Origin of the sequence: Vibrio nigripulchritudo ATCC 27043, from assembly GCF_000222685.1 — a bacterium.
Taxonomy (GTDB): Bacteria; Pseudomonadota; Gammaproteobacteria; order Enterobacterales; family Vibrionaceae; genus Vibrio; species Vibrio nigripulchritudo.
Genome location: NZ_AFWJ01000001.1, coordinates 115,343 through 173,013, shown reverse-complemented (window position 1 = coordinate 173,013; position 57,671 = coordinate 115,343). Strand labels below are relative to the sequence as shown.

Sequence of the window (57,671 nt, the reverse complement as noted above, 5' to 3'; positions counted from 1 at the left end):
GGTTGTGACGAGGAGACAAACCTTCGTTACGGAAGTTGCGGTTGATTTCGAATACACGGTCAAAGCCACCCACAACCAAACGCTTAAGGTAAAGCTCCGGCGCAACACGCAGGTACATATCAATGTCCAGCGCATTGTGGTGAGTGATGAACGGGCGAGCCGTTGCACCGCCAGGAATCACGTGCATCATTGGAGTTTCAACTTCCAGATAGCCTTTGCCACTCATGAAGTTACGGATAGAAGACACGAGCTTAGAACGGATGATGAACGCCTGACGAGAATCTTCGTTCACAATCAGGTCAACATAGCGTTGACGGTAACGCATTTCCTGATCCGTCAAGCCGTGGAACTTCTCTGGAAGTGGACGCAGTGCTTTGGTCAGCAACTCGTACTCTTCCATGTTCACGTAAAGGTCACCTTTACCAGACTTGTGAAGCGCACCTTTCACACCGATGATGTCACCGATGTCTAACCCTTGGTATTTCGCTTTCAGTTCTTTCTGAACATCTTTCGCCGCATAAGCCTGGATACGACCAGAAGTTTCCTGAATCACAAGGAAAGGACCACGCTTCGCCATGATACGACCCGCGATCGCCACTACGTGGTTCAGCTCTTCCAGTTCTTCTTTACTCTTTTCACCGAACTCTTTCTGAAGGTCGCCAGCCAAGCTGTCACGACGGAAGTCGTTAGGGTGACCGTTAGCGTTGCAAGTCTTGCGAATTTCATCCAATTTCGCGCGACGCTCGGCAATCAGCTTATTCTCTTCTTGTGAATGGGCTTCTAGTTGCGTTTCATTTTGAACAGCATCAGTCATTTTCGATGTATCCTGTCGATTGTCGGTGAAAGCTTACAGACCTGATTTCAGGCTGGCTTCGATAAATTTGTCCAGATCGCCGTCAAGAACCGCTTGCGTGTTGCGGTTTTCAACGCCGGTACGTAAATCTTTGATTCGGGAGTCATCCAGTACATAAGAACGGATTTGGCTACCCCAGCCGATGTCAGACTTGGCGTCTTCATTGGCTTGCTTCTCTGCGTTCTGCTTTTGAAGCTCAAGTTCGAATAGCTTCGCTCGAAGCTGCTTCATTGCCTGATCTTTGTTTTTGTGCTGAGAACGGTCGTTCTGACACTGCACCACAGTATTGGTTGGAAGGTGGGTAATACGTACCGCAGATTCCGTGGTGTTAACGTGCTGACCACCAGCTCCCGACGCACGGTATACGTCGATGCGAAGATCGGCAGGGTTAATGTCGATAGCAATGTTTTCGTCAATCTCTGGGTAAACAAACGCAGACGCAAATGAAGTATGGCGACGGCCGCCTGAATCGAATGGCGATTTACGAACCAAACGGTGAACGCCCGTCTCAGTGCGAAGCCAGCCGTAAGCGTACTCACCTGAAATACGAACCGTTGCCGATTTCAGACCCGCTACTTCACCTTCAGATACTTCAATCACTTCCGCTTTGAAGCCTTTGGCCTCAGCCCAACGCAAGTACATGCGAAGCATCATGTTGGTCCAGTCTTGAGCTTCTGTACCACCTGAACCCGCTTGCAAGTCGATGTAGCTATCAGAGGAGTCGTGATCGCCAGCAAACATACGACGGAATTCAAGCTTCTCTAGCTTTTGTTCAAGTTCAGCCAATTCTGGCTCAATCTCGTCGAAGGTTTCCTGATCTTCTTCTTCAACCGCCAGTTCCAGAAGACCATCAACGTCTTCCACACCCTGGTCTAGCAAGTCGATGGTTTCTACCACCGCTTCCAGTGATGCACGTTCTTTACCTAAGGCTTGTGCTCGCTCAGGTTCGTTCCATACATCTGGTTGTTCAAGTTCTGCGTTTACTTCTTCTAGACGCTCTTTCTTGGCGTCATAGTCAAAGATACCCCCTCAGGACATTCGTGCGCTCAGTCACGTCCTGCAGGCGGTTTTTAATTGGATTGATTTCAAACATGTTTGCTCAACATTTTAGCGTAGAATTTAACCGAGGAATTCTACTTAAAAATGTGACAGAGATACAGGAAAAATTTGCGCAATTTGAGCTGAGAAATTGCAGATGCCCGCTGCTCTCAATCAACAGCGGGACAGGGTTGAAAGGCAATACTGGATACGAGGTTACTTGGCCTCGATATGATCGATCATCAACTGAAGTGACTGATTGCCACGAAACTCGTTTACATCCAGTTTGTAGGCTAAGTGTACGGTTTTCACCGACGCGTCTGGCCAGCGACGTAAATCGATATTGAACGCAATGCCATCAATCATGATATTGGTCGGGTGACCCTTATGCAGCGGTTCTAGCATCAATTTCAAGTGCTTCTCACCCACCAATTTTTGGTGCAGGACTTTGAACTCGCCATCAAAAATGGGCTCTGGGAATGCTTGTCCCCATGGTCCGGCTCCACGTAAAGTTTCAGCTACGTGCATGGAAAACTCTTCGGGTAGCAACTCGCCGTCAGACATCACCACTCCTTTGAGTGAGGCTTCATCAAGATCTTGCCTGACCGCTTCATCGAACAGCTTGCTGAATTTTTCAAAATCGACTTCATCGATGGTCAATCCTGCCGCCATAGCATGACCACCGAATTTAGCGATCAACCCAGGATTTTGCGTGTCGATTCTGTCCAATGTGTCTCGCATATGCAGACCGGGAATAGAGCGGCAGGACCCTTTGATTGTGCCTTCTCCGCCGTCGGCAAAGGCGATTACCGGGCGATGAAACTTCTCTTTAATGCGCGAGGCTAAGATACCGATAACACCCTGATGCCAGTCTCGCTGGAACAAGGCTAAGCCATAAGGCAGCTCCGCATTTTCACCAAATTGCAGACGTTCACAAAACGCCATGGCCTCTTGCTTCATGCCTTCTTCGATTTCTTTACGAGTTTGGTTGAGCCCATCCAACTCACTCGCCATGCGGCGCGCAGCGTGGATATTGTTGCTCATCAGAAGCTCAACCCCAAAAGACATGTCATCCAAACGCCCCGCTGCATTAATGCGTGGACCTAAAGCAAATCCGAAATCGGATGCCACCAGTCTGCGGGCATCTCGTTTGGACACTTCGATAAGCGCCTGAATTCCTGGGCGAGCTTTACCAGCACGAATACGTTGTAACCCTTGATGCACCAGAATTCGATTATTCTCATCCAGAGGCACGACATCGGCGACGGTTCCAAGTGCGACTAAGTCGATAAGCTCCATCAGTTTGGGTTCTTGCATCCCTTGTGAGGCAAACCAATTGAGCTTTCGCATGTGAACGCAAAGCGCCATCATCATGTAGAACGCAACGCCAACGCCAGCCAAAGATTTTGATGGAAACTGACAAGACTCGAGGTTGGGGTTCACAATCGCATCGGCAATGGGAAGCTCATTTCCCGGTAAGTGATGATCGGTGACGATAACCGTTAATCCCTTCTGCTTTGCGTAACGCACGCCATCAATCGACGATACACCATTGTCGACCGTCATGATGACTTCAACACCCAGTTCCAGAGCCTGATCGACCACCTCCGGGCTTAAGCCGTAGCCATCTTCAAAACGATTTGGCACCAGATAGTCCACGTTGGGACAACCTAGCATCCGAAGCGCAAGCACTGACAACGCAGAACTGGTTGCGCCATCGGCATCAAAATCCCCTACGACGATGATGCGTTTTTGCTTCTGAATCGATTCAAACAAAATCTCTACGGCTTGCTGTATTCCACCCAGTAGTTGGTATGAGTGAAGCGCTTTCGCGGCTTTCTCTAACTGGTTAATACTTTGAACACCGCGTGCGGCGTAGATGCGTTGCAATAAAGGGGGAATGGAATCAGGTAAGGAGTGAGGCGCGTCTTGCGGACGTCTTTGAATTTCAATCATAAGAATGGCGTTTGCCTGAGGTTTCCCTCAGGCATCCGTTGGTCAATTAGTTAAGTCTTTCTAGCTGAGCAGTCAAATCATCCGGAGACAGATAACCGCCAATCACATTACCGTTACCAGTTACGATAGCTGGTGTACCACGTACACCCAACTTAGAACCAAGATCACGATGTGCAGCGATGGTGTTCTGACATTGTAACAGCTCACTGGTTTCTTGCGAGAAAGTACGCTCAAGCTTTACTTCGTCCATTGCGGCTTTCTGATCATTCGCACACCAGATTTGTGACATTTGATGCCCTACCTGACTTTGTGCACCGGCACGTGGGTAGGCAAGGTAGCGAACGGTAATACCATTTTTGTTGTAGTCTTCCATCTGACGGTGCAGTTTCAGACAGTAACCGCAATCTACGTCGGTAAATACAGTCACGACGTGCTTCTCTTCTTTGGCTTTGTATTCAATCCAGCTTGAAGAGAAGTCTTTGATTTTTTCTGCGTAACGCTTGGCGATCACGTCTGTGAAATTACCTTTGTCGTCCAGGGCATAGATTTTACCCTGAATGAAGTAGTCCCCTTTTTCTGTAGAAAGGAACAACCCTTGATTGGTTTCTACTTCGTAAAGACCCGCAATGTCACTGTCATCTACGGATGTCACCATCAGACCAAGCTTGCTGAAACGCTCTGTGATGGATTTTGTGTCTGCGTCTGCTGCGAATAGAGAAAATGAAGCCAGCGCGCCCGCTGCTACAACACCAAGTTTGCGCATGAAATGCATGTTTTCACCTTAAAAGTTAATGTACGAACTACGCCCTTGGATGGTGCTGTTCGTGAATCTGTTTGAGTCGCTCTGTTGCGACGTGAGTATAAATTTGCGTAGTCGATAAGTCACTATGACCCAATAACATTTGCACCACTCTCAAATCTGCACCGTAATTCAACAGGTGCGTTGCAAATGCATGTCGGAGCACGTGAGGCGACAACGCATCCGTGTCGATTTCTGCCAGCGTGGCGTAAAATTTAATTCGATGCCAGAACGTCTGGCGCGTCATTTGTCTTGCCCGCTTGCTTGGGAACACCACATCCGATGACGTTTCCCCCAAAATGCTTGGACGACCATGTTCTAGGAAGGTTTCGATCCAATCAACGGCATTTTCTCCCATTGGGACCAACCGCTCTTTTCCGCCTTTACCTGTTACACGAACAACGCCCTGCCGCAGGCTAATATTTTCCATCGTCAGGCTAACCAGTTCAGTGACCCGAAGCCCTGTTGCGTATAGGAGTTCAAGCATGGCTTTGTCGCGAAGCTCTATCGGGTCATTAGGATCTGGCGTGTTGAGTAAATCTTCAACCTGCTGTTCACTCAAATCCTTGGGCAGCCGCTTGGGCAGTTTTGGGCTCACAAGCAGAGCACTTGGATCGTCTGCTCTTACCTTTTCACGGTGAAGATACTGAAACAGACGGCGAATCGCAGAAAGCATTCTCGCTCGTGACGTCTGTTTATAGCCTTGATCCATCAGCCAGCCTTGATAGTCCTGCAACCCAGAGACGCTGATGAAATCGAGCCGGAAGTTCTCTTTCAACATCCAGCTCAGCAACTTGGATAAATCGTTACGGTATGAAGCGAGCGTATTCTCAGACAATCCACGCTCCATCCACATGGCATCAAGAAACTGCTCCATTAAGTAGGTATCTGGATGACTTGTTTCCGTCATTCTTATCTCTCTTTTTATCGGTAACACTCATGAGAGTATGTGAGGCATGAAAATAATACTATTAAAATTCACCTACAATCGTATAAACCCTGCAAATTTGAGCATGTTATGAGCATCCCCTCCAAATAGTTACGACCGAAAATCCATCTTGTCGCTGAGCCTAGCATCTGAAGGTTATTTGGGTATAGAATCTGCCATCTCTTCGACAAACAATGACAGATCATGAAAATCGGACTTTTTTACGGCTCAACAACCTGCTACACAGAAATGGCAGCGGAAAAAATTCGCGCCTTCATCGGCGAAGATTTAGTGGATATATTTAATGTAAAAGAAACACCACTATCATTGATGAACAACTATGATCTGTTATTGCTAGGGATTTCTACGTGGGATTTCGGTGAAATTCAAGAAGACTGGAGTGCAATATGGGAGCACATCGGTGGCGTGTCGCTAAACGGCAAACACGTCGCATTGTTCGGCTTAGGCGATCAAGAAGGCTATGGCGAGTGGTTTCTCGATGCGATGGGGCTTCTTCATGATGAACTGATCCCAACAGGCGTAAAATTCATTGGCTACTGGCCAAATGAAGGCTATGAATTCGAGGCATCTAAAGCCCTTACGGAAGACAAATCACAGTTTGTTGGTCTAGCTCTTGATGAGGATTCCCAGTACGAGTTCAGTAATGAGCGCATCGAAAAGTGGTGTGAGCAAATCCTGGTGGAATACCACGACTCGCTGTAACTCTATACATTTATAAAAAAGAAAGGGGCTGATGATTATCAGCCCCTTTCTTGTTTTGATTACTAAGTTGCGATTATGCCGCTTCTTCCGACAACTCTTTACGAGGTGCGCCAATGAAGAACATGCAGATGATCGCCGCCATAGTTGGCATCAGCCAAGCCATGCCCACTTCAAACAGTGGAAGCATATTGAATGCGTTGACATTGATACCCGAAACCTTCGCAGCATCCAGAAGAGCAAACACAAATGCCACCAATACTACTACGCGGTATGCTACGCGCGGATTTGGCAAGCGATCTCGTACAAACACCAGTGCAACCAAAGCAATGGCTACTGGGTAAAGGGCAAACAGAACAGGAACAGACAGTGAAATTAACTGGCTCAGACCAACATTTGCCACCACTGCACACGCGACTCCAATAACCACAACCCAGGTTTTGTAGTTGATTTTGGTGATAGAGCTGAAGTAATCAGAACAAGCTGAGATCAGACCAATAGCTGTTGTCAGACACGCCAACAGAACAATCACAGACAGAACCGTCTGACCCGACGCACCGAACAGAGCCTGTACGTATAGGCTTAGGATCACACCACCGTTATCTGCACCAGCAGCCACAGTGCCACTTGTAGAACCCAAGTAGAAAAGAGACACATAAACAAATGCCAGACCCGCTGCTGCGATCACCGCTGCGCTGATCAGGTATTTAGTTGTCGGTTTGGACTCGGTAATGCCTTTGCTACGCAGTGCATCCACGATCAGAATACCGAACATCAGCGCGCCGAAGGTATCCATGGTGTTATAACCTTCAAGGAAACCTTTGATCAGTGGTTGAGTCACATACTCGCCCTGCGCTTCTGTTGGAACGCCTTGTGGGTTTAGAAATACAGACACAGCTAACGTAATCAAACCGATGAACAGCACTGGCGTCAGCACTTTACCAATGGTGTCGATCAACTTGCCCTGAGACCAGGCAAAAAACATCGCAATGGTAAAGAATGCAATGGAGAATATAGTCAGGTGCATTTGCTCTGCGTTAGCAATGAACGGCTTCACTGCCATCTCGTACGCAACCAAACCTGTACGTGGGGCAGCAAATGCAGGACCAATAATAATGAAGATCAGTACGACAATAAGTGTCGCTACCTGTTTAGGAAGGTGCTTAGAAAGATGTTCCCAAGATCCACCCGCTACTGCAATAGCAATAATGGTGATCAAAGGCAGACCTACCGCAGTAAACAGAAAACCGGACATGGCAGGAAACAAATTTTCACCTGCTAATTGACCCGCAAGAGGAGGGAAAATAATATTGCCCGCTCCTAAAAAGAATGCAAAGAGCATAAAGCCCAGAGCAACGACATCAGTTGTTTTTAGTTTTTGATTCACTTAAAACCCTTATAAAAATCTTGTGTTTGCAAATATTCTGAAATTTTATTCTAGAATTAAGGGGCGAATAATGAACAAAAGCGATAACAGAAACAAGAGAATGACAAAAAACACAATAAAAATTCAATCAGAACACCATTTAGCAGATAGAATCACTGGCTATATGTGATATTTCAGCTCATATAACTAATCAAAATCTTTATCTTTAAAATAACAAGAATTTAATATATTTAACCACCCGACCAAACCAGCATATGAAGAACAGAACCAAAGACTTTCAATTCAAACAGTTTAAGATTCGCGGTGGTCGTAGTGGAATGCCAGTCAGTACTGATGGCGTATTACTGGGTGCCTGGGCTTCAATCCCACCTGCTGGTCAACTGCTGGATATTGGTACGGGGACTGGTTTACTGTCTTTAATGTGCGCTCAGAGATCCGATGACAACCTCGTGATTACTTCAGTTGAGCTAGAGCAAGATGCCTTTGAAGCTGCAAGCTTAAATTTTGCAGACAGCCCCTGGAGCCAAAAGATACGTCCTGTTTGTGGCGATATATTAAACCTGTCATTCGATACCCAATTCGACGCCATTATCTGCAATCCGCCTTACTTCAACAGCGGAGAACAAGCTTTAGACACTCGTCGTGCCGACGCCCGCCACACCAATACGCTAACTCACAGCGCTTTAATGAAAACCTGCTGGGCACACCTTACTGATACAGGATCAGCAAGCTTTGTGCTGCCTGTGGTTGAAGGGGAACAATGCATCGAGATCGCACAGGCGCAAGGCTGGTACTTATCTCAGTGTTGTCGTGTTCAGACAACCGCTCGAAAACTGGCAACCCGACTGCTTTTTGCCCTGACCAAACAGCCGTGTGAAACGCAAGAGTCCTCTTTAGTGATCAACCAGGGTAATGGCTACAGTTCAGAATTCATTGCTCTTACCCAAGGCTTTTACTTAAAGATGTAAAGATCCTGCTGGAAAATGCGTTTTATCTGATGGGTTATGGGTATATAATTCGCGCCCAATTAATCATTCACACGCTTGTGGAGACCCACTGTGATCAGAACTTTTGCTGAACTCGAACTCGATCCAAATCTGTTGGAAGCCATTGAAGAGATGGGATACGAACGCCCAACTCAAATTCAGGCTGAAGCAATTCCGCAAGCACTGGATGGTCGCGATGTCCTCGCCTCAGCCCCTACCGGAACTGGTAAAACCGCCGCTTTCGTCATTCCTGCACTACAATATCTGCAAGATTTTCCACGCCGTAAAGCGGGACCTGCACGTATTCTGATCCTGACACCAACTCGTGAACTGGCGATGCAGGTTACGGATCAAGCCAGAGCTCTGGCGAAGTACACAAACCTGAAGATCTTCACCATTACCGGAGGAGTTCAGTATCAGGAGCACGCGGATATTCTATCCACCACGCAAGATATCGTGGTCGCGACACCGGGTCGTTTGATGGAATACATTGAAGCGGAGCGTTTTGACTGCCGCGCTATTGAATGGCTGGTACTGGATGAAGCGGATCGCATGCTGGATATGGGATTTGGCCCGACCGTTGACCGCTTATCAGCAGAGTGTCGCTGGCGTAAACAGTCTATGTTGTTCTCAGCAACGCTTGAAGGTCGTGGTGTGGAAGGCTTCACAGCGGATCTTTTGAAAAACCCAGCCGAGCTGGATGCAGAACCTTCTCGCCGCGAACGCAAAAAAATCACTCAGTGGTATCACCGCGCCGACTCCATGGAGCATAAATATCAGCTTCTTAAGCATGTGGTAACCGAACAGGCGGAACGTTCCATTGTATTCTTAAAGACACGCGATCGCCTGGCGGACCTGCGTTCTAAATTAGAGAGTGACCAGATTACCTGTGCGTGGATTCAGGGTGAGATGCCGCAAGATCGCCGTAACAACGCCATTCGCCGTTTCCGAGAAGGTGAAGTGAACGTTCTGCTGGCAACCGATGTGGCCGCACGTGGTATCGATTTGCCAGACGTATCTCATGTCATCAACTTCGACATGCCTCGAACCGCCGATGTTTACCTGCACCGAATTGGTCGAACCGCTCGTGCTGGTAAAAAAGGAAATGCGTTGTCTATCGTTGAGGCGCACGACCAGCCGATGCTGGATCGCGTCGCTCGTTACACCAAAGAAGACATCAAAGAGCGCTTCATTGAAGGCATGAGACCGCAACACAAAAAGCCAGTGTTCAAGAAAAAGAACAAGAAGAAAGAAGCGAAGAAAGCCGACAAGAAAAAAAGCGCTAAGAAAAAGAAGAAGTAATCTTTTCTTTAATATTAAATATAAAAGGCAGCGATTTCGCTGCCTTTGCTTTATCTGTAGACCTAGTCACCAAGAGGCTGCCTGTCTCCACCACCACGGTGTGAATCAAGCGCCACTTTCAGTCGGCGTAACCGATCACGAGATCGTCGTTTATGGCTAACAGCCAGTTCCATTGAAATCACATCCACCAGCGCCAGCATTGCGTATCGTGACGCTGAAGGTTTATAGATAAAATCCGTTTCCTGAATGACAATGGGCAACGTCAAATCGCACACTTCTGAAAGCGGGCTGCCCTGACTGGTAATGGCGATCACTTTCAGACCATACTGCTTTGCTGTTTCTGCGACTTCAAGAATCGTTGGTGTATATCCGGTGACCGACATCACCACCAGTACATCATTGCTGTCTGCGGTTGCCGCAACCATGCGTGAAAGCAAGCCGTCATTATAAGCGGCAACCGGATAGCCTAAACGGAATAAGCGATGCTGAAATTCCTGCGATATCATAGTGGACCCCCCCCCCATTCCAACCGCCAGAGTCTGGCGAGCATTGTGGATCCATTCCGCAGCCTGTTTCACGTCAGCTTCATCAATGACTTTTCGGTTGAGATCCATAGAATGCTTGATGGATTCGTAAATCCCCTGCATCCCGGTTTGATCTATTGGTTCATCAATGAAACGCTGCCCCACCGCCAGCGACTGTGCCAGTTTGATCTTGAGATCACGAACATTGATACACCCGACGGCTTTTGCAAAACGGGTGATGGTCGCCTCACTGACACTCGCCTGTTGCGCCATCTCGGTAATACTGGCGTTAGCAGCAGATGCCAGATCATCAGCAATGAAATTCGCCACTTTTTTTCTGCTTCGCGGAGGCTGGTATATCGCTCACTGATTTTGGAAAGAATATCGATATCGACAGACACGGATTGCTCTCAGTATGAAGTTTTTATTTGGTTAGATACTTTCTAACATAATTACCACACTATCTATACCCCTAACCTCTCAAGTCGGTAGATTGCGATACAAAATACGCTTATCCCCAAGGCTTAGTATCCGTTCAAGGCAACGACTAACCTCATTACAAAATATCAATTTTATCTTTATTAATTAAATAATTAGATAAAATAATTCAAAGAACGACACCTACTTCATCTGGTCTCTAATCGTGATCCATTTCAAATAACAACACAAAATGTGTGTGTTGTTACTTTTTTGCAACAAGAGGAAAAAACGAACAAATTACGACCACAAAACAATCAATTAGATCGTGATAGTTTTTGTTTTATCAAAACAATACAGACTGACAACATTTTATTTTTCAATCAGTTACAAAGAAACTACATTCAATGTTAGAAACTAACATATTTGTGATCGTTTTATCAGTTATAAACAATCATAGTGACTAAATTATCTTCCAAGCAAAGCACAACTCTATCAATAAAATCATTGCTGACTGGAAGGAGCCACCGTCGCCATGTCGTTTTCTGTCGTACCTCATATAAAACAATCTCTCAATCGAGTTAACCAGTTTATTGTCGGGATCTTGATGATTATGCTGATTCTGGACGTGTGGATCGGTGTTCTAGATCGCTATGTATTTCAGTGGCAACTGGTGTGGGTTGAAGAACTCGCCCGCTATATCATGATCTGGGCGATCTTAATGGCCGTTCCCTGCTGCACCGCTGGACGAGAGCATATGGGGCTGGAGTTTGTTGTTCGACGATTTCCCCAGCCTATACAGACTCTGATAAAGCGAACACTCGGCTTACTCACCTGCCTGTTCTTTTTCTATATTGCCTACCTTGGGTACTTCTTCGCCATGAAAGGTGCAAATCAGCTTTCAACGGTTTTCGCTCTGCCTATGTCCTATGCCTATGCAGCCGTTCCGGTGACTTTTGCGCTTTCGGGTTTTCAGGCTTTATTGGTCTGGATTGAGGATTGCGCCGGGCTCACTCCCCCAGCCAATAAAATAGCTTCACAGGAGGAGACGCCATGCTAGTCGGTGGTCTATTCCTGATATTGATGCTGCTAGGTGCTCCTATTGCCATAGCGCTCGGTGTTGCTGGGCTAACAGGTATGTTCGAAATGGGGGGAGCACACTTTGCGTCTCTGGCTCCGAGTAAAGTTTTCAACGGCTTAAACATTTTCCCATTCCTTGCGATGCCATTTTTCATTCTCGCGGGTGAAATCATGAACCATACGGGCATCACTAATCGCTTGGTTTATCTCGCGGAAGCGTTGGTGGGGCATTTTCGAGGAGGCTTGGCGCACTCCAATATGGTGGCATCCGTTTTCTTTTCAGGGATTACAGGCAGCGCGACAGCTGACGCCGCAGCATTTGGAAGAACACTGGTTCCTGCCATGGAAAAACAAGGCTACAGCCGTTCGTACGCCTGTGCCGTGACCGCCGCTGGCTCCATCATTGGTCCCACTATTCCACCTTCAGGGTTGATGGTGGTCTACGGTTCCTTAATGGGTGTATCCATTGGTGGTCTGTTTGCGACAGGCATACTACCCGGACTACTGGTGTGTCTTGTCTGTATGGCGATTATCGCCGCCATGGGCAAGCGTAAAAACCTGCCAAAGATGAGCGAGAAGTCTTCACTGACCGAAGTGTTAAAGCATTTCCGACATTCTGCACTGGCTCTGTTGATGCCTCTTATTATTTTGGGTGGCATTGTGTTTGGTATTGTAACCCCAACGGAAGCCGCATCCATTGCCGTAGCATACGCACTGATCATCGGATTTCTTATCTATCGCAACCTCACCTTTCCGGCCCTGTTTCAGATGGTGGTGCGCACGGCTCAGATTTCCGCGGTAATTTATCTGATAATCGGGTCTGCATCGATTCTGGGTTGGTGGCTCAGCTTCAACCAGATTCCACAAATGATCGCCGATATCTTTATCTCGCTATCCGATAACCCAAATGTGATTCTGTTTTTGATCATCAGTTTGCTTCTGGTGGTCGGCATGCTCATGGACATCAACGTCATGTTGATCATTCTTGCCCCCATCCTTGTGCCACTGACGGCAGAAATCGGTATGCATCCTCTGCATGCAGGCATTGTGTTTGTGCTGGCACTCAATATTTCTCTGATGACGCCACCAATAGGCGCTTGCCTGTTCGTCTTGTCTTCGGTCACGGGCGCTCGGATAGAAGGTATATCCAAGGAGCTGATGCCCTTTTTATTCGGACAGCTGCTTTTGCTGTTCACTATCGCGTACTTCCCCGACTTAGTCCTGTTCATACCAAGACTGCTTGGGTACTAACCAAAACATTAAAGGAGTAATGATGAAGCATTTAACCAAATCGCTGCTGGCGGTAACCCTTGCCACCTCCCTACTGGCTGCCCCCTATTCTATGGCAGCGAAAGTACTGCGCATTGGTCATGACAACAAAGCCGATATTATGGAAAATCCGGCGCACGCCTTTACTGGTGTGTTTAAAAACATTGTTGAGACCACTTCTAATGGCGAAATCAAAGTGCAGGTCTTTCCGAGTAACCAACTTGGTAGTGCCAAAGAGCATATTCAGATGGTTAAGGATGGTCAGCTACAGGGCACTTTGTCTTCCGTTGGGGCGTTGGCCGGTTATTACCCTCGTATTGGTATCTTAGACGTACCATTTGCGTTCAATAACAATGCCGCGACTTACGATGTACTGGACGGGGCATTTGGTAAGGCATTAGCCAGTGATATTGAATCTGAAATGAAAGACGTCCGCGTGCTGGGTTTCCCTGATACAGGAGGCTTCTTCTCGGTGACTAACTCAAAACGTGCGCTGGAATCTCTGGACGACTTCAAAGGGCTGCGCATCCGTACCATGACGTTGCCAACACACCAGAAGATCATTCAGTCTCTGGGGGCTCAAGCTTACCCGCTGGCTTGGGGCGAAGTGTATTCTTCCTTGCAAACAGGCGTAATTGACGGGCAAATGAACCCAATTCCAACCGTTTCATTTGCCAAGTTCAACGAAGTGCAGAAGTACCTGACTCTGACCAATCACCTGTTTGCCCCGTATACCTTTATGATCAACCGTGATTTCTTTGATGGTTTGTCAGCCAACGAGCAAAAAATTGTCCGTGATGCGGTGCAAATTGCTCTGAGTGCCAACCGTGGTTTATCTCGCCTGATTGAAGCGTCTGAAGACCGTGGATTGGAAGGGTTGAAGAAGAAAATGAAAGTGAACTCATTGACCGATGCACAACGCCAACAAATGCGCGACGTAACTCAGCCAACGATCAAAGCTTACATCAAAGAAACACACGGTAAAAAAGGGGAAGAACTGCTGAACCTGTTCTTAAGCGAAGTCGATAAAGCAAATCAGTCTTCCTACCTACAGTAAAACCACACCTCCTTTCACTATAGGGCTGCGATAATGCAGCTCTATATGCATTCAATTTAATATTGATCGCATTTCTGATCCCCGCTTCCAATAAAAGGCTGTCAAGTTGACCTTACCTCCTCAGAATACTTTCATTTGTTCAAAAGCAGTTGGAGGTAATTTTGAAAACAATGAAAGCCCTGTTGGTTGCAGCTCTGGTTAGCGTCAGCTTTTCCAGCCTCGCCACTCCTGAATTAACGTTTCTCAACGCCAAACAGTCCGCCAAAGAACTTGGAAAAAATGACGCCTTTATGCGTCGTCTGAGTCAGTTCGATATGGAAGCGCGAATGAAAACGGAAGATCACGTTATCAAGCCGGAATTTCGCCGTTTTGTTCGTTCCAACACGTTGGACTGGACCGCGGAGGACAAAACCAAAGTCACTCAAGTGTATGAGAACTTGCAAAAAGAGTTAGCAAAGTATCCGCTCGACCTGCCTAAGGAAATCAAAATGATTCTGACGACGGGTAAGGAAGAAGGTACTGCCGCTTACACGCGAGGCAAAGCCATCATACTTCAAAGAGACAAGCTGGAACTGGGTATCGAGCTAAAGCGAATTATGGCGCATGAAATTTTCCATATTTACTCTCGCCTGAACCCAGTTAAGAAAGATGAACTGTATAACAGCATTGGCTTCCAACATGTGGGGGAAATTGAATTCCCAGATGATCTGGAAGACAGAAAAATCACCAACCCTGATGCGCCAGTCAACGACTACGCCATTAAAGTTGGCTTGAACAACGAGCAGGTCTGGGCAATGCCTATCCTGTACTCAGTATCTGAGAAGTACGATCTGAAAAAAGGTGGTGAATTCTTTAACTACCTGCAATTCAAATTCTTAGTTGTCGCAGACCAACATGGCGAGTGGACCTACGATGATGACGAGCCTGTTATCGTCGGTCGTGCCGAACTAACCGGTTTCTTTGAGCAAGTGGGTACTAACACCAACTACATTATTCACCCGGAAGAAATTCTGGCAGACAACTTCGCACTATTGATGCTGCGTTCGCCAGTGGTGAATTCGCCAGAAGTCATTGAGCGTATGAAAGCGATTCTTAGCCAGTAAATACTGTTACCGAAAAGTGATATAAGAAAAGCCGCCTGATATGGCGGCTTTATTATGACTTCAATCTGAAATGATGTTCTTACTTCGCCAATGGTAGCGCCTGCTGGTCGATGTCGAACAAATGGCAATACTGCTCTCTGAGTTCCACATGCAGAATCTGACCATTATCCAGCTTCAAGGACACCGCCTCTTCTCCATCCAGCATTAGGCTGAGCTTTTCAATGTCACCCGAATAGCAATGCACGTAAGACACTGCACCGAGATACTCCGCAACATTGATGGTCATAGGCACAATGCAACGTCCTTCTTCCACGTCGTCACGAACGGTTAAGTGCTCGGGGCGAATGCCCAGCGTGATGCGATCACCCGCAGACAGATGTTCGCCATTTCTTGGCAAGGTCAATGTGTAGTGATCAGCAATGCTGACAGTGGTTTGCGTTACGCTTGCCTCTAGCACGGTCACTGGAATGAAGTTCATTTTCGGCGAACCGATAAAGCCTGCGACAAACTGATTCTGTGGGTGGTAATACAGCTCCAGCGGCGGTCCCACCTGCTCAACACAACCATCTCTGAGCACCACAATTTTGTCTGCCAGTGTCATAGCTTCAACCTGATCGTGTGTGACATACACCATACTGGTTGCTAAGGTGCGGTGCAGCTCGGCGATCTGGATTCGCATATCGACCCTAAGCTCAGCATCGAGGTTAGACAAAGGCTCATCAAACAGAAACAGTTTAGGGTTACGCACAATTGCACGACCAATCGCCACGCGCTGGCGCTGCCCGCCCGACAGCTCTTTGGGTAAGCGGTCAAAGAGCTGGTCCAGTTTCAGCAACTTACCAGCATGATCGACTTTTTGTTTGATCTCTTCTTTGGGCTGCTTGTCGATAGACAGGGCAAACGACATGTTTTCACGCACTGTCATTTGTGGGTACAACGCATAAGACTGGAACACCATGGCAATCTCGCGATCGGCAGGCGCTTCATCGGTCACGTCTCGTCCGTCAATGAAAATCTCGCCCGATGTCGGTTCTTCCAGCCCGGAAATCATTCTCAGTAAAGTGGATTTACCACAGCCAGACGGTCCGACAAAGGTGACAAATTCTTTATCATTGATTTCAAGGTCGATGCCTTTAAGAACATCCACTTTTCCATACGATTTTTTGATGTTTTTGAGTACTACTTGAGCCATGGTTATTCCTTAATTCCACCTTGAGTCAAACCTTGAATAAAGGCTTTGGATGCCAGCAAGAATGCGATCAATGTTGGTGCCATCATGATGATTAGTCCTGCGAACATCATGTGCCACTGGATGGCAAATTCGTTCTGGAACTCCTGCAAACCCAATGTCAGTGGGTAGAGATCTCTGTCTTGCAAGAATAAGAGTGGGAAGATGTATTCGTTCCAGGCACTCACAAAGGAAAGCAGCGCCACCGTTGCGATTGCAGGCTTCACCAGTGGCAGCACAATGCGCCAGTAAATCTGGAATGGCAGAGCACCATCCACCCGTGCTGCCTGTTCTATTTCTGGTGACAAGTTCTTAAAGAAGGTACTGAGAATAAATACCGCCACCGGCATCATGCTCGCTGCCTGAACCAGAATGATACCCAGCAAAGAGTTGAGCAAATCTAAGCTTTGCACCACCACAAACAGAGGTGCCATTGCCAGACGAAGCGGGACAATCACTCCCAGCATAAACAAGATGAAAATCAGCTTGTTGCCTCTGAACTGAACCCGAGCCAGAACAAAGGCCACCATGGTACTGAACGCCACCGCCAGCACTACCGTACCTAAGCTGATGATCAGAGAGTTTAAGAAATAGCTGCTGAAATTCGCTTGTTCCCATGCACTGAGATAGTTCTCGAAATGCCATTCTTGCGGCATACCAAATGGCGAGCGAATCACCTGCCCCAGATTGCCTTTCACCGAGTTAATGAAGGCCAAACCAAACGGCAGGGCGACAATCAATGCCCATATCAGCAGTAGAAACTGTACAACGACCTGCTCAAGGGGTTTAAGTTTGAATATACGTTCCATGTCTTCCCCCTATCGATTACGCATGTTGCGCAGTGCCAAGTAAATCGACGCAGGTAAAATCAGAACAGATATCACCATACCTATTGCGGCTGCCATACCAAGGTCTGCGGTTCCTGAACCACCACTGGTTCCAAAGGCAGTTCGGTACTGGAACGTCCCCATAATGTCGGTAGAGTAATAAGGTCCTGCATCCGGTCCCATAAGAATCAACACGTATTCCGCATTATTAAACACGTCCACCATCGTCAAAATGGTAATCAGAACAAATGCTGGTGTGAGTACCGGAAATACCACGTGCTTAATGCACTGCCAGCGGTTTGCGCCATCCAGTACTGCCGCTTCTAGCAAGTCGGAGCGAACGCCAAGAATGGCAGACAAAATCAACATGATAGAAAAGCCCAGTTTTTGCCATGACTGAAACATGGCAATGGTTGGCAATGCCGAACTTTCATCCCCTAAGAACATCAGAGGCGCGGTAATGACATCCCAGTTCAGAAGAAGCTGATTCAGCGGACCACGAACATCAACAATAAGCTGCCCTAAGAACGCAACCGCTACGGCGGCCAGAGGGTAAGGCATAAAGAACAGCAACTTGTACCCGGCTTTACCTGCAGTATTCCAGCTCAGCAGCAAGGCGAAGGTTGTGCCTAAAATGAGGAAGACAGAGATACAAATCGCGAAAAAAAGTACGGTCTGGTAAAACGAATTCCACAGTTGCGTGCTCATGTAATCATCTGTCAGCAACTTAGTGAAATTGTCGAATCCAACGAAGGTGGCAGGACCTATGCCTGGCCAGTCAAAAAATGAAAGCACAAGAGTGCCGAATAAGGGCAAAAGATTAAAAACCCCATACAACAAGCAACCGGGAATCAGCAGCAACATGTACTGAATCTTTTCTTTCTGCTTGAAACTCAATCCTTTGGGGCGGGAAAACTCGGTCATACTGACTCCAGCGGTATGTAGGCGACCTGGTTATCAGGTCGCCGTCTTTCTTCTGTTTTTACAGATGTTGGCTTTTACAGATTTTTAGCTTTAAAGCCTTTTTCAATTTCACTCGACAGACCTTTGCTGTCGACTTTGCCTGCTAAGAACTTCTGGAAAGCAGGACCTACAACTTCCTCATACTGAACATTGAATGGACCTTTCCAGGTCAGGTGTGCCTGAGCTTGGTTAGACACAAACGTCGCCGCTTCAGCCTGATGAGCACCTTCGTATTTAATGCCGCTTGCGTAGGTTGATAACTCGCCCACGTGGTCAGCAAAAAGCTGCGCAAACTCTTTGGTTGCGGTATACGCCAGCAGTTTGTCTGCTGCGGCTTTTTTCTCACTGTTGGCATTCACCAAATACGCACCATCAGCAAAAGCATAGACCTTGCCACCTGCACCAGGGACTGGCATTAGACCCAAATTCGCATCCGGATTAGTCTGAGCAATGGTGGATAATGGCGACGTCGACCATAAGCCATCAATAATCATCGCTGAATCGCCAAGTGCCACGTTTGCACGCATACCGTTATAATCCTGAGCTGCCGCTGACGGGTTGATGTATGGTTTCCAGGTTGCAAATGTGTCCACAACTTTTTGGTAACCGCTGGCAGTAAACGGCTCGTCACGCGTGGCCACTTTCGCCATCTCATCGCCTGATAAGCCTGCTTCTAGACCCGCACTCATCATGGCAAGTGCCCAGCCAGCGCGTCCCGGTACTTCAAGAGGGGTAACACCTGCCGCTTTCAGCGTTTTCATGACCTGCTCAAACTCTTCCAGAGACTTCGGTTCTGTCAGGTTGTGCTTGTCGAAAATGTCCTTGTTGTAGATGATCTGAACGGTTTGAACAGCAAAAGGTACACCGTAGACCTTTCCGTCGGATCCCGTTGCAGCCCCAAGCGTTGCCGGAGAAATACCTGAGAGATCCACATCGCTGCCAACAGGTTTGATCACACCCGCTTTCGCGTATTGATCAATAAAAGAAGCACCCGGACGTCCCTGAAACAGATCAGGTCCACCGTCACTTTGTAAACCAAGGCGTAAACGAGAGTTGTAATCCACACCTTTAAAGACCTCGACTTTAATATCAACATCTTTCATGTTCTTTGAGACTGCTTCCCATAGAGGACGCTCCTGTTTGCGCCATGTCCATATGGTTAGGGTTTCTTCTGCAATAGCAGAGATGGGTAAAGCCACTGTAAATGCCGTAAGTGCAACCAGCGCTTTTACTCCTTTCTTAAACTTCATCGTTTTATCCTCTAGTTAGTTTACACAGGAAACTAACTATATAATCTAGGCGATTTTTTGTGCTATACAACGATCGTGATCACATTTAGTTAACAAAATTATCAACGAAAAATAAGAAAGGTCGTACGGATCATACTTCACTCAATCAAAGAAATTCGTTTACTTTTTATTCTTGATTCCTCAAATTGAAGTCGCTATAAAGAACATAATCATTTAGTTTCCATCATCAACTTAACTATGAAGCCTAGCCAAAACAGCAAGATTGTTAACTTATCCAGAGTGCTCGATTGTATCTGGCGTCATAACCGCATATCGCGGGTAGAGGTTGCCGAACAGCTGGGTTTGGATAAATCGACGATCACCAAAATTGTGAGTCTGCTTACTGAGAAAGATCTGATTTCAGAAGTCACGGCTAAACCCGCCAATAGCAAAGGCGGTCGTCCAAAAGTGTCTCTTTCACTTAACAGTGACATTGGAGTACTGGTTGGAATCGAACTGACCGACAGCGTGATCAATGTGTCAGTTGTGAATGTGGAGTGCCTGATCGTATACCGTACTATCATTCCATTTCAGCCAACCCGTGGGGTGATTTCAGAAATTGCACACGTTTTGACTCCTGTTCTGAAAGAAATTGAAGCCAAGTTCGACAACATTTTAGCTATCGGTATCGGGCTTCCTGGTCTTGTTGACCCTGAAAGCGGTCAGGTGTCGCTGTCGAACGCTCTGGAAATTGATAAGCCTCTGGCTCTGGTTGATCAATTGAGCCAGATTTTCGCGTACCCGATTTTCATCGACAACGATGCCAACTGCGCGGCGTGGGGTGAAATGATGCAGACCCGACGCGAACCGACGGACAATTTCCTGTACGTGCTGTTTACTTCACACCATAGGAACACTGACTCGGAACATTTGGGGATCGGTTTGGGGTTCGTCCTGAACAACGACTTGTTTTATGGTGACGACTTTTCTGCTGGTCAGTACAAAAGTGAGCTAGTGAATGGCAAAGAGTCTGCCGACCTGACCTTAATTCTTCAGGAGTTCGCTTCTTCGTTAGTGCTTTTGGGGCGTCTTATGAACATTCATCACCTAATCATTGGTGGTGAAGCGCAGCGTTATGGTGCGAATCTGGTTTCGTACATTGATCAAAAGCTTTCTAAAACTGATGGACCAAAAACCTGGAACCCTAACATCAGTTTCTCAACGCTTGGAACACAGGCTGTTTCAGCCGGTGCCGCAGCAATGGCCTGGCAAAAACTCATCACTAAAGACATTGCACTGTTTAGCGTCTTGCCCTCCCCTAGCCGTATTTAATCGAGGTCTGTATGGCAGATAAATGCCCATCTTTGTTTCCCGCTCCTAAATCTCTCACCTTTGAACAGGGCGAGCTGTTTATTCCTGGTCTTTCAAAGGGCATGATCCCAAAAGTCATGGGGGAGCGAATTTCATCACCCATGGTGGAATATCAGATGTGCAGTGACTTCAGTGATCAGGCATTTGGTATTCAGATCACCAGACAACTGGTTCTGATCCAATACAAAGATGAATCTGGGATCTTGTATGCCCATCACTTGATCAATCAGCTTGTGGATCAGTGCGCCTCTTCATTGCCATTTCTGACTTTGTTCGATCAGCCGGATTTTCCGCAACGCGGCATTATTCTGGACGTGAGCCGTGACAAGATCCCGACCATGGACACGCTGTTTGAATTGATCGACTTCTGGTCTTCTCTGCGGATCAACCAGTTACAGTTTTATACCGAGCACACTTTTGCTTACCAACAGCATCACACGGTCTGGCAGGACTACGATCCACTGACTCCGCAACAAATTCGGGCTCTGGATTATTACTGTAAAACCAAAGGCATCGAGCTTATTCCTAATCAGGCGACTTTTGGACATATGGAAAAGTGGCTATGTCATCCGGAATACACCTACTTAGCTGAACAGACGTCTGGTTTCTATGATCAACGAGGGGACTTTCGCCCAGAATCATTTGGCTTAAACCCTGTGTCGCCAGATGTACCTGGCTTTATTGCTGACCTGCTGGATGAACTGCTACCCAACTTTTCCAGTAAAACATTAAACATCAATTTTGATGAAACCATGGATTTAGGTGTAGATGGCAGCAAGGCGGAGTGTGAATCTCTCGGGCAGGGTCAGGTATACCTCAACTACCTCAATAAAGTGTTGGACCTGGCGCGCCAGCGCGGAATGTATTGTCAAATCTTCAGTGACATGTTGTTCCGCTATCCAGAAATCCTGCCTCACCTTCCTAAAGAGCTGGAACTGCTCAACTGGGGATACGAAGAAGACCATCCATACGACGAAGAACACGCCAGACTGGCTGAGTTTGGTTACCCTTTTCAGGTTGTGGTTTCAACCAATACGTTTGCTTCTGTAGCGGGGCGCTGGAAGTCGGCGCAAGTGCACATGAGACGCGCCGCTATTTCTGCGTTGAAGTACGGCGGTCAGGGGTATCAAATTTCTGAATGGGGCGACATGGGGCACGCCCAACAGTTTTCTTTCTCATTGCCCGCATACGTGTTCGGGGCAGCAATGGCCTGGGGAGAAGCCCAGCATCAGGACATTCCAATGAGCAAAATACTGGGCGCCTTCTGGGGTAAAGAATATCAAAGCCTGACAGATGCCTTATTAGAAGTTCAAGATGCGTATCTGGACTCTGGTGTCACTACCCCCAACTGCGCCTTTTATGGACCATTTGTGTTCGACCAGAAATCGCGTCGCCACATTCGCCGAGCACTGCTCGAAGACACAGAGAAGATGCAGCAAAGCATCATGTCGTTGACTGAAATGGAAAGCAAGTTAGGCGGGGAACGGGAAAGTACGCTGAAAAGTGAATTACTGTGGACGCTTAAAACCATGAAACTGGCCACTGAAATCGCTATTGGATACGCACAAAATCAGTGCCGTGAAGTGGAGAGTTTCCCCAATTCGCTCAAACGAAAGCTGGTTAGAATGGTGGCTGATATCGAGTCGGAATATGCCATTCTCTGGCAGGAAAAGTTCCGTCTTGGAGGCTGCAAGCAGAGTATGGCGCGCCTTCAATATCTCAGACAGCTGCTTTCTCAGTAACCTGAACTCGGATTCAATACTAAAAAGCCCCAACGGTTTTCACCGTTGGGGCTTTCTAATAACCAGTTGAATCAGTTTTGCTCTTCGCGCTTAAAGACAAGTTCTGTTGCCGTGGATTCTGCTTCGTCAAAGTAGTAGCCAGCAGTGTCAAATTTGGTTAACGCTTCTACTGAATCCACTTTATTCTGAATGATGTAGCGAGCCATCATGCCGCGCGCTTTCTTAGCGAAGAAACTGATCACCTTATACTGACCATTCTTACAATCTTTAAAGATTGGCGTGATGATAGTGCCATCCACGTTTTTCGCTTTCACAGCCTTAAAGTACTCATTAGATGCCAGGTTAACCAATACGTTATCACCCTGCTCTTCAAGTGCTTTGTTAACTTCATCAGTGATGATATTGCCCCAGAACTGGTAAAGGTTAGTACCGCGCTCGTTTCCAAGCTTAGTACCCATTTCCAATCGGTAAGGCTGCATCAGATCCAGTGGCTTTAACAACCCGTAAAGACCGGATAGCATTCTCAGGTGCGACTGAGCATAATCAAGCTCTTCTTCGGAGAAAGACTGTGCCTCTAGCCCTGTATACACATCGCCTTTGAACGCCAGAATCGCCTGACGCGCATTATCGGTAGTGAAGGTTTCACTCCACTCTTCAAACCTTGCTGCATTTAGCCCTGCAATTTTATCGCTCACTTTCATCAAACCTGAAATGTCTGCAGGCGTAAGCTTTCGACATTCCTTGATAAGCTCAGCACTGTGCTCAACCAGTGTTGGTTGCGTAAAGCGCTCTGTCGCAAGCGGTGATTCGTAATCCAGTGTTTTTGCAGGTGATACAACGATAAGCATGACTTTTACTCTGTTTGGCTGTTTTTATGTAGTAAGCATATAAAAAAAGCCATGCTAAGTCAGCATGGCTTTTCCAATCGTATCGATTAGCGATGTCTATTATTTAGTCGCTTTGTCTTTGTTGTCCCAGATACCATCTTCAAGCTGAGATTGCAGCTCTGGGTAATCTTTTACATCAAAGGTAGGCACTTTGCCTGCTTTCAACTGTTTGTTGTAGTCCTTTGCCAGCTTCACAACGATGCCAGACAGCAACAGGATGGCTACAAGGTTCACAATCGCCATTAAGCCCATGGACACATCTGCCAAGCCCCAAACGGTTGGAAGTGTTGCCATTGAACCAAACATCACCATACCCAGAACAATCAGACGGAATAGGATCAAGCCCTGCTTGCGATTATGCTCAAGGAAAATCAGGTTGGTTTCCGCGTAAGAGTAGTTTGCGATGATGGATGTAAAAGCGAAGAAGAAAATCGCTACGGCAACAAAGATGCCACCCCATTCACCTACCTGGCTGCTCAATGCACGCTGAGTCAGCTCGATACCAGTAATTTCACCGTGAGGTACATACTCACCAGACATTAGGATAATCGCGACGGTCGCAGAACAGATAACGATGGTATCGGTAAATACACCCAGCATTTGCACGTACCCCTGAGAGGCTGGATGCGGCGGATAAGGCGTAGCAGACGCTGCTGCGTTAGGTGCAGAACCCATACCGGCTTCGTTCGAGAACAGACCACGCTTGATACCTTGAATCATCGCCTGTGCAATCGCGTAACCCAAACCACCAGCAGCCGCTTCTTGCAGGCCAAATGCGCTCTTGAAGATCAGAGACAGCACGGCTGGGATTTTTTCAAGGTTAGTCAGCATGACAAATAACGCCAACACAAGGTACGCCAGAGCCATAACAGGAACGATTAGCTCAGCAGTGCGGGCAATCTTGCGCAGACCACCAAAAATGATGAACGCTGAAATCACGACAAGCGCAATACCGACGAATTTAGCTTCAACACCAAATGCCGTTTGCATGGCACCTGCAATGGAGTTTGCCTGTACCGCGTTGAACACCAGACCAAACGCGATGATGAGGAAAATAGAGAACAACACGCCCATCCAGCGCATGCCCAGACCTTTTTCCATGTAGTAAGCCGGACCACCACGGTAGTTGCCGTCGGCATCACGGGTTTTGTATAGCTGTGCAAGGGTACTTTCGGCAAACGATGTTGCCATACCTAGCATGGCAATGAGCCACATCCAGAAAATGGCACCAGGACCACCCGCCGTCAGTGCAACCGCCACACCGGCCATGTTACCAGTACCAACACGCGCAGCCAGAGAGGTACAAAGTGCTTGGAAAGAAGAGATACCCGCTGCGTCTGACTTTCGGCTGTTCTTCAAAACGGAGAACATGTGACCAAAGTGTCTAAACTGAATGAAACCCAGGCGCAATGTGAAGTAAACACCCACGCCGACAAGTAGATAAACCAGAATCGATCCCCAAAGAAGATCGTTCATCAAATGAATTAAATCTGCCACGATAACCTCGCATAGAGTTATGACAACGACACAGCATAGCGCTGTGCTCCCATTTTCAGTACAGAATGAGAGGAATGGATTCCTCATTGTTGTATTTTTTGCTCTGTACTGCCTCTGCTCTTTTCACCGATTCTCGTCAGATGAATGTCAGAGTGATTATTTTGACCGCGAGGATAATGCAGACCTGCATCGCAAAAATCAATATGCAATCAGTTTCATTTATTTGTTATTTTTCACTATATTTGCACGAACTATTAACACAACAAACAACATATATCGCACAACAACCATACAAAGCACCTAAAAATTATTTACAAAAAACGTATCCACTAAAGGTCAAATTCTGCGTGCCACAAATATAGCGCAACCCTTTGCGTAGCGAGCTTTTCGGCAATTTCACCAATGAACAACCATTCATCACCCACCAATATTTTTTTGCCGCGAACAAATTATGACTCGCATATTCACCCTTGTGACCAACGAGGACGCTTCTTTAACATAAATAAATGTCAGAAATTTGCTTTATTTGATGCTGATCGCGCGTTTTTTGTACATTGAAATTGCGCGCAAATTGTGAATTTACGCAGGGTTTCTCATAAAACCTTCATAAAAGAGAAACAAATGAGAAACACATCAAGGTTATTCTGCAGCCAATTATGTTACTTAAAAGTCTCCAATTAGGAGTCTTTATAACAAGAAAAGAGAGGTCGCATATGGATGGCTTTCAACTCGAAGATATCATGGCTATGGATGGTCAGCAGACACGCTCTACACGCTCTAAGCCAGCTAAAAGGAAATGGCGTGAAATAGAAGCGATTAAGGACAGACAACGCTTGCAACGTGAACTTATGGAGATGGATGTTTGTAACGAGTACGACTTAGACGACATCGATTTATAACTTAAAAGGCACCTTTCGGTGCCTTTTTCGTTTTTGTCTAATAGGGTCATGGCTCTAAGCCGTGGTCCTAGATTGCTTCATATTTGGTTTGCCGGACTCTGGCGGCAAGCTGACGGTATTGATCGGCAATCGTATCACCAAATACCGGGTCTTCATCATCGTGAAGCCACTGGTTTTCGACGACTCTCCAGTCCTCCGCCGTAAATGTCTTAGCGATTTGCGGTAAGACTTCCCTTTCTTCCAATTCCAGGTGGTTTTTCTGCCGGGAAATGAAGTCTTCCAGTTGATCCGCAAACATATCGAGAGGGATAACGGCATCGTGCAGAATCATCTCAACAGTATTTTGAAAGGCTTCTGTTACTTCAGACAGAGCTACGTGCTCTTGCTCTAAATCATCAATCTGCTGTTGCTGACCGTAATGCTTGGCATAGTGCAAATACAGAATATCTTCTTTTGGGTGATGAACGGCTTGAGAGTGATCCGCTAGGTAATCGGTGATCTCTTTGATTAGGCTGTAGTTAATGGGCTTTTCGTTTTTCAGCTGTTCCAGTTTTCCATTTAGGATCGCCAACAAACGTACCATATAACCATGTTCTCGCCTTATTCTTTCTATAATCATGGCTTCCTTCCTCTTTTTTTCCTCAATTTCAGTCTAGGAACGAGAAAAGAAGCCTTCATTGATATTGATTAAAAATTAGTCAGAAATTGGTTGCCAGTTTATCGGTTTGTGACTTTGACCTAGGAGAATCTCGTTAGCTTTAGAGAAGTGCCCGCATCCAAAAAAGCCTCGGTGTGCGGAAAGTGGAGACGGATGGGGAGCAGCAAGAACATGATGCTTATTTCTATCTATCATTTTGCCTTTTTTCTGGGCATGCGAACCCCAGAGTAAGAATACGACACCTTCTCGGTGCTGATTAACGGCTTCAATGACGCGATCGGTAAACGTTTCCCAACCTGTTTTTGAATGCGAATGCGCTTTCCCCTGCTCTACCGTGAGTACGGTATTGAGCATAAGAACGCCCTGCTCCGCCCAGCTTTTCAAGTAACCATGATTTGGGATTTCAAAACTCTGGATATCCTGAGCCAGCTCTTTGTACATATTGACTAATGAAGGTGGCGGCTTAATCCCGGGTAAAACAGAAAAGCAAAGACCATGCGCCTGATTCGGACCATGGTAAGGATCCTGCCCCAACAAAACGACTTTCACATCTTGAAATTCGGTAAATCGGAAAGCGTTAAAGACATCGCTCTCTGGTGGATAAATCACCTTGCCATTGGCACGTTCCTGACGAACAAACTGCATAGTGTCGGCAAAATAAGGCTGTTCTTTTTCTCCGCCAATTACGTCGTGCCAAGTCAGTGACTCGCTCATAGTATCCTCGCTGTCTTTTCAAGATTAGGGACTAAAGACCCTAGATATCAGCTTGATATTCTATCGAAAAGTACAGCGAGGTGACCATACCCATGCCACAGTTTGACTTAGGTACTTTCTGGATTCCGGCTATTTTGCAGGTTGTTTTCCCTGCTGAGGCGTTCTCCAGTGTCCTGTTCCGCGTTGATGACGGTTAGGCAGAGGCAATGGTTTGGGTACACGTCCCATTGGCAATTGACTATTCATAAGTCACTCCTCACATATGAGTTACTGATTCTGATTGTTCTCATCTCAGTATTTTCTATGAAAGATCAATGCCAACTTTTTCAGCTCGTTTCGGTATTCTGGTGGAATAATCGCAGTGCCTGAATCTCGTCTTTCCAGATTTCTGGTTCAATTGTTTCTAAGATCAATGGGATACCGTCAAACCGGCTATCCTGAGCAATATACTGAAAGCAATCCCAGCCAATCTCACCTTTACCCAGAGAATGATGTCTGTCGACTCTTCTACCTAATTCCACTTTTGAATCATTCAGATGCATTGCACGTAGGTAGTGCATTCCAACAATGTCGTCAAACGCCTTGAAGGTTTCTTCACAGGCTTCTGCTGTCCTTAGATCGTACCCGGCTGCAAATGTGTGGCAGGTATCAATACATACCCCAACACGATCTTTGTCATCTACCTGTTCAATGATTTCCGCCAGATGTTCAAAGCGCCAGCCTAAGTTGGTGCCTTGTCCTGCGGTATTCTCGATAACGGCAACCACACTCGGTACTGCTTGGTGAGCAATATTGATGGACTCCGCGATTTTAGCCAGACATTCCTGCTCAGAGATCTTTTTCAGGTGGCTACCTGGGTGAAAGTTCAAAAGTTTGATTCCGAGCTGCTGACAGCGCTCCATCTCATCAATAAATGCGGCTCTCGACTTTTCTAATTTTTCCTGCTCTGGTGCACCTAAGTTAATGAGGTAAGAGTCGTGCGGCAGAATGTGTTCGTCGCTGTACCCTAACATTTCGCAGTTCGCTTTAAACGCCTTTATGGTTTTCTCTTCCAGTGGCTTTGCAACCCACTGACGCTGATTCTTTGTAAAGAGTGCAAAAGCGTTTGCTCCTATTTCACGCGCCCGCAATGGCGCTTGATCGACTCCGCCAGCAGCAGAAACGTGTGCTCCAATGTACTTCATAGCTTCTCTTGTAATTGGTTATCGAAAGCCTTTCACCTTACCAACCAGAGCAACTGGGTTACAGAGGTTTCTGGTGAAATCTTCAACACAAATTGTAGTAATATTACAACAAAAATAACGTTTAAATATTTTTGATAGTTTAAAATAAATTGTAAATACTATGTTTTATAAAGATTAATTGATTTAACTCAAGAAATTTACCTTCCAAAAATTAAGGATTTTGGTTGTTTTTTGACGCAAATCAATATTATGATTGAGGTTATTGGCTATATAATACCTAGCTCGACAAAAAACCGAAATTTACACCAATTTTAATCACCACGTAAGTGGACTAGGAGACAGGAATGATCCAGGGTATTCAAATTACTAAAGCGGCAAACGATGATCTACTTAACTCTATCTGGCTACTGGACAGCGAGAAAAACGAAGCTCGTTGTGTAGCAGCAAGCGCGGGTTATGAAGCAGATCAAGTGGTTCCAGCTTCTGATCTTGGCGAGTTTGAAAGCCGCGAAGTGGCGATCGAAACCGCTCCTCGTATTGAAGGTGGCCAGCATCTAAACGTTAACGTACTTAAGCGTGAAACTCTGGAAGATGCAGTAAACAACCCAGAAAACTACCCTCAGTTGACTATTCGTGTATCGGGTTACGCTGTACGTTTCAACTCTCTGACTCAAGAGCAGCAACGCGACGTTATTGCTCGTACCTTTACTGAGTCTCTATAAGACTGACAGTTAAAAGAACATAATAAAAACAGCGCTCAATGAGCGCTGTTTTTATTTGAGTACTGAAAAGCGTTTACTTCTGAACTCGACGAAGTACAGCTTTCAATGCATCGAAGTCGTTATCTAATTCTTCAGACAACAGTTCCATCGCCGCGTGTTTTGCAAGCGGACCAGGAACATCAATGTCTGTTTCCAGAATCTCATCAACCACTTCTTTGAATTTCGCAGGGTGAGCAGTACACAGGAACAGACCAGTTTCACCTTCTTGAAGCTGCTCGTCCAGAACGCGGTAAGCGATAGCACCGTGTGGTTCACACAGATACCCCAGCCCATTCAGATCGCGTACCGATTCCGCACTTTGCTCGTCGGTTACTGCGCCCTTACCTAAAGTATCCAGCCCCCAGCCTTTAATCTGGCATAGCTCTTCGATTCGCGGCCAGTTGTTTGGCTGGCTGACGTCCATCGCATTCGACGTAGTCGCCACGGTTGGTTTTGGATCCCACTTACCCGTTTCCAGGTAGCGTGGCACAGTGTCATTAGCATTGGTTGCCGCGACAAAGCGTTTGATGGGTAAACCAATCGCTTTTGCCAGCAAACCTGCAGTCAGGTTACCGAAGTTACCACTTGGTACTGACACCACCAGGTTTTCGCGCTCTTCTTTGCTCATTTGAGCTGCTGCTTCAAAGTAGTAGCAGATTTGAGCCATCAAACGGCTGATATTAATAGAGTTTGCTGAGTTAAGCCCGATCTCTTCACGCAGTGCTGCATCATCAAACGCGTGCTTCACCAACGACTGACAGGCGTCAAAGTCAGCATTGATCGCTACGGTGTGAATGTTTTTGCCCAGAGTACAGAACAGTTTCTCCTGCATTGGGCTGATTTTGCCTTTCGGGTATAGGATAACAACGTTGATGTTTTCCATACCGTAAAATGCATGAGCAACCGCGGCACCTGTATCACCGGATGTTGCTGTCAGGATTGTGATTTTGCCACCGTCGGACACTGCTGCTAAAGATTGCGCCATAAAGCGGCCACCAAAATCTTTAAACGCCAGCGTTGGACCATGGAACAGTTCCAGTGCATAAACGCCATCTTTCACTTGCTTGATTGGCGCAGGGAACTGGAATGCGGCATCTACAAGCTGGTTTACTTGCTCTGGCGATAATTCTTCACCAATAAAAGCAGAGAGGATCTTGCCACTACGCGTGACAAAATCTTCGGCAAGTAGTGCATCGACATCTTCAAACTTGGGCAATTCTGAAGGGAAAAACAGACCTTGGTTACGGCCTAGTCCCTGGCGCACGGCTTGGCCAAAGGACACTTGTTCGTCATTTTCTTTGATGTTGTAAAGCTTCATAGCTCACTTCCTGTTACGGTCGAACCCTGTTTGTCTAAACGGCAAACGTGAACGAACCCTTCCTCATTTTGTACGTAATTCTGTTCTAGCCAGCGAGCAACTCGCTCAGCGACATCTTTTTCTTTGCAAATACTAAATAGCGTCGGACCACTGCCTGAAATGCCAGTTGCCAGCGCACCTGCTGTTGCAGCGTATTTGCGAGCATCAGCGAAGCCAGGAAGCAGTTTCTCACGATATGGTTCTGCGATCACGTCTTTGATCATCTTGGCGGCCAATTCAGGTTGATTGGAATGACAGGCATGAATGAAGCCTGCCAGATGACGACCGTGGGCGATGATGTCTTGACGGCGGTATTGCGATGGTAAAATCTCGCGCGCTTCCGCAGTGGATACCTTAATTCCCGGATACGCCATCACCCAGTACCAGTCGTCGAAGCAAGGCACTTCCTGTGAAATAATACCAAGCTCTTCCAGCATCAACTGAACACCGCCCAAGTAACAAGGTGCAACGTTGTCATAATGGACGCCACCGGAAATCTGTCCTTCCATTTCCCCCATCAGAGCCAGCAGCTCTGTTTCATTCAGCGGGTTTTCATGGAATTGGTTTAAAGCGTCCAACGCGGCCACAATGGAACATGCACTAGACCCAAGACCAGAGCCAATCGGCATGTTCTTTTCCAGAATCATATGCACTGGCTTCAGTTCGACGTTCTTTTTATCCAGCTCGCGTGCAAACACACGCCAGCAATCATAAACAATGTTTTCTTTCGGATTCGTTGGCAGTTTACTGACGAAATCTCCAGCTGTATCCAAAGTAAATGCTTCGCTGCCCTCTTTAACAAGGACGCGATCCCCAAGCAAGGTACCATCAACCGGGGACACGGCTGCCCCCAGCACATCGAAGCCAACACTCACGTTGCCGATAGAGGCAGGAGCATAAACCACTACACTCATTTTTATACTCCTAATTTCCAGCCTAACGTACGCATCACATCTGCGAAGACACCTGCCGCAGTCACTTCTGTACCCGCGCCGTATCCGCGCAGCACCAATGGAATTGGCTGATAGTAACGGCTGTAGAATGCCAGGGCATTTTCGCCATCTTTAATCTTGAACATTGGGTCGTTTTCATCCACTGCTGCAATGCTGACTTTGCACTTGCCGTCCAGAATTTCACCGACATAGCGAAGCACTTTCCCTTCTTCTGCCGCTTTCTTAGACAACTCACTGAAATGCGCATCCGCTTCTGGCAGACGAGCCATAAACTCTTCCACACTTCCGCTGTCATCAAAACCCGGAGGCAGAGCCGCTTCTACAGCGACGTCGTCCAGCTCAAGCTCTAGACCAGATTCGCGGGCAAGGATCAGAAGTTTACGTGCCACGTCCATACCCGAAAGGTCGTCGCGTGGGTCTGGTTCGGTAAAACCGTTGTCTTTTGCAATGTTAGTTGCCTGACTCAAAGTCATGCCTTCGTCCAGTTTGCCGAAGATGTAAGACAGTGAACCAGAAAGAATACCGTTGAATTTCTCTAGCTCATCACCCGCAGAGATTAGGTTTTGTAAGTTCTCGATAACCGGAAGACCAGCACCTACCGTTGTTTCGTACATCAGCTTGCGGCGAGACGCGCGCGCCACATCACGAAGTTGGTGGTAGTACGCCATGCTTGCTGTGTTGGCCTTTTTGTTTGGCGTAACAACGTGGAAACCTGCTGCAAGGAAGTCGGCATATTGATTAGCGATGTTTTCGCTAGATGTACAATCCACTAGCACCGGGTTGATGATGTGGTTACGCTGTACAAGTGCAATCAGGCTGGCAAGGCTGAATTCTTCTGAAGCGTGAGTCATGCGATCACGCCAGTGGTCAAGCGGCAGACCTTTGCTATCTAGCAGCAAGCCTTTGCTGTTTGCTAACCCACAAACCCGAATTACGATGCCTTTGTCTGCCAGCTTTGCTTGCTGACGCTGGATCTGATCCACCAGCTCACCACCGACCCCACCAACGCCGACCACAAATACATCAAGGAAGTGCTTAGAGTTAAAGAGATTTTCGTGACACGCTTTGATGGCTTCAGACACTTTATCTTCAGGAATCACTGCAGAAATGGCACGTTCAGAAGAACCCTGTGCGATAGCCACTACGTTAACGTTCACTTCCGCTAATGATGCGAAGAAGCGAGACGCAACACCGCGAGAGGTACGCATACCATCACCAACCAGAGTAACGATAGCTACATCATTCATAAACTCAACTGGCTCTAGCAAGCCATCTTTGAGCTCAAGTTCGAATGCATCACTAAGTACCTGTTCAGCTTTAGCTTTATCCGCCTGTTCGATACAGAAACTGATGCTGTACTCAGAAGAAGACTGGGTGATAAGAACAATAGAAACGCCTGCAGATGACATCGCGCCAAACACGCGGCTCGCCATGCCCACCATGCCTTTCATGCCAGGACCTGACACATTTACCATGGTCAGCTTGTTCAGGGTCGTGATGCCTTTGATCGCTAGGTTATCTTCACCTGTATCCTGACCAATCAACGTACCCGCACCTTGTGGGTTAAAGCTGTTTTTGATCAGACACGGAATATGGAACTGTGCAATAGGTGCAATGGTTTTTGGGTGAAGAACGGAAGCGCCGAAGTAAGACAGCTCCATCGCTTCTTGGTAGCTCAGAGATTTAAGCAGCCTTGCATCGTCAACCAAGCGAGGGTCACAGTTGTATACACCGTCTACGTCTGTCCAGATTTCACAACATTCTGCGCGCAAGCACGCTGCCAGAACTGCCGCAGAGTAATCGGAGCCGTTACGACCAAGGGTTACCAGTTCACCTTTCTCATTTCCAGCTGTAAAGCCAGGCATGATGTAAACATGATCTTCAGGAAGAGGGTTAGCACGGAAGTTATTGGTTGAGACATCAACATCGACCATAGCTTCAAGGTGGTCGCCTTTAGCAACAAGGTATTCAACTGGGTCTATTAGGAAAGAAGGATGACCTTTTGCTTCCAGTACAGCTTTCATTAGCTGAATGGAAATGCGCTCACCTTTACTGATGATGCGGGCATTAACATTATTTGGGCACATACCCAAAAGATTGATGCCATGTACAAACTGACGAAGCTGACTCAGAGAGGTCTTCAACTGATTGTTGAAACCCGCGCTTTCCAAATTCGGTACTTGCTTCTGTACTTCGTCAAACAGCGATTGAAGAGAAGACTCCAGCTCCGCGATTTGCAGATCCGCTTCGCCATTTCTGAGTGCACCTTCAATAACTGACACCAATTTGTTGGTGGTTTTTCCTGGGGCAGACAGCACCACTGCCACCTGCTCTTGCTTCGCGTTATTAGCAATGATGTCTGCCGCTCTTAAAAAGCGATCAGCATCTGCCAACGACGATCCACCAAACTTTAAAACTCGCATCCCTTCCTCCGGTATATTTTAAACCTGCATAAAAAAAGGCCTGTATCTTGTGGGATACAGGCCTTTTCTTGAAATTTCTTTCGCTTAACAGCCCGCCCCAACAGTTATAATGTCGGTAATAATAATGGTGGTGGTTACTGTTGTGCGGTGATTAAGCATGAATAATTTTTTATCTTACTGTGTACGTGTGTTTGCTTAACTTTACGTTTACCGATTTTCCTCGTCTGAGTCAATGAAAAGATTATTTTTTTTACCTTTCCCTCGGTATTTTATGCAAGTTTAAATAGAACGATGAGCCTTAATTCATATATCAATCAATAAATTATCAAGCCTTGTTCTTCAATAGCCATACGAAATCATTGAAATTGTGCATACGTCAGAAAATCGTCATTCTTTGACAAAATGCAGTGATTGAGTGAGTATGATCCCAAAGCGCGATCAATCTCTAAAAAAAGATCGTGGGTACACATCAGATAAGCTATATTCACTAAGTAGATTATTCAGCAAGGAGGCAGATATGAAGAAACCACTTCTCATTTTGAGCCTGCTTGCAATGCCTGCTATTTCTCAAGCAGAAGACCTACCAAGTTTAACGCCTGAAAAGCCATCCTCGCACAATTGGTTTATCTCAAGCCAAGCGCAACCTAATACACAGTTTGATAGCTGGCAGATAGACAGTGGTTATTCCTATAACCTGTTTGATTCTGTCGATGTTTATGTGGGTGCCAGTATCACTAACTCTGAATCCCCACGCTATAACGGCTTTTTAAGTGGTGTGAACTACAAGTTCAGTGAATCTTTCTCGGTGAACAGTAGCGTTCGTGCAACTAAGCCTTACGAGCAAGACAGCCTAAACCCTCAACAAAAGCTTATCTCTGCCGAAGTATCCAGCCGATTAAAACTGTCTGAAAACCTCGACTTGCATGCCACATTAGATTATGAAGAAATTCAAAAAGGTGGGGTGGAAGTTGGTTTAGGATTTCGCTTCTAAACCAACCTCGGTATTTCCGCTTTCAGCGGGCTGATGATCTTAAGTTACTTTCAATTCTTTCTTCGAAATAACGATGCCATTCCAATCAGAATACAGGTAATCACCTGGTTGTATCATTTGCCCCTGAATAGTCAGACCAACATCGATTTCACCGATGTCTCGTTTTTCCGTTTTGAATGGGCAGGTTGTCAGTGCTTTTACTCCTAAGTCCATTTCTGACATGGCGCCAACATCACGTACCGCTCCCCAAATCACGACCCCTTCCCACTGATTGTTTATTGCAGTGAGGGCAACTTGATCGCCCATAAGTGCACGTTCACTTGACCCATTTCCGTCCACGACCAGCACTTTTCCTTTGCCGTTCTCATTCAAGGCTTCTTTAACCTTAGAGTTATCGTGATAGCAACGAACCGTGACAATTTCGCCCCAGAACGCGCCTCTTTGACCAAAGTTCTGCAATGGCAGATCCAGTAAGGTCAGTTGGTCTTCGTACTGATCACAAAGATCAGGCAGTAAGTCTTTCATGGTTCCTCCTTGAGATTATGTTGCTTCTATAACTATATACCCAACTACCTGCACCGCTTTGATATAGCGTGAGATAGAGAGCAAGCTCACATTCGATTAGGTTATATCCATTGCCCTATATATTTCATGGCGTTAGCGAACGAATCTCACTTTTTCGCTAAACGTACCGGCACTCATTTGTTCTCCGCTCACAAAAACCAGAAACAGCTCTCCATCCTCGATGTAGTAGATGGCATTCTGCTCATAGCGTTTGGCTAGCTTTATCGCTTTTTGTAGTGATATTTCTACAATGTAGCTTTCTTCACACCACTGCTTTGTTTCATCTCCGGCCAATACTGGCTGGTGAACATGCTCTGCAAGGTCGGCTTCCAACTGCTTATTTCTTAAATTGTTGTCGAAATCCGAAACCTTTTTACTTCTTGGATTACAGGCAGTTATTACACAAAACCGATGAAATGCGATCGGCTTATCAGTGTAAAAATATGTTGCCAAATACGCTTGTATGAGGGAGCTATCAATCTGCATAAAAAATTCAACTTTTTATATACATTTACTATCTATTCTTGTTAGTTTTCTTCTATTGATATAAATCAACAAAGTGAATGGAATTGGTATTTGGGCGTTGTTAGCAAGCTGTTAACAATATAAAATCCAGTTCAACAATCGGCAGAAAGCAAGCATGACATAGGATTTGGTCTTCTTAAAATCAGACTTCCAAGGACGGCGTACCGCGTGAAGGTGGTGTTTTTTTGCGTAGTATCGTTTATTATCAAAAACACTTTACCTGTATGTTATTTTTCTGCCTAGAATTTATTCTATTAGCACAGTTTTAGTTACAATTTAGGTACCGCCAATGCAAACCCCGCAGATTCTCATCGTTGAAGATGAGCAAGTAACCCGCAATACGCTGAAAAGCATTTTCGAAGCAGAGGGATATGCTGTCTATGAAGCAAGTGATGGTGAAGAAATGCATCGTGTACTTGCCGAAAACCAAGTGAACTTGGTTATCATGGACATCAACCTACCGGGTAAAAATGGTCTGTTGCTAGCACGTGAACTTCGCGAGCAAGCAAACGTTGCCCTGATGTTCCTGACAGGTCGTGACAACGAAGTTGATAAGATCCTTGGTCTGGAAATTGGTGCAGATGATTACATCACCAAGCCATTTAACCCTCGTGAATTAACCATCCGTGCTCGTAACCTTCTGAACCGCTCGATGACCAACGGAGCTGTACAGGAAGAAAAACGCAGCGTTGAGAAATACGAATTTAACGGTTGGGAACTGGACATCAACAGCCGCTCGCTAGTGAGCCCGGCTGGTGACAGCTACAAGCTTCCACGTTCTGAATTCCGTGCACTGCTTCACTTCTGTGAAAACCCAGGCAAAATCCAAACCCGTGCTGACCTTCTTAAGAAGATGACAGGTCGTGAGCTAAAACCACACGATCGTACTGTTGACGTAACTATTCGTCGTATTCGTAAGCACTTTGAGTCTGTGGCAGACACGCCAGAAATCATCGCAACTATTCATGGTGAAGGCTACCGCTTCTGTGGTGACCTGGAAGAATAATACGATTCCAGATATTCAAAAGCCGATGCATCTGCATCGGCTTTTTTGTTATTTAGAAAATCCTCTAGGGTCTTTAGCTCTAGTAAACGCTATCTACTTTCACTGCTTCCTGAGTCAGCCAGTAGTTTTTTTCCGAATCAGTAAGCTGTAAACCAACATCCACCTTTTCAGCCTCATCCAATGGCATATCCGTACTGAATGCCACTTCCCAGCGGTTTTCACTGTGGTTTCTTACATCAATTGCCTCAATCTCAACCCATTGAGACATGTCTCCTTGCTTGATGATCAGTGCCTTAGCATCCAAATGAGCAGGCAAGTCATCACGACCATCCAGATACAAAGCGCCATGCAACATGTGCCCTTGCTCGCCCTCTATACCTGGCATTTTATTCAGCCACAAGTTCACCGTCATACGAACCGTTGTACCGGCAACTGTTTCTTGTGCCGTCGTCTTTTCCCACGGCACTGCGTTAGAATCTTGATGTTGAGCGCACCCAGCCACAGCTAACACCGCCACTAAAGCCAGCTTTTTCATTGTTGTTTTCCTTTTTCGTTTTCTAACCACGCTTTAAGAATATCGATATCGTGTTTATAGCCACCCCGGATTTCTTCAACCCAGTCATGGATGTTTTCCCACCAGGCAGCAAGTTCTGGTGATTGTGCTTTCTGAGCCACACTCTGAATATGTTTGAGTCCAATCGACCCAGCAGCCCCTTTGATCTTATGTGCTTCAGATACGATGCCGTCTTGATCTTTTGCCATCATATTGGAGTCCAACACTTCCATGTATCCCGGCATCATGCTTTCAAACAGCTTAATGCTCTCAAGGACAGGTTGTGTTCCGACGATACCGACGTAGGATTCTAACATCTCCAAATCCAAAATCTGACTGGTGAGCTGAGTTTCTGAAGATGGACTAACTTCCGGCTCTTCATTGCACACTTTTTCATCAACCACGGAAGGAAGATCGGACAGAGCTAATGCTTTTTTAATTCCTTTTACAGACAAAGGTTTACTGATAACTTCATCCATCCCTTTGCGAAGGTAATCGGCTTTGTCTTTTAGAACATTGGCGGTTAACGCAACCAAAGGCGGCAAGTGTTTGTAGTGCGCTCGGAACGATGACGCCACATCAAATCCGGTCATGTCTGGTAGCTGGATATCGAGCAGAACAAGATCATATTGTGTCGGCTCAAATTTGGCGATGGCTTCTTCACCTGTCATCGCAACTTCAACACTGTGACCAAGGCTCTCCAGCAAGGAGCGAGCAACAGTGATATTAAGTTCGATGTCTTCCACCATAAAGATGCGCAGAGACTGATTAATGTGGCTATCAATGATGGATTCTTCACTGTCGATCTCTACCAGTGGGGCTTTCAATGTCACGGTAAATGTACTGCCGAACCCTTCTTCACTGGCGGCTTCAATGTCACCTCCCATCATGTTGATTAACTGGCGAGAAACGGCCAGACCGATACCAGTGCCTACTGCATGTAGGTTGTCTTTACCCGATTTCACCTGATAATACATGGCGAAGATCTTCTCTAACTCCGCTTCCGGAATACCAATCCCTGTATCTTCAATCTCAATGGTGATCTCGGCATGGTCATCAACAATGTCGGAACTGACACTCATGACAACGCCACCTTCTTTGGTGAATTTCATCGCATTGCTGATCAAATTCCAGAGCACCTGACGAAGCCTGGTGGCATCTACATCAATTCCTGATGGCAGCTCGGTCAGTCTTTCTAAATCAAACCGCAGTCCCTTCTGCTCAGCCATCAGGCTCGATAGGCTTTCGATCTCTGCAACAAACTCGGTGAAATCGAGTGGCTTAGGGAAAAGTTCGAGCTTGCGACGATCAAACTTATCCATATCAATGATGTCATTGAAAATATTGCCCAAGCTCACTGCGCTTACGTTGATGGTCTGCATGTACTGACGCTGTTCCTGCGACAGCTTGGTGTCGAGCAACATACGGCTTAAACCTACAATGCCGTTGAGAGGAGTACGCAGTTCGTGACTGATGGTCGAGATGAACGTCGTTTTGTCCTGACTCGCTTTCTCCAGTGCATCCTGATATTTCTTACGTTCAGTAATATCACGACCAAACCCAACCAGACCAAGGTGTTTGCCTTCTTTGCTGTAGAAAGGCACCTTACGCAGTTCGAAATACGCTTTGCGTCCATCTGGGTATTCCAGCCACTGTTCGTAAGTCAGCGAGTTGTTGTTCGAGAAGACCTGCTCATCGGTTTCCACTACCTGTTGCGCCACTTCTTTGCTGTAAACATCCCACGGAGTCAGCCCGACCAGGTCATGCTCTCGCTTACCGGTCAAATCTTCCATCGCGCGGTTACAACCCGAAAACTCACCCTTGGCGTTTCGGTAGTAAATCAAGTCTGGAGAGGCATCAATGAATGAGCGCAAAAGTGCGGTTCTTTCTGCCAGTTCAACCTGAGCTTTTTCTCTCTGAAAAACCTCGCTTTCCATGTCTCTCAGCAATTGCTCTCTGGCGACTTCCACTTTTTGTCGTTCTTCAATCTCTAGATTCAACTGAAGAATGTTCTCCTGCAGTTGCTGGTTTAGCTCCTGATCTCGTGAACGCATGTCCTTGAGTTTTGAAACCAGCTTGGACAGGCGCTGTCGGGATTCTTCGAGCTGATCAACAACAACAGAAAGGAAGTACACCGCCCAGGGGGTAATGAGAAGACCAAAGAAAACGGAACGGATTATGTCGATATCATCAACCATCCCCTGTAAGGCGAGCGTAATACCAACCTGAACAAATACGGCGAGGGCAACCAGTGCCAAAGCGAGAAGAATAGAGAAACGCACAATACCCAGTTTGACCAGCAGGTCGACATAGTATTGCGCCAGATTCTTAATCGGCTTCATGAAAGCTCCGTTTAAAATGAAGAAAGCAGCGCACAGAAACCCGTATTGTAACGGGAGTTGGGAGAAGAATCTTAATGACGCCTCACATCCGCGCTAACACAATGAAATCAAACCATTTGGGATTGATTACGCCCTTTTTGTTTGGCTTTGTAAAGCGCCTGATCTGCCATAGAAATGAGCTGACTAGGCATTTCTGTAATAGCGGGAACACAAGAGACGATTCCAATACTGATGGTGATCCGGTCGGAAACTGGCGAATGCTCATGGGCGATGTTTAAGTCGTGTACGCTTTGCTGAATGTTTTGCGCAACGTTGATCGCCCCTTCAGAGCTGGTATCCGGCAGAATAAAGGCAAATTCTTCACCACCGTATCGCGCAACGCAGTCAGAGGAGCGTGAAAGCACTTTTTCAAATGTCGCCGCCAGTTCAATTAGCGCCGAGTCGCCACGCTGATGACCGTAGTTGTCGTTGTAATCCTTAAAATGGTCAACATCACAAAGCATGACGGTGAGGGACTTCTGCTGACGAACGTGTAAACGCCACAACAATTCCAGTTGCTCGTCGAAGCGACGTCGGTTGGCGACTTTGGTTAATCCGTCAATAAAGCTCAGCTTTTCCAGCTCCCGGTTCGCTTTTTCCAGTTTTTCTTCCACTAAAAAGCGTTCCGTGACATCACGAGCCATGACCAGAACACCGTTTGTACCTGAAGCCGGGTTACGATACGGTGCTTTCACTACGTCATACCAGATTGTGTCACCACTGGTACGCTCAACGCGGTCGATGTAGCGCAAGGTGGTGCCTTCCTGCATGACCTTGTCATCGCTGTCTTTGTATCTCATGTAGGCATCGCGAGAGACAACTTCTTCGACTCGCTTGCCAATCAGATCATTTGGCTTTGCCACACCAAGGGCTTCCACATAAGGCTGGTTACAGGCTTCGTAAATTCGATTTTGATTGAACAAGCCAATCGGGTCCGGACTGGCTTCAAGTATCGACTGCAGTATGGTGTCTCGCTGCGCCAATGCGATTTCTGTGTCTTTACTGCGCTCCATTTCGTCACGAAGTGCCTGCTGGGTATGGTGCCAGTCTGTCACATCGTAACTGATACCTATAGTTCCAATGACATCACCGTTATCGTTGGTGAGCGAATTCAATCGAGTTTCAAGCAAGCACGACTGACCGTCTTCAGAGGTCGTCCAGCGCTGCTGACTGTGTCTTTGTTTGCTTAGCTGTCTGGCGCTGTTTTCACCTTCTTCTGCCCGACCTTTCCAAAACTGTTCAAACGCACGGTTGGTTCCCATTAGCTCGCCTACTTTGTCAGTAAAGAAAACAGGCTGGGAAATAGAATCTAACACTCGTTTTGCGATCACTAAGGATTGCTGAGCTTCTGTCTGTTCACGTTCAGAAAGCTGATAGGGAGTTAAGTACGTTATCCAGACACTTTTGCCTTGATAGCGCGTTTTGCGTCCGGAAAACGTCAAAACGACATCGTGATGTTCGGAGAGAGACAGGTTGTGATGAAATGTAGATTGACGAGACTTTGCGTTCTCGTTCATCAGCTTAATGAGCTCATCATTCGAAACCGTATCTGGCAAAAGATACTTTTCGCCAACCCGACGAATCGCCAGAAGTTGCAGGGCTTCTGTATTGGCATCCAAAACGCAGCCAGATGATGCATCTAATGCAACCATTGCCGTTGGAGTATCATGCAGCAAAGTGATGAGCTGTCTATTGAAATGCAGGCGGGCTGCCAAAGCCAATGATGCTCCAGCCAAGATTGCCACTATATCAATTCCAAAACCATGGGTGTTATCCCAGAGCCAGTGAACAAAGTCTTCCATTATGATATTCGCCTGTTTTGCATCCTAGGATTGTACACAAAAGCAGGCATTCGTGTTCAATTGAATTCGTAGTTCTGATGAATTGAACTTCAATTATTGAGCTTTAAATATTTGGCTTTACATACTCAAACGGAGACCCGATTAAGCTGCCTTGCACACCAAGCTTATCAAGCAAACGACCAATTTCCGTCATAGCCAGCCAACGCTGTTCACACCAATCCGGTGCCAATAAGGTCGGTTTTCTCGCAGATGCACTGACACGGTGATACACCACCTCGGGAGGTGTTCTTCTTATCATTTCAGAGGCAATGTCGACATACTTCTCCATTTTTGGAGCATGCAACCGCCCTGCTTTCCAGCTTTTTGCCATGATACTCCCCTCTACTATATGAAGGGGATGAAGCTTGATGCCGTCAGTACCTACGTCAGTCACTTTGTCTAACGTATCCAGACAGGTGGCTTTATCTTCACCGGGCAAACCGACAATCAGATGCGTACAGACCTTTATACCCAGTGCTCGTGCCTTTTTGGTGATTTCAGCATAGCACTCAAAATCGTGCCCTCGGTTAATACGCTTGAGGGTTCTATTGTTCGCCGTTTGTAAACCTAGCTCAAGCCAGATCTCAAACCCTTGACTCACATAACCAGAAAGAAGTTCCAGTACCGCATCGGGAACGCAATCTGGTCTGGTTCCGACGCAGAGCCCGACAATGTCTACGTACTTCAGCGCTTCTTCATACATGGATTTGAGCACCTGAACTTCGGCATAGGTACTGGTGTACGCCTGAAAATACGCCAGATACTTTTTGGCACGAGTCACCTCGCCCGCTCTGTCAGTTAGCTGTTCCTGGATGCTTTTTACCTGTGCCTGTTCATCAGCAAAAGATGCAACGTTGCAGAAAGTACATCCACCCACGCCAATCGTACCGTCACGGTTTGGGCAACTGAATCCTCCATGTAAGGTCAGCTTATGGACTTTCTCACCATATCGACGCTGTAAATCTTGCCCAAGTGTATTTACTGATTCATGCAACTGCTTCATGACTTTTCAAATTGCCTCAACAAAAGAATCTTCTTTTAGCCTGAAAACCCAGTGTCATATGAACAAAAAAACATCAAACAAGAATCATTCTCATCTGTGTAATTAAATTACAAAACACCGAAAATTATCACCATATTTTAGAAGCACGAAAAAGCTGGATTACGGACAAAAATCAATAAAGATGCAGAAAACACAGGAAAAAGTGCAGATGTTATCGTTTTGTTAAGCTAAAACTGCATAAATCCGCTGAAAAAATGTGCATTTCAAGTAAACTTTGAATGGCTTTTGCCATTACAAAAATGTAGGATAGTTACACAAATCACGTTTTTTTGAGCAATGTCGGCCAAATAAAGAACGCGAATTAATCGGAAGATATCCACTCCCCTCAATACAAACGCCTAATAATCAGGCAATTCACGATGGATATCACCAAGGAATAGTGTTCTTCGCTAATTAAACTTCCGCGAAGAGCAGAAAGGAATCAAGACCATCAACACCGATGGTTTCGAGTTCAAAAATATAAAAAGGAACAGGTGCGTTTGCGCGAGTAAGTTGCGCCTGTAAAAAACTGGAAGGATGTATCTATGGTAGATAGAGAGCAGAAGACACAAGGTCTTTATACTCCTGAACTGGAGCATGATGCTTGTGGTATCGGTTTTGTCGCTCACCTAAAAAACCGTAAATCTCATGAAGTTGTTACTCAAGCTCTAGACATGCTTGCTCGCATGGAACACCGTGGCGGTCAGGGTTGTGACCCTTGCTCTGGTGATGGTGCGGGTATTTTACTTCAAAAGCCTCACGAGTTTCTGTTAGAGGAAACCGTCAAACAAGGCATCAAACTCCCCTCTTTTGAAAAGTACGGTGTGGGTGTTGTTCTGTTTCCTAAAGATGAGCATAAACGCGCTCAGTGTCGTGACATTCTGGAACGCAATGCGAAACGCCTGGACTTAGAAATTCTTGGGTATCGTGTTCTTCCTGTCGACAACTCAATGATTGGTGCGGATCCACTCAGCACAGAGCCTCAGTTTGAGCATGTGTTTGTCACTGGTGGTCCTGGTACAACACCAGACGAGCTAGAGCGTAAGCTTTACGTGCTGCGTAACTACACCGTTCGTGTGTGTCTGGAAAGCGTGTCAAACATTGGTGATGATTTCTACATCAACTCCATGTCTTGCAAAACCATCGTCTATAAAGGTCAGCTAACAACAGAGCAAGTACCTCAGTACTTCCTGGACCTTCAAAACCCGACTATGGTTACCGCGCTTGCCCTTGTGCACTCTCGCTTTTCTACCAATACCTTCCCGAAATGGCGCTTAGCTCAGCCTTTCCGTTACATTGCCCACAACGGTGAAATCAACACGGTTCGCGGTAACCTGAACTGGATGAAAGCGCGTGAAGCCATTTTGGAATCTGACCTGTTTACTCAGGCAGAGATCGACATGCTTCTGCCTATCTGCCAGGAAGGAAGCTCGGATTCATCTAACTTCGACATGGCGCTTGAGCTCCTGGTCCTTTCTGGTCGTAGCTTGCCTCATGCGTTAATGATGATGATCCCTGAAGCATGGCAAGAAAACAAAAACATGGACCCAACGCGTCGTGCGTTCTACCAATACCACGCTAACGTGATGGAACCGTGGGACGGTCCGGCTTCTGTTTGTTTCACCGACGGTGTTCAGGTAGGTGCCACACTTGACCGTAATGGTCTGCGTCCATCTCGCTACACAGTTACAAAAGATGACTTCCTTGTGATGGCATCGGAATCCGGTGTAGTAGAAATCGAACCTGAAAACGTTGAATTCCGTGGTCGTCTGCAACCTGGCCGTATCTTCGTTGCTGACCTTGAAGAAGGTCGCATCATTTCTGATGAAGAAGTGAAAGACGGCATCGCCAACGCGCAGCCTTATGAGAAGTGGGTGGACGAAAACCTGCTTAGCCTTAAGAAGCTTCCAGACGCGAGCAACGAATTTAACCAGCCTTCTCCAGAGAAACTACTCCACAAACAACAATCGTTTGGTGTGAGCTCGGAAGAAGTGAACGAAATCATTGTTCCAATGGCAAAAGATGGCAAAGAGCCACTCAGCGCCATGGGAGCAGACTGGCCGCTGGCTGTGCTTTCGCACCAGTCACAGCACCTGTCTAACTACTTTAAGCAGCTATTTGCTCAGGTAACCAACCCACCAATCGATCCGATTCGTGAGCGTATGGTCATGTCTTTGAATACCTACCTGGGTAAAGATCAGAACCTGCTGACAGAAACACCTGTTCACTGTCAGAAGGTAGAGCTGGAATCTCCGGTTCTTTCTAACTCTGAACTTGAAAAGCTGCGTGCTATCGATAACGAGCACCTGCAAGCGAAAACGCTGGATATCGTATTCCAGGCGAATGAAGATGCGGGCAAACTTGAACGTGCACTAAAACGTATCTGCCAATACGCAGAAGACGCGGTTATCGACGGTTACTCCATCATCCTGCTGACTGACCGTGCAGTGAACTCAAACCACGCTGCAATCCCAGCAATGCTGGCTGTCGGCGCCGTTCACCACCATCTGATTCGCAAAGGTTTACGCGCTAAGTGTGACATCGTAGTGGAAACGGGTGACGCGCGTGAAACGCACCACTTCGCCACATTGGTTGGTTACGGTGCAAACGCTGTGAACCCATACCTTGTTGTTGAGACAATGGTAGAGCTGCAGCGCACTAAGAAACTGGATCCAGAAGCCAGCATCAGCGACCTGTTCGAGAACTACCGCAAAGCCATTAATGGCGGTCTGCTTAAGATCTTCTCTAAGATGGGTATCTCGACACTTCAGTCTTACCACGGCGCTCAAATCTTTGAAGCTCTGGGGATCAGCAAGTCTGTGGTCGAGAAATACTTCACAGGTACCGTCACTCGTATCGAAGGTCTCACCATCGATGACATCGCCAAAGAAGTTTTGGTTCGCCACCGTGTAGGTTACCCGACCCGTGAAATCCCGGTTCAGGTTCTGGATGTGGGCGGCGTTTATCAGTGGAAACAACGTGGTGAAAAGCACCTGTTTAACCCTGAAACCATCTCATTGCTTCAGCAGTCGACTCGCAACAAAGATTTTGCTCAGTTCAAGCAATACGCAAGCGCGGTTGATGCACAAGGCGACAACGCTGCCACATTGCGTAGCCAGCTCGACTTCGTGAAAAACCCGGCAGGTTCGATTCCTGTGGAAGAAGTGGAACCAATCGAAAGTATCCTTAAGCGTTTTGCTACAGGTGCAATGTCGTTCGGTTCTATCTCTTACGAAGCACACTCAACCCTAGCGGTTGCGATGAACCGTATCGGTGCGAAATCCAACTCTGGTGAAGGAGGTGAAGACCCAGCACGTTTCGAGCGTAAGAAAAACGGTGACTGGGAACGCTCTGCTATCAAGCAGGTAGCTTCTGGCCGTTTCGGTGTCACTTCTTACTACCTGACCAACTCGGATGAAATCCAAATCAAGATGGCTCAGGGCGCGAAACCGGGTGAAGGTGGTCAGCTACCGGGCGATAAAGTAGACGACTGGATCGGTGCGACTCGTCACTCCACTCCGGGCGTCGGTCTGATTTCTCCACCGCCACACCACGACATCTACTCTATCGAGGATTTGGCGCAGCTGATTTACGACCTGAAAAACGCTAACCGCGCAGGTCGCGTCAATGTGAAGCTGGTATCCGAAGCAGGCGTAGGTACGATTGCCTCTGGTGTTGCCAAAGCAAAAGCCGACGTGGTTCTTATCGCTGGCTTTGATGGCGGTACTGGTGCTTCACCAATGTCCTCTATCCGTCACACGGGTCTTCCGTGGGAACTGGGCTTGGCAGAAACTCACCAGACGCTTCTGAAAAACGGTCTGCGTAACCGTATCGTGGTGCAAACCGACGGACAGATGAAAACGCCACGTGACCTTGCCGTTGCGACACTTCTGGGTGCAGAAGAATGGGGCGTGGCGACAGCCGCTCTGGTTGTAGAAGGCTGTATCATGATGCGTAAGTGTCACAAAAACACCTGTCCAGTGGGCATCGCGACTCAGAACAAAACACTGCGTGAGCGCTTTGATGGTCGTGTTGAAGACGTTGTTACCTTCTTCCAGTACATGGCTGAAGGTCTGCGTGAAATCATGGCTGAGCTTGGCTTCCGTACTATTGATGAAATGGTTGGTCAGTCTCAGAAGCTGAAAGTACGCGACAACATCGCTCACTGGAAATACAAGAACCTAGACCTCACGCCAGTGTTGCACATTGAGCAAGCGCGTGAAGAAGATGGTGTATTCAACCAGAAAGAACAAAACCACAATCTTGAAGAAGTACTGGACCGTAAGCTGATCGAACTGGCGCAGCCTGCGCTGGAGTTTGGTGAACCAGTCAGCGCAGAGCTGAAGATCATCAACACCGACCGTAGTGCCGGTACCATGCTGTCTAACGAGATTTCTAAAGTCTACAAAGACCAGGGTTTACCACAGCCAATGCACGTTAAGTTCAGTGGAAGTGCGGGTCAGTCATTCGGTGCCTTCCTTGCCAAAGGTGTGAAGTTTGAAGTCGAAGGCGACGCAAACGACTACTGGGGAAAAGGCTTATCTGGCGGTACTTTGGTGCTATACCCAGACGCGAAATCCAGCATTGTTGCAGAAGACAACATCGTTGTCGGTAACGTATGTTTCTACGGCGCGACGTCTGGCGAATCTTACATTCGCGGCATGGCGGGTGAACGCTTCTGTGTGCGTAACTCCGGTGCCAAAGTCGTTGTTGAAGGCGTGGGTGACCACGGCTGTGAATACATGACAGGTGGCGTCGCGGTTATCCTTGGCTCTACAGGTCGTAACTTTGCGGCGGGGATGAGTGGCGGTGTTGCTTACGTTTGGGATACAGCAGGTGATTTCGAAACCAAGCTCAACCCAGAACTGGTCGACCTAGACCCAATTGAACAAGAAGACGAAGACTTGCTGCGTGAGATGCTCACTAAGCACGTTGAATTCACAGGAAGTGAAGTTGCTCAGTCTTTCCTTGATAACTTCGAAGCCAGCTTAGCCACCGTGGTGAAAGTTATGCCACGCGACTACAAAGCGGTACTTCAGAAGCGTAAAGCGGAAGCAGAACAAAACCAAGAAGTGGAGGCAGTGTAATGGGTAAGCCTACTGGATTTTTAGAGCATGGTCGTGAGCTTCCAAGAAAGCTCGACCCTAGCGTTCGTATTGAGAACAACAAAGAGTTTGTGCTGAACGAAGAGTTCGGCACCAAAATCAATACTCAGGCTTCTCGTTGCATGGACTGTGGCGTGCCGTTTTGTCATAACGGCTGCCCGATTGGCAACATCATTCCTGAATTTAACGATGCGGTTTACCGCGACAGTTGGGAAGAGGCGTGGAACATTCTAAGTTCCACCAACAACTTCCCAGAGTTTACTGGTCGCGTCTGCCCTGCTCCTTGTGAAAGTGCGTGTGTATTGGGCATTAACCAAGACCCAATCACCATCTGTAACATTGAGAAAACGATTGTTGAAACAGCCTACCGTGAAGGTTACGCCAAGCCGAAAACGCCTCGCTCGCGTTCGGGTAAAACTGTCGCCATTATCGGAAGTGGTCCTGCTGGTCTGTCTGCTGCTGAGCAGCTAAACAGCGCAGGTCACCTAGTGACGGTATTTGAGCGTGATGAAAAAGTCGGTGGTCTGCTGCGCTTCGGGATTCCTGATTTCAAACTCAGCATGTCTGTTATTGATCGTAAAATCGACCTGATGGCAAAAGCGGGCATCAAGTTTGTTGTGAATGCGCACATTGGTGTCGACATCAACGCAGTTCAGCTACGTGAAGATTTCGACGTGGTTCTGCTGACCGGTGGTTCTACCGTTCCACGCGATCTACCCGTTCCAGGTCGTGACCTGAAAGGCGTGCATTTTGCGATGGAGTTCTTAGGTCAGAACAACCGTCGTGCAAATGACATGGATCTGAAAACCGAAGAAATCCACGCCAAAGACAAACACGTTGTCGTGATTGGTGGTGGTGATACAGGTTCTGACTGTGTGGGTACTTCTAACCGCCACAAAGCAGCGAGCATCACTCAGGTAGAAATCATGCCGATTCCACCAGAGAAGCGCCCTGCAAACATGCCATGGCCTCAATACCCGATGATCATGCGTACTTCAACGTCTCATGAAGAAGGCTGTGATCGTCATTGGAATATCCTCACCAAAGAGTTCATCGGCAACGATGATGGTCAGGTAACAGGGCTTCGCATTGCAGATATCGTCTGGAAAGACGCTAAAGCGGGTGAGCGCCCAACGTTTGAAGAAATCGCAGGCAGCGAGCGCGTGATCCCTTGTGATCTGGCGTTCCTGGCGATGGGTTTCCTACACCCTGAACCAACCGGCGTTCTAGCACAGCTCGACATCAAACTGGATGATCGTGGCAACGTCGCGACTCAGGATTTCCAGACTAATCAAGATGGTGTCTTTGCTGCGGGCGATATGCGTACAGGTCAGTCATTAGTTGTTCGTTGTATCAACGAAGGTCGTGAATGTGCGCGTGCTATCGATGAACACCTGATGGGTAACACTAACTTAGAAGCGAAAGCGGATTCTTTGATGCTTTCAGTATAAAAAATAGGGAAAACTGTTCTCGGTTTTCCCAACTCCTTCCTGAACTTTGCCAGCACACATGTGCTGGCATTTTTTATGCCTATTTTTGTAAATTAATTGTTAATGCAATTATCATAACTCTTTGTTTGTAAAATATTTAAATGGCATAAAACTCCAAATTTCACCCTTATTTCCGACAAATCTCCAATAACTTGACGTTTTCTATCATTAGCTATAGGTTGTGAAGTTGGTGAAAACAAAATGACACCGCAATGTTAATAAAACAGAGAGTTTGGCAACTATAATAAATGGGTGAGAACACCCGACGCCCACTCCATATAACTATAAAAATAAGTTACACACATCCCTTACCAGGAAGGTAGGAAGCAAAGGGAGAATGCAATGGCTCTTTACGATCCACGTCTTGAAAAAGACAACTGTGGATTCGGTTTGATCGCCCATATGGAAGGTCAGCCGAGTCACAAACTTGTCCGCACGGCTATCTCAGCCCTCGACAGAATGACACACCGTGGTGGTATCGCTGCCGATGGAAAAACCGGTGATGGCTGCGGACTTTTACTTCAAAAGCCAGATTCATATCTGCGCTTAATCGCCCAGGAAAACGGTTGGAACCTAGGTAAACAGTACGCGGTTGGTATGATTTTCTTCAGCCAGGACACCGCAAAAGCACAACAAGCAAAAACCATCATCAATGAAGAGCTGGCTAAAGAGACGCTCACCATTGCAGGTTGGCGCGATGTGCCCACCAATACCGACGTGTTAGGTCCTATCGCAACAGAATCCGTTCCAACGATTGAACAAGTCTTTATATCAGCGCCCGCAGGTTGGCGCGAGCGTGATATTGAACGCCGCCTCTACATTGCCCGCCGCCGCATTGAAAAACGCATTACCGACGATGACGACTTCTACATCTGTAGTCTGTCCACTCAGGTCATCGTTTACAAAGGGCTGTGCATGCCTGCGGATCTGCCTCGTTTTTATCTCGACTTAGCCGATCTGCGCATGGAATCTGCGATTTGCCTGTTCCACCAGCGTTTCTCTACTAATACACAGCCTCGCTGGCCACTGGCTCAGCCATTCCGTTATCTGGCACACAATGGGGAAATCAACACCATTGAGGGCAACCGCCAATGGGCACGCGCACGCGCCTATAAGTTTTCCTCTCCTCTCTTGCCGGACTTGCAAAGTGCCGCTCCGTTCGTGAACGAAACAGGCTCGGACTCTTCCAGTCTGGACAACATGTTGGATCTCTTCCTGGCTGGAGGAATGGACGTGTTCCGCGCCATGCGCATGCTGGTGCCGCCTGCGTGGCAAAACCACCCAGATATGGACCCTGATCTCCGCGCTTTCTACGATTTTAACTCCAAACACATGGAGCCTTGGGACGGTCCGGCCGGCATTGTTTTGTCTGACGGTCGTTACGCTGCCTGTAATCTAGACCGTAACGGTCTTCGCCCCGCGCGTTATGTGATCACCAAAGACAACCTGATCACCCTTGCCTCAGAAGTGGGTATCTGGGATTACGCTCCCGATGAAGTGTCCGAAAAAGGTCGCGTTGGTCCCGGTGAGCTTTTAGTCATCGACACCCGCAAAGGCAAGCTGTGGCAATCGTCTGAAATCGACAGCGATCTCAAGAGCCGCCACCCATACCGCGAATGGATGGACAACAACGTTCACCGCCTGACGCCTTTTGCTGAGCTAAACGAAGAAGAAGTCGGTCAACGCAGCTTTGATGCCGATGAGCTTAAGGTTTACCAAAAGCAATTTGCCATGAGCAACGAAGAAGTTGATCAGGTCCTTCGGGTGCTCGGTGATATGGGGCAAGAAGCCGTCGGCTCTATGGGTGATGACACCCCTATGGCAGTACTTTCCTCCAAAGAGCGACTGGTTACCGATTACTTCCGCCAGAAGTTCGCTCAGGTCACCAACCCACCGATTGACCCATTGCGTGAAAAACACGTGATGTCACTGGCCACCAGCGTTGGTCAGGAAATGAATGTGTTCTGCGAAACCGATGGACACGCTCACCGCGTGGCATTTGATTCACCAGTACTTCTCTACTCAGACATGCTCCAACTGCTTGAGCTGAGCGACGAACACTACCGCAATACTATTCTGGACATCAGCTTTAACCCTGATGAAAAATCTCTGGAACAAGCCATTCTGGACTTGTGCGATCAAGCAGAAGAAGTCGTTCGTCAGGGTACGGTACTGGTGATGCTGTCTGACCGAGACATTCAAAAAGGCAGATTGCCGATCCCTGCTGCTATGGCAGTCGGGGCAGTACAAACACGCCTTGTCGATGCCAACTTGCGCTGCGATGCCAACATTCTGGTGGAAACCGCAACCGCCCGTGACCCACACCAATTTGCGGTGTTGCTAGGCTTTGGGGCGACTGCGGTTTACCCGTATCTGGCATACGAAGCGCTGGGTAAAATCATTGACGATGGCGCACTGGATCGCACCTATGGTGAAGCGATGCAGAACTACCGCAACGGCATCAACAAAGGTCTGTACAAAATCATGTCCAAAATGGGCATTTCGACCATTGCATCGTACCGTTGTTCGCAACTGTTTGAAGCCGTGGGTTTACACCAGGACGTGGTCGACCTGTGCTTTAAAGGTGTCACAACGCGAATTCAAGGGGCGTCGTTTAGCGACTTCCAGCAAGACATATATAACCTTTCACGCAAAGCCTGGGCGAAACGCAAGCCTATCGACCACGGCGGCCTGTTGAAGTTTGTGCACGGCGGTGAATTCCACGCCTACAACCCTGATGTGGTCGGCACCCTGCAAACCGCAGTGAAATCGGGTGAAGCGTCGGATTACCAATCCTACGCCAAACAAGTCAACGAACGTCCGATTGCCATGCTTCGCGACATGCTCAAGTTGAAAAAAGCCGATAAACCTTTGCCACTGGAAAAGATTGAGCCAAATACTGAATTGTTCAAACGTTTCGATTCTGCGGCCATGTCGATTGGTGCGCTCAGCCCTGAAGCTCATGAAGCCTTGGCGATGGCGATGAACCGTTTGGGTGGTTACTCCAACTCAGGTGAAGGTGGTGAAGACCCACGTCGATTTGGCACCGAGCGCAACTCGCGAATCAAACAGGTGGCATCCGGTCGCTTCGGTGTTACTCCTCACTACCTGACCAATGCCGATGTATTGCAAATCAAAGTCGCACAAGGGGCGAAACCCGGTGAAGGCGGTCAGCTTCCAGGTCATAAAGTGACGGCAGAAATCGCCAAACTGCGTTATTCCGTACAGGGTGTCACCCTGATTTCACCGCCGCCTCATCACGACATTTATTCGATAGAAGATTTGGCTCAGCTGATCTTCGACCTGAAGCAGGTTAACCCAAATGCTTTGGTGTCCGTCAAGCTGGTGTCTGAGCCGGGTGTCGGCACCATTGCCACAGGAGTTGCTAAAGCGTATGCCGATTTGATCACCATTTCCGGATACGACGGCGGCACCGCAGCCAGCCCACTGACCTCGGTTAAATATGCAGGTTGCCCTTGGGAGTTAGGCTTGGCCGAAACCCAGCAAGCGCTGGTCGCGAATGGGCTTCGCCACAAAATTCGCCTGCAAGTAGATGGTGGATTGAAAACCGGTCTGGATGTAGTGAAAGCCGCCATTCTGGGTGCAGAAAGCTTCGGCTTTGGCACTGCTCCTATGGTCGCCATGGGCTGTAAGTTCCTGCGCATCTGTCACCTGAACAACTGCGCCACTGGCGTAGCAACGCAAGATGAAACCTTGCGCAAGCAATACTTCAAGGGCTTACCCGATATGGTGGTCAACTACTTCACAGGATTAGCCGATGAAGTAAGAACCATCATGGCAGAGTTGGGAGTGGAAAAACTCACCGACCTGATTGGTCGTACCGACTTGCTGGAAGCAGTAGAAGGTATGACGGCTAAGCAAAGTAAGCTGGACTTGTCTGGCATTCTGGAAAAGCCAGTATCGCAGCAAGATCACCCAGTGTACTGGACGCAGCCAAATACTCCATTTGATAACGCCGCGCTCAATCAGAAAATCATGTCCGATACCCTAGCGGCTGTTGAAGCGAAGCAAAGCGCCAGCTTCTACTACGATGTGATCAATACCGACCGCTCGGTCGGAGCGCGACTGTCGGGTGAAATCGCAAAACGTTACGGTAACCAAGGCATGGCATCCACTCCGGTTAAGCTGCACCTCAATGGCACAGCAGGTCAGTCGTTTGGAGTATGGAACGCTGGTGGTGTTGAGCTCTACCTCACTGGGGATGCCAACGACTACGTAGGCAAAGGCATGGCTGGCGGTAAGATTGCCATCAAGCCGCACCTGGGCACGGCATTTACCTGTAACGAGGCCACCATCATAGGTAACACCTGCTTGTATGGTGCCACAGGCGGCAAGCTGTTTGCGGCTGGTAAAGCTGGTGAACGTTTTGGCGTTCGAAACTCTGGCACCATTGCCGTTATTGAAGGCGCAGGCGACAACGCTTGTGAATACATGACAGGCGGTGTGGTCGCGATTTTAGGCGCAACAGGCGTAAACTTTGGCGCAGGTATGACTGGCGGCTTTGCTTATGTTCTGGACACAAACGACGACTTTGCAGGGCGTGTGAATAACGAATCGGTCGAAGCCATTTCTCTGGCGGATCTCTATATCCATCAAGAGCATTTGAGAGGATTGATCGCTGAGCATCTGGACGAAACAGGTTCTGCCCATGCAGAAAACATTCTGGCGAATTTTGATGAGTGGATCCCTAAATTCTACTTGGTGAAACCGCAAGCCGCTGACCTGAGAACATTGCTCGGTCACCAAAGTCGTAGCGCAGCTGAGTTGCGTGTTCAGGCACAGTAAGCAGGGAGAGATTCATGAGCCAGAACGTATACCAATTTATTGATGTAAAACGCGTAGACCCAGCTAAAAAGCCGCTTAAAGTACGCAAAATTGAGTTTGTAGAAATCTACGAACCTTTTACCAAACAGCAAGCGACCGCACAGTCGGATCGCTGCCTGGACTGTGGTAACCCCTACTGTGAGTGGAAATGCCCGGTTCACAACTACATTCCGCAATGGCTAAAACTCGCCAATGAAGGGCGAATTTTAGAAGCGGTGGAGCTGTCTCACCAAACCAACAGCCTGCCAGAGGTATGCGGGCGAGTATGCCCGCAAGATCGTCTGTGTGAGGGTTCTTGCACTCTCAATGACGATTTTGGTGCCGTCACCATTGGTAATGTTGAGAAATACATCACCGACAAAGCCTTTGAAATGGGCTGGAAACCAGACATGTCTGGGGTGGAATGGACAGACAAAAAAATCGCCATCATCGGCGCTGGACCTGCTGGTCTCGCCGCCGCCGATATTCTGGTGCGTAACGGCGTAAAACCCGTGGTCTTCGACCGCTACCCAGAAATCGGTGGTTTGCTGACGTTTGGTATCCCTTCCTTCAAACTGGAAAAAGGCGTGATGGAAAATCGTCGCCGAGTCTTCAGCGAGATGGGTGTGGAATTTCGAATGAACGTTGAAGTGGGGAAAGATGTTCAACTTCAGGAACTGGTGGATGATTATGATGCCGTTTTCCTGGGGGTCGGAACCTACAAAAACATGCGCGCCGGGCTAGAAAACGAAGACGCACCGGGCGTATACGACGCCCTGCCTTTCCTTATCTCCAATACCTACAAAGTTATGGAACTCGAAACCGATGACCCGTTTGTCGATATGGCTGGCAAGCGCGTGGTGGTCTTGGGTGGTGGTGACACTGCTATGGACTGTGTTCGTACTTCCGTTCGTCAGGGTGCCAGTAACGTTATCTGTGCCTATCGTCGAGACGAAGAAAATATGCCCGGCTCTCGCCGTGAAGTGAAGAACGCCAAAGAAGAAGGCGTTAACTTCATGTTCAACCTTCAGCCGTTGGGTGTTGAAGTGAACAAAGAAGGCAGAGTTGTCGGGGTAAAAGTCGTTAAAACAGCGTTGGGTGAACCAGACGAAGCTGGTCGCCGCCGTCCAGAACCTGTGGCTGGCAGCGAACACGTATTGGATGCCGATGCGGTGATCATGGCGTTTGGTTTCCAGCCACACAAAATGAGCTGGCTTGAACCGTTTGGCGTGGACTTAGATCAATGGGGTCGAATCAAGGCGCCCGCGGATCAAGAATTCCAGTTCCAGACCTCGAACAAAAAGATCTTTGCTGGCGGCGATGCCGTAAGAGGGTCTGACTTAGTGGTTACTGCCATAGATGAAGGTCGAAAAGCGGCAGAAGGCATTCTGGATTTCTTAGAAGTTTAACTCGCCATTTCCACACCACTTCATTAACCTAAAAGCAAAGAGCACCAAGCTCTTTGCTTTTTTATTATAAGGAGAATGCTTCCATGAAAACTCTCGGCGTCCTATTCGGCTCTCTTGTTTTCCTTACTGCTTGCAGCCAAGAACCCACCTCGATTCCAGACCGAACTGCACATCCATGTGGTGACAGCCCGAACTGTGTGTCCACCATTGAAGAGCGCGAAGATTTTGCGATTAAGCCGTTTAAGCTCACTTCTGCGGATGTCACCTTGGAACAAATCGAAGCACTGGCGTTAACCATGCCGGGCTCAGTCACTGCCACAAAAGATGGCGACTACATACGCCTTGAGTATACCAGCGACTTCTTTGGTTTTGTCGATGACTTGGAAATCAAAGTCAGCGATGGTTATTTAATTGTTCGCTCCGAGTCTCGAACCGGGCATTCCGACTTTGGCGTAAACCGCGAGCGCGTGGACGAGCTGCGTAAAATCTTGCTTGAGAAAGGGCTCATTCACTCTCACTAACCCCTTTTTACGATACCCGATAAAACGATTTGTGACCGTCATGGACACAAATCGTCCAACAACTGCTAACGAATATTCAATCTATTGAGCACAAACTGATTACCGATAAATCAGCCCGAGAATTGCGCTCAAGTCTCCCCCCTATCCTGATACTTAACGACTTGTTTTGATGCGCATTTCCTCGGTTAGTCATTACAAAAGGAATCGTTTATGTTGAATGCGTTAAAAGTGTCTGCGTCTGCCATCTTGTTGATTTTAACGGGCTGTGGATTGGATTCGGAACAGGTGAAAAAACAGGAGAAGCCCACGGTGAATGCGGGTGCAGACCAGCAAATTGTTCTCCCAGCTAACAGCATAATATTGCGTGGCAGCGCAAAGTCTGAGCTCAGTATCTACAAGATTGAATCGCTAGCCTGGACTCAGGTCTCAGGTCCCCAACAACTCAGCATTCTCAATGCGGATACGCTCACCGCAACCGCTATGAACCCAAATATTGCAGGTACTTACGTATTTCAACTTCTCGCTCGCGACAGTGGCGACCGTACCAACAGCGATCGTGTGAAAGTGATTGTTCAAGAAAACAATGCTTCAAACCCTGCCATTCGATTTTCATCCGAATACTCGATAGGAAAAACTCAAAACCGTGAATCGTTTGAAAACGAATGGCAAACCGTTGCAGACCAGTACTCCCATCGCGGGCAACTTGATGAGCAATGGCAATCCATGAATAAGCAATACAACGAAGGCGCCACTCCTGATCCAACACTTGAACCATATCTAGTGTTTTACCGTAAGGGCTCTGATGGTGTCATTCATTTCCGAAACCTGAACGCCGTCGATCTCTCTTCTCTCAAACAACAGGTCGAGAGTGCGCTATTCAAGCTCACGGATACCCCTTCGATTACACTAGACTTTTCGATGAGTGGCAAAGCAAATGATCAGGTCTTACTGACGCTTATTGAGGTACTGAGAGGCACTCAAACTGCGGAAATTATCACACCAGAAGAGTCTGGCTTATCCAATACTCAAGTTCGTGTTCAACCAAACGGAATCCATCAAAACCTCACCTTTACAGGTGGCAAATTGGCGGATCACCTTTCTCACCTTTTTGAGTACTCCGAGCTCACCTTGCCAAACCCAACAGTTCAACATGAACCAACGGGTGATAAATCTCAGATTGCATTTCACTAATAACGTGAAAAACAGCTCCATCACTCCATGACCAATGAGTGTCATACCCCCTGAATCCTTGCCCCAGCCATTCGCTGGGGCATTCTTTTTCAGTTATTTTCCAGAATTCAAACATA

General features: G+C 47.3%; 43 protein-coding genes, 1 pseudogene and 1 other annotated feature (1 of these 45 cut by a window edge). Of the genes and pseudogenes, 19 read left to right on the top strand and 25 right to left on the bottom strand.

Features of this window, described 5'->3' with window-relative positions:
* From lysS to xerD, 5 genes are all read right to left on the bottom strand, one after another.
* Nucleotides 1–814: the 5' portion of a lysine--tRNA ligase gene (lysS, locus tag RH89_RS00710; protein ID WP_004397888.1), read on the bottom strand. It extends 719 nt beyond the left edge of the window; 814 of the gene's 1,533 nt are visible here — the first part of the coding sequence; it begins with the start codon at nt 812–814; the stop codon falls past the left edge of the window.
* Between the two features lie 33 nt (nt 815–847).
* Nucleotides 848–1,946, bottom strand: a protein-coding gene (gene prfB, locus RH89_RS00705; RefSeq protein ID WP_139063201.1) for a peptide chain release factor 2 whose coding sequence is annotated in 2 segments (ribosomal slippage) — nt 848–1,870 and nt 1,872–1,946 — 1,098 coding nt in all. Because the reading frame shifts where the segments join, the coding sequence is not laid out codon by codon here.
* A 161-nt stretch (nt 1,947–2,107) separates the two neighbouring features.
* Nucleotides 2,108–3,847 (bottom strand): single-stranded-DNA-specific exonuclease RecJ, encoded by a 1,740-nt coding sequence (recJ, locus tag RH89_RS00700; RefSeq protein ID WP_004397886.1) that lies wholly within the window; start codon nt 3,845–3,847, stop codon nt 2,108–2,110.
* A 46-nt stretch (nt 3,848–3,893) separates the two neighbouring features.
* Nucleotides 3,894–4,619: a bifunctional protein-disulfide isomerase/oxidoreductase DsbC gene (dsbC, locus tag RH89_RS00695; RefSeq protein WP_004397884.1), complete on the bottom strand. Its 726-nt coding sequence runs from the start codon at nt 4,617–4,619 to the stop codon at nt 3,894–3,896.
* Nucleotides 4,620–4,647: 28 nt separating this feature from the next.
* Nucleotides 4,648–5,556, bottom strand: coding sequence for a site-specific tyrosine recombinase XerD (gene xerD / locus RH89_RS00690; protein ID WP_004397882.1), 909 nt, complete (start codon nt 5,554–5,556; stop codon nt 4,648–4,650).
* A gap of 222 nt (nt 5,557–5,778) precedes the next feature.
* Between xerD and fldB the strand changes: the two genes are divergently transcribed.
* Entirely contained in the window at nt 5,779–6,297 is a 519-nt protein-coding gene (fldB, locus tag RH89_RS00685; RefSeq protein ID WP_004397879.1) for a flavodoxin FldB, read from the top strand.
* A 73-nt stretch (nt 6,298–6,370) separates the two neighbouring features.
* On the opposite strand, the gene brnQ is transcribed toward fldB, so the two are convergent.
* Complete coding sequence (gene brnQ / locus RH89_RS00680; protein ID WP_004397877.1) at nt 6,371–7,681, bottom strand: branched-chain amino acid transport system II carrier protein; 1,311 nt, start codon at nt 7,679–7,681, stop codon at nt 6,371–6,373.
* A gap of 254 nt (nt 7,682–7,935) precedes the next feature.
* Here brnQ and RH89_RS00675 point away from each other — a divergent pair, with 254 nt between their 5' ends.
* Both RH89_RS00675 and srmB read left to right on the top strand, forming a co-directional pair.
* Nucleotides 7,936–8,649, top strand: a complete 714-nt coding sequence (locus RH89_RS00675) for a tRNA1(Val) (adenine(37)-N6)-methyltransferase (protein WP_004397872.1) — start codon at nt 7,936–7,938, stop codon at nt 8,647–8,649.
* A 90-nt stretch (nt 8,650–8,739) separates the two neighbouring features.
* Nucleotides 8,740–9,969 (top strand): ATP-dependent RNA helicase SrmB, encoded by a 1,230-nt coding sequence (gene srmB, locus RH89_RS00670; protein WP_004397868.1) that lies wholly within the window; start codon nt 8,740–8,742, stop codon nt 9,967–9,969.
* Between the two features lie 62 nt (nt 9,970–10,031).
* Here the strand turns inward: srmB and RH89_RS00665 are convergent.
* Nucleotides 10,032–10,894, bottom strand: a pseudogene (locus RH89_RS00665) (MurR/RpiR family transcriptional regulator).
* A 551-nt stretch (nt 10,895–11,445) separates the two neighbouring features.
* Between RH89_RS00665 and RH89_RS00660 the strand changes: the two are divergent.
* The 4 genes from RH89_RS00660 to RH89_RS00645 all read left to right on the top strand — a co-directional run bounded on the left by RH89_RS00660 (nt 11,446) and on the right by RH89_RS00645 (nt 15,419).
* Nucleotides 11,446–11,970, top strand: coding sequence for a TRAP transporter small permease (locus RH89_RS00660; RefSeq protein WP_004397865.1), 525 nt, complete (start codon nt 11,446–11,448; stop codon nt 11,968–11,970).
* A complete protein-coding gene (locus RH89_RS00655; RefSeq protein ID WP_004397864.1) occupies nt 11,964–13,241 on the top strand; it encodes a TRAP transporter large permease in 1,278 nt (425 codons plus the stop codon). The genes RH89_RS00660 and RH89_RS00655 overlap by 7 nt, the downstream gene beginning before the upstream one ends.
* Nucleotides 13,242–13,263: 22 nt before the next feature.
* Entirely contained in the window at nt 13,264–14,316 is a 1,053-nt protein-coding gene (locus tag RH89_RS00650; RefSeq protein ID WP_004397863.1) for a TRAP transporter substrate-binding protein, read from the top strand.
* 170 nt (nt 14,317–14,486) lie between these two features.
* Nucleotides 14,487–15,419, top strand: coding sequence for an early set domain-containing protein (locus tag RH89_RS00645; protein WP_004397862.1), 933 nt, complete (start codon nt 14,487–14,489; stop codon nt 15,417–15,419).
* Between the two features lie 79 nt (nt 15,420–15,498).
* Here RH89_RS00645 and RH89_RS00640 read toward each other — a convergent pair whose 3' ends face one another.
* From RH89_RS00640 to RH89_RS00625, 4 genes are all read right to left on the bottom strand, one after another.
* Nucleotides 15,499–16,611 carry an ABC transporter ATP-binding protein gene (locus RH89_RS00640; RefSeq protein WP_004397861.1) on the bottom strand — a complete coding sequence of 371 codons (1,113 nt, stop codon included), beginning with the start codon at nt 16,609–16,611 and terminating at the stop codon, nt 15,499–15,501.
* Nucleotides 16,612–16,613: 2 nt separating this feature from the next.
* On the bottom strand, nt 16,614–17,456 hold the full coding sequence (locus tag RH89_RS00635) for a carbohydrate ABC transporter permease (protein ID WP_004397860.1): 843 nt from the start codon (nt 17,454–17,456) through the stop codon (nt 16,614–16,616).
* 9 nt (nt 17,457–17,465) lie between these two features.
* Nucleotides 17,466–18,398: a carbohydrate ABC transporter permease gene (locus RH89_RS00630; protein WP_004397859.1), complete on the bottom strand. Its 933-nt coding sequence runs from the start codon at nt 18,396–18,398 to the stop codon at nt 17,466–17,468.
* A gap of 74 nt (nt 18,399–18,472) precedes the next feature.
* Entirely contained in the window at nt 18,473–19,687 is a 1,215-nt protein-coding gene (locus tag RH89_RS00625; RefSeq protein ID WP_004397858.1) for an ABC transporter substrate-binding protein, read from the bottom strand.
* Between the two features lie 237 nt (nt 19,688–19,924).
* Between RH89_RS00625 and RH89_RS00620 the strand changes: the two genes are divergently transcribed.
* On the top strand, nt 19,925–20,998 hold the full coding sequence (locus RH89_RS00620; protein WP_004397857.1) for an ROK family transcriptional regulator: 1,074 nt from the start codon (nt 19,925–19,927) through the stop codon (nt 20,996–20,998).
* 11 nt (nt 20,999–21,009) lie between these two features.
* Nucleotides 21,010–22,779, top strand: a complete 1,770-nt coding sequence (locus RH89_RS00615; protein ID WP_004397856.1) for a family 20 glycosylhydrolase — start codon at nt 21,010–21,012, stop codon at nt 22,777–22,779.
* A 71-nt stretch (nt 22,780–22,850) separates the two neighbouring features.
* Here the strand turns inward: RH89_RS00615 and yaaA are convergent, their stop codons facing one another.
* Together yaaA and RH89_RS00605 are read right to left on the bottom strand one after the other, a co-directional pair.
* Nucleotides 22,851–23,627: a peroxide stress protein YaaA gene (gene yaaA, locus RH89_RS00610; RefSeq protein ID WP_004397855.1), complete on the bottom strand. Its 777-nt coding sequence runs from the start codon at nt 23,625–23,627 to the stop codon at nt 22,851–22,853.
* A 99-nt stretch (nt 23,628–23,726) separates the two neighbouring features.
* Complete coding sequence (locus RH89_RS00605) at nt 23,727–25,163, bottom strand: alanine/glycine:cation symporter family protein (RefSeq protein ID WP_004397854.1); 1,437 nt, start codon at nt 25,161–25,163, stop codon at nt 23,727–23,729.
* A gap of 713 nt (nt 25,164–25,876) precedes the next feature.
* Between RH89_RS00605 and RH89_RS00600 the strand changes: the two genes are divergently transcribed.
* A complete protein-coding gene (locus RH89_RS00600) occupies nt 25,877–26,062 on the top strand; it encodes a DUF3545 family protein (RefSeq protein WP_004397853.1) in 186 nt (61 codons plus the stop codon).
* Nucleotides 26,063–26,129: 67 nt separating this feature from the next.
* Here RH89_RS00600 and RH89_RS00595 read toward each other — a convergent pair whose 3' ends face one another.
* The 3 genes from RH89_RS00595 to nfo all read right to left on the bottom strand — a co-directional run bounded on the left by RH89_RS00595 (nt 26,130) and on the right by nfo (nt 28,618).
* On the bottom strand, nt 26,130–26,681 hold the full coding sequence (locus RH89_RS00595) for a hemerythrin domain-containing protein (RefSeq protein WP_004397852.1): 552 nt from the start codon (nt 26,679–26,681) through the stop codon (nt 26,130–26,132).
* Between the two features lie 75 nt (nt 26,682–26,756).
* The gene (ung, locus tag RH89_RS00590) at nt 26,757–27,434 is read right to left on the bottom strand and encodes a uracil-DNA glycosylase (protein ID WP_004397850.1); all 678 of its coding nucleotides are present in this window, start codon (nt 27,432–27,434) and stop codon (nt 26,757–26,759) included.
* 326 nt (nt 27,435–27,760) lie between these two features.
* The gene (nfo, locus tag RH89_RS00585; RefSeq protein ID WP_004397846.1) at nt 27,761–28,618 is read right to left on the bottom strand and encodes a deoxyribonuclease IV; all 858 of its coding nucleotides are present in this window, start codon (nt 28,616–28,618) and stop codon (nt 27,761–27,763) included.
* 344 nt (nt 28,619–28,962) lie between these two features.
* On the opposite strand from nfo, the gene grcA reads away from it, so the two are divergent.
* Nucleotides 28,963–29,340, top strand: a complete 378-nt coding sequence (gene grcA / locus RH89_RS00580; protein ID WP_004397844.1) for an autonomous glycyl radical cofactor GrcA — start codon at nt 28,963–28,965, stop codon at nt 29,338–29,340.
* Between the two features lie 73 nt (nt 29,341–29,413).
* On the opposite strand, the gene thrC is transcribed toward grcA, so the two are convergent.
* From thrC to thrA, 3 genes are read right to left on the bottom strand one after another with little or no spacing between them, the layout of a single operon-like run.
* Nucleotides 29,414–30,697 (bottom strand): threonine synthase, encoded by a 1,284-nt coding sequence (gene thrC, locus RH89_RS00575; RefSeq protein WP_004397838.1) that lies wholly within the window; start codon nt 30,695–30,697, stop codon nt 29,414–29,416.
* A complete protein-coding gene (thrB, locus tag RH89_RS00570) occupies nt 30,694–31,650 on the bottom strand; it encodes a homoserine kinase (protein ID WP_004397835.1) in 957 nt (318 codons plus the stop codon). Before thrB ends, thrC begins: the two co-directional genes overlap by 4 nt.
* Before the next feature lie 2 nt (nt 31,651–31,652).
* On the bottom strand, nt 31,653–34,112 hold the full coding sequence (thrA, locus tag RH89_RS00565) for a bifunctional aspartate kinase/homoserine dehydrogenase I (RefSeq protein WP_004397833.1): 2,460 nt from the start codon (nt 34,110–34,112) through the stop codon (nt 31,653–31,655).
* 29 nt (nt 34,113–34,141) lie between these two features.
* Nucleotides 34,142–34,264 (bottom strand) — a sequence feature (Thr leader region).
* A 365-nt stretch (nt 34,265–34,629) separates the two neighbouring features.
* Between thrA and RH89_RS00560 the strand changes: the two genes are divergently transcribed.
* Nucleotides 34,630–35,103, top strand: a complete 474-nt coding sequence (locus RH89_RS00560) for a hypothetical protein (protein WP_004397831.1) — start codon at nt 34,630–34,632, stop codon at nt 35,101–35,103.
* Between the two features lie 39 nt (nt 35,104–35,142).
* Here the strand turns inward: RH89_RS00560 and RH89_RS00555 are convergent, their stop codons facing one another.
* Nucleotides 35,143–35,628: a putative 4-hydroxy-4-methyl-2-oxoglutarate aldolase gene (locus RH89_RS00555; RefSeq protein ID WP_004397829.1), complete on the bottom strand. Its 486-nt coding sequence runs from the start codon at nt 35,626–35,628 to the stop codon at nt 35,143–35,145.
* A 132-nt stretch (nt 35,629–35,760) separates the two neighbouring features.
* Nucleotides 35,761–36,153, bottom strand: coding sequence for a DUF3293 domain-containing protein (locus tag RH89_RS00550; protein ID WP_004397827.1), 393 nt, complete (start codon nt 36,151–36,153; stop codon nt 35,761–35,763).
* A 328-nt stretch (nt 36,154–36,481) separates the two neighbouring features.
* Here RH89_RS00550 and arcA point away from each other — a divergent pair, with 328 nt between their 5' ends.
* A complete protein-coding gene (gene arcA, locus RH89_RS00545; RefSeq protein ID WP_004397825.1) occupies nt 36,482–37,198 on the top strand; it encodes a two-component system response regulator ArcA in 717 nt (238 codons plus the stop codon).
* Nucleotides 37,199–37,277: 79 nt separating this feature from the next.
* On the opposite strand, the gene RH89_RS00540 is transcribed toward arcA, so the two are convergent.
* The 4 genes from RH89_RS00540 to mnmL form a co-directional block, all read right to left on the bottom strand.
* The gene (locus RH89_RS00540) at nt 37,278–37,733 is read right to left on the bottom strand and encodes a hypothetical protein (RefSeq protein WP_004397824.1); all 456 of its coding nucleotides are present in this window, start codon (nt 37,731–37,733) and stop codon (nt 37,278–37,280) included.
* A complete protein-coding gene (arcB, locus tag RH89_RS00535; RefSeq protein ID WP_004397823.1) occupies nt 37,730–40,093 on the bottom strand; it encodes an aerobic respiration two-component sensor histidine kinase ArcB in 2,364 nt (787 codons plus the stop codon). The genes RH89_RS00540 and arcB overlap by 4 nt, the downstream gene beginning before the upstream one ends.
* Nucleotides 40,094–40,200: 107 nt before the next feature.
* Nucleotides 40,201–41,934 (bottom strand): sensor domain-containing diguanylate cyclase, encoded by a 1,734-nt coding sequence (locus RH89_RS00530; protein WP_004397822.1) that lies wholly within the window; start codon nt 41,932–41,934, stop codon nt 40,201–40,203.
* A 103-nt stretch (nt 41,935–42,037) separates the two neighbouring features.
* Nucleotides 42,038–42,976 carry a tRNA modification radical SAM protein MnmL/YtqA gene (mnmL, locus tag RH89_RS00525; RefSeq protein WP_004397821.1) on the bottom strand — a complete coding sequence of 313 codons (939 nt, stop codon included), beginning with the start codon at nt 42,974–42,976 and terminating at the stop codon, nt 42,038–42,040.
* 584 nt (nt 42,977–43,560) lie between these two features.
* Here mnmL and gltB (RH89_RS00520) point away from each other — a divergent pair.
* From gltB (RH89_RS00520) to RH89_RS28535, 6 genes are all read left to right on the top strand, one after another.
* Nucleotides 43,561–48,102 carry a glutamate synthase large subunit gene (gene gltB / locus RH89_RS00520; RefSeq protein WP_004397820.1) on the top strand — a complete coding sequence of 1,514 codons (4,542 nt, stop codon included), beginning with the start codon at nt 43,561–43,563 and terminating at the stop codon, nt 48,100–48,102.
* On the top strand, nt 48,102–49,571 hold the full coding sequence (locus RH89_RS00515; protein ID WP_004397819.1) for a glutamate synthase subunit beta: 1,470 nt from the start codon (nt 48,102–48,104) through the stop codon (nt 49,569–49,571). Before gltB (RH89_RS00520) ends, RH89_RS00515 begins: the two co-directional genes overlap by 1 nt.
* Nucleotides 49,572–49,952: 381 nt before the next feature.
* Nucleotides 49,953–54,416, top strand: a complete 4,464-nt coding sequence (gene gltB / locus RH89_RS00510) for a glutamate synthase large subunit (protein WP_004397817.1) — start codon at nt 49,953–49,955, stop codon at nt 54,414–54,416.
* A gap of 14 nt (nt 54,417–54,430) precedes the next feature.
* Complete coding sequence (locus RH89_RS00505; protein ID WP_004397816.1) at nt 54,431–55,843, top strand: FAD-dependent oxidoreductase; 1,413 nt, start codon at nt 54,431–54,433, stop codon at nt 55,841–55,843.
* 83 nt (nt 55,844–55,926) lie between these two features.
* Nucleotides 55,927–56,364, top strand: a complete 438-nt coding sequence (locus RH89_RS00500) for a DUF1499 domain-containing protein (protein ID WP_004397815.1) — start codon at nt 55,927–55,929, stop codon at nt 56,362–56,364.
* A gap of 210 nt (nt 56,365–56,574) precedes the next feature.
* Nucleotides 56,575–57,555 (top strand): PKD domain-containing protein, encoded by a 981-nt coding sequence (locus tag RH89_RS28535; protein WP_004397814.1) that lies wholly within the window; start codon nt 56,575–56,577, stop codon nt 57,553–57,555.
* Nucleotides 57,556–57,671 lie beyond the last annotated feature (116 nt).

Coding starts and splice junctions, on each gene's coding strand:
- RH89_RS00660 (WP_004397865.1), top strand. CDS start 11,446: ATGTCGTTTTCTGTCGTACCTCATATAAAACAATCTCTCAATCGAGTT.
- thrB (WP_004397835.1), bottom strand. CDS start 31,650: ATGAGTGTAGTGGTTTATGCTCCTGCCTCTATCGGCAACGTGAGTGTT.
- fldB (WP_004397879.1), top strand. CDS start 5,779: ATGAAAATCGGACTTTTTTACGGCTCAACAACCTGCTACACAGAAATG.
- grcA (WP_004397844.1), top strand. CDS start 28,963: ATGATCCAGGGTATTCAAATTACTAAAGCGGCAAACGATGATCTACTT.
- RH89_RS00650 (WP_004397863.1), top strand. CDS start 13,264: ATGAAGCATTTAACCAAATCGCTGCTGGCGGTAACCCTTGCCACCTCC.
- RH89_RS00675 (WP_004397872.1), top strand. CDS start 7,936: ATGAAGAACAGAACCAAAGACTTTCAATTCAAACAGTTTAAGATTCGC.
- RH89_RS00640 (WP_004397861.1), bottom strand. CDS start 16,611: ATGGCTCAAGTAGTACTCAAAAACATCAAAAAATCGTATGGAAAAGTG.
- arcB (WP_004397823.1), bottom strand. CDS start 40,093: ATGAAGCCGATTAAGAATCTGGCGCAATACTATGTCGACCTGCTGGTC.
- nfo (WP_004397846.1), bottom strand. CDS start 28,618: ATGAAGTACATTGGAGCACACGTTTCTGCTGCTGGCGGAGTCGATCAA.
- RH89_RS00635 (WP_004397860.1), bottom strand. CDS start 17,456: ATGGAACGTATATTCAAACTTAAACCCCTTGAGCAGGTCGTTGTACAG.
- RH89_RS00625 (WP_004397858.1), bottom strand. CDS start 19,687: ATGAAGTTTAAGAAAGGAGTAAAAGCGCTGGTTGCACTTACGGCATTT.
- gltB (WP_004397817.1), top strand. CDS start 49,953: ATGGCTCTTTACGATCCACGTCTTGAAAAAGACAACTGTGGATTCGGT.
- mnmL (WP_004397821.1), bottom strand. CDS start 42,976: ATGAAGCAGTTGCATGAATCAGTAAATACACTTGGGCAAGATTTACAG.
- RH89_RS00515 (WP_004397819.1), top strand. CDS start 48,102: ATGGGTAAGCCTACTGGATTTTTAGAGCATGGTCGTGAGCTTCCAAGA.
- RH89_RS00500 (WP_004397815.1), top strand. CDS start 55,927: ATGAAAACTCTCGGCGTCCTATTCGGCTCTCTTGTTTTCCTTACTGCT.
- RH89_RS00630 (WP_004397859.1), bottom strand. CDS start 18,398: ATGACCGAGTTTTCCCGCCCCAAAGGATTGAGTTTCAAGCAGAAAGAA.
- yaaA (WP_004397855.1), bottom strand. CDS start 23,627: ATGCTTATCGTTGTATCACCTGCAAAAACACTGGATTACGAATCACCG.
- RH89_RS00505 (WP_004397816.1), top strand. CDS start 54,431: ATGAGCCAGAACGTATACCAATTTATTGATGTAAAACGCGTAGACCCA.
- dsbC (WP_004397884.1), bottom strand. CDS start 4,619: ATGCATTTCATGCGCAAACTTGGTGTTGTAGCAGCGGGCGCGCTGGCT.
- RH89_RS00600 (WP_004397853.1), top strand. CDS start 25,877: ATGGATGGCTTTCAACTCGAAGATATCATGGCTATGGATGGTCAGCAG.
- RH89_RS00530 (WP_004397822.1), bottom strand. CDS start 41,934: ATGGAAGACTTTGTTCACTGGCTCTGGGATAACACCCATGGTTTTGGA.
- RH89_RS00595 (WP_004397852.1), bottom strand. CDS start 26,681: ATGATTATAGAAAGAATAAGGCGAGAACATGGTTATATGGTACGTTTG.
- RH89_RS00555 (WP_004397829.1), bottom strand. CDS start 35,628: ATGAAAGACTTACTGCCTGATCTTTGTGATCAGTACGAAGACCAACTG.
- RH89_RS00615 (WP_004397856.1), top strand. CDS start 21,010: ATGGCAGATAAATGCCCATCTTTGTTTCCCGCTCCTAAATCTCTCACC.
- RH89_RS00645 (WP_004397862.1), top strand. CDS start 14,487: ATGAAAGCCCTGTTGGTTGCAGCTCTGGTTAGCGTCAGCTTTTCCAGC.
- thrC (WP_004397838.1), bottom strand. CDS start 30,697: ATGAAGCTTTACAACATCAAAGAAAATGACGAACAAGTGTCCTTTGGC.
- xerD (WP_004397882.1), bottom strand. CDS start 5,556: ATGACGGAAACAAGTCATCCAGATACCTACTTAATGGAGCAGTTTCTT.
- thrA (WP_004397833.1), bottom strand. CDS start 34,112: ATGCGAGTTTTAAAGTTTGGTGGATCGTCGTTGGCAGATGCTGATCGC.
- RH89_RS00620 (WP_004397857.1), top strand. CDS start 19,925: ATGAAGCCTAGCCAAAACAGCAAGATTGTTAACTTATCCAGAGTGCTC.
- RH89_RS28535 (WP_004397814.1), top strand. CDS start 56,575: ATGTTGAATGCGTTAAAAGTGTCTGCGTCTGCCATCTTGTTGATTTTA.
- RH89_RS00655 (WP_004397864.1), top strand. CDS start 11,964: ATGCTAGTCGGTGGTCTATTCCTGATATTGATGCTGCTAGGTGCTCCT.
- RH89_RS00550 (WP_004397827.1), bottom strand. CDS start 36,153: ATGCAGATTGATAGCTCCCTCATACAAGCGTATTTGGCAACATATTTT.
- gltB (WP_004397820.1), top strand. CDS start 43,561: ATGGTAGATAGAGAGCAGAAGACACAAGGTCTTTATACTCCTGAACTG.
- arcA (WP_004397825.1), top strand. CDS start 36,482: ATGCAAACCCCGCAGATTCTCATCGTTGAAGATGAGCAAGTAACCCGC.
- recJ (WP_004397886.1), bottom strand. CDS start 3,847: ATGATTGAAATTCAAAGACGTCCGCAAGACGCGCCTCACTCCTTACCT.
- RH89_RS00540 (WP_004397824.1), bottom strand. CDS start 37,733: ATGAAAAAGCTGGCTTTAGTGGCGGTGTTAGCTGTGGCTGGGTGCGCT.
- RH89_RS00560 (WP_004397831.1), top strand. CDS start 34,630: ATGAAGAAACCACTTCTCATTTTGAGCCTGCTTGCAATGCCTGCTATT.
- ung (WP_004397850.1), bottom strand. CDS start 27,434: ATGAGCGAGTCACTGACTTGGCACGACGTAATTGGCGGAGAAAAAGAA.